At 38.4% G+C, this 57,671-nt stretch carries 44 protein-coding genes and 1 tRNA gene (2 of these 45 cut by a window edge); 24 read left to right on the top strand and 21 right to left on the bottom strand.

Going from position 1 to position 57,671, the window contains the following annotated elements; translation table 11 throughout:
* Positions 1-2,455: the 5' portion of a TonB-dependent receptor gene (locus HMPREF9096_RS06590; protein WP_009500021.1), read on the bottom strand. Its footprint begins 308 nt before the window's first position; only the first 2,455 of its 2,763 coding nucleotides appear in the window; the start codon lies at positions 2,453-2,455; the stop codon falls past the left edge of the window.
* Between the two features lie 275 nt (positions 2,456-2,730).
* Between HMPREF9096_RS06590 and cmk the strand changes: the two genes are divergently transcribed.
* The 7 genes from cmk (at position 2,731) to yciH (ending at position 8,163) form a co-directional block, all read left to right on the top strand.
* Entirely contained in the window at positions 2,731-3,408 is a 678-nt protein-coding gene (cmk, locus tag HMPREF9096_RS06595; RefSeq protein WP_009500020.1) for a (d)CMP kinase, read from the top strand.
* A 96-nt stretch (positions 3,409-3,504) separates the two neighbouring features.
* Positions 3,505-5,154: a 30S ribosomal protein S1 gene (gene rpsA, locus HMPREF9096_RS06600; RefSeq protein WP_005630739.1), complete on the top strand. Its 1,650-nt coding sequence runs from the start codon at positions 3,505-3,507 to the stop codon at positions 5,152-5,154.
* 121 nt (positions 5,155-5,275) lie between these two features.
* Positions 5,276-5,557 carry an integration host factor subunit beta gene (locus tag HMPREF9096_RS06605; protein WP_032803282.1) on the top strand — a complete coding sequence of 94 codons (282 nt, stop codon included), beginning with the start codon at positions 5,276-5,278 and terminating at the stop codon, positions 5,555-5,557.
* Positions 5,558-5,637: 80 nt separating this feature from the next.
* Complete coding sequence (locus HMPREF9096_RS06610; RefSeq protein WP_005628856.1) at positions 5,638-5,931, top strand: LapA family protein; 294 nt, start codon at positions 5,638-5,640, stop codon at positions 5,929-5,931.
* Positions 5,931-7,121 carry a lipopolysaccharide assembly protein LapB gene (gene lapB, locus HMPREF9096_RS06615; protein ID WP_009500018.1) on the top strand — a complete coding sequence of 397 codons (1,191 nt, stop codon included), beginning with the start codon at positions 5,931-5,933 and terminating at the stop codon, positions 7,119-7,121. The genes HMPREF9096_RS06610 and lapB overlap by 1 nt, the downstream gene beginning before the upstream one ends.
* A 23-nt stretch (positions 7,122-7,144) precedes the next feature.
* Positions 7,145-7,837 (top strand): orotidine-5'-phosphate decarboxylase, encoded by a 693-nt coding sequence (gene pyrF / locus HMPREF9096_RS06620; protein ID WP_005634817.1) that lies wholly within the window; start codon positions 7,145-7,147, stop codon positions 7,835-7,837.
* Positions 7,838-7,842: 5 nt separating this feature from the next.
* Complete coding sequence (yciH, locus tag HMPREF9096_RS06625; RefSeq protein WP_032803281.1) at positions 7,843-8,163, top strand: stress response translation initiation inhibitor YciH; 321 nt, start codon at positions 7,843-7,845, stop codon at positions 8,161-8,163.
* 28 nt (positions 8,164-8,191) lie between these two features.
* Here yciH and hda read toward each other — a convergent pair whose 3' ends face one another.
* From hda to aceE, 8 genes are all read right to left on the bottom strand, one after another.
* Positions 8,192-8,887 (bottom strand): DnaA regulatory inactivator Hda, encoded by a 696-nt coding sequence (hda, locus tag HMPREF9096_RS06630; protein ID WP_009500016.1) that lies wholly within the window; start codon positions 8,885-8,887, stop codon positions 8,192-8,194.
* 70 nt (positions 8,888-8,957) lie between these two features.
* Positions 8,958-10,202 (bottom strand): NCS2 family protein, encoded by a 1,245-nt coding sequence (locus HMPREF9096_RS06635; protein ID WP_009500015.1) that lies wholly within the window; start codon positions 10,200-10,202, stop codon positions 8,958-8,960.
* A gap of 110 nt (positions 10,203-10,312) precedes the next feature.
* The gene (gene upp, locus HMPREF9096_RS06640; protein ID WP_005634809.1) at positions 10,313-10,939 is read right to left on the bottom strand and encodes a uracil phosphoribosyltransferase; all 627 of its coding nucleotides are present in this window, start codon (positions 10,937-10,939) and stop codon (positions 10,313-10,315) included.
* A 123-nt stretch (positions 10,940-11,062) separates the two neighbouring features.
* The gene (dnaX, locus tag HMPREF9096_RS06645) at positions 11,063-13,129 is read right to left on the bottom strand and encodes a DNA polymerase III subunit gamma/tau (protein ID WP_009500014.1); all 2,067 of its coding nucleotides are present in this window, start codon (positions 13,127-13,129) and stop codon (positions 11,063-11,065) included.
* 11 nt (positions 13,130-13,140) lie between these two features.
* Positions 13,141-13,683 (bottom strand): adenine phosphoribosyltransferase, encoded by a 543-nt coding sequence (gene apt / locus HMPREF9096_RS06650; RefSeq protein ID WP_009500013.1) that lies wholly within the window; start codon positions 13,681-13,683, stop codon positions 13,141-13,143.
* Between the two features lie 158 nt (positions 13,684-13,841).
* A complete protein-coding gene (lpdA, locus tag HMPREF9096_RS06655; RefSeq protein WP_009500012.1) occupies positions 13,842-15,266 on the bottom strand; it encodes a dihydrolipoyl dehydrogenase in 1,425 nt (474 codons plus the stop codon).
* A gap of 110 nt (positions 15,267-15,376) precedes the next feature.
* Positions 15,377-17,272, bottom strand: coding sequence for a pyruvate dehydrogenase complex dihydrolipoyllysine-residue acetyltransferase (gene aceF, locus HMPREF9096_RS06660; RefSeq protein ID WP_009500011.1), 1,896 nt, complete (start codon positions 17,270-17,272; stop codon positions 15,377-15,379).
* 63 nt (positions 17,273-17,335) lie between these two features.
* Positions 17,336-19,996: a pyruvate dehydrogenase (acetyl-transferring), homodimeric type gene (gene aceE, locus HMPREF9096_RS06665; protein WP_009500010.1), complete on the bottom strand. Its 2,661-nt coding sequence runs from the start codon at positions 19,994-19,996 to the stop codon at positions 17,336-17,338.
* A gap of 302 nt (positions 19,997-20,298) precedes the next feature.
* Here aceE and mgsA point away from each other — a divergent pair, with 302 nt between their 5' ends.
* Positions 20,299-20,757, top strand: a complete 459-nt coding sequence (gene mgsA, locus HMPREF9096_RS06670; RefSeq protein ID WP_009500009.1) for a methylglyoxal synthase — start codon at positions 20,299-20,301, stop codon at positions 20,755-20,757.
* A 67-nt stretch (positions 20,758-20,824) separates the two neighbouring features.
* Here mgsA and HMPREF9096_RS06675 read toward each other — a convergent pair whose 3' ends face one another.
* The gene (locus tag HMPREF9096_RS06675; protein WP_009500008.1) at positions 20,825-22,264 is read right to left on the bottom strand and encodes a YdgA family protein; all 1,440 of its coding nucleotides are present in this window, start codon (positions 22,262-22,264) and stop codon (positions 20,825-20,827) included.
* Between the two features lie 313 nt (positions 22,265-22,577).
* Between HMPREF9096_RS06675 and dnaK the strand changes: the two genes are divergently transcribed.
* The 3 genes from dnaK to dnaJ all read left to right on the top strand — a co-directional run bounded on the left by dnaK (position 22,578) and on the right by dnaJ (position 26,331).
* On the top strand, positions 22,578-24,485 hold the full coding sequence (dnaK, locus tag HMPREF9096_RS06680) for a molecular chaperone DnaK (RefSeq protein ID WP_009500006.1): 1,908 nt from the start codon (positions 22,578-22,580) through the stop codon (positions 24,483-24,485).
* Between the two features lie 230 nt (positions 24,486-24,715).
* Entirely contained in the window at positions 24,716-25,120 is a 405-nt protein-coding gene (locus HMPREF9096_RS06685) for a GyrI-like domain-containing protein (RefSeq protein ID WP_009500005.1), read from the top strand.
* Positions 25,121-25,182: 62 nt separating this feature from the next.
* Positions 25,183-26,331, top strand: a complete 1,149-nt coding sequence (dnaJ, locus tag HMPREF9096_RS06690; RefSeq protein ID WP_009500004.1) for a molecular chaperone DnaJ — start codon at positions 25,183-25,185, stop codon at positions 26,329-26,331.
* A gap of 77 nt (positions 26,332-26,408) precedes the next feature.
* Here dnaJ and proA read toward each other — a convergent pair whose 3' ends face one another.
* Both proA and HMPREF9096_RS06700 read right to left on the bottom strand, forming a co-directional pair.
* Positions 26,409-27,662, bottom strand: coding sequence for a glutamate-5-semialdehyde dehydrogenase (gene proA / locus HMPREF9096_RS06695; RefSeq protein ID WP_009500003.1), 1,254 nt, complete (start codon positions 27,660-27,662; stop codon positions 26,409-26,411).
* Between the two features lie 15 nt (positions 27,663-27,677).
* Entirely contained in the window at positions 27,678-28,340 is a 663-nt protein-coding gene (locus HMPREF9096_RS06700) for a trimeric intracellular cation channel family protein (RefSeq protein WP_009500002.1), read from the bottom strand.
* A 97-nt stretch (positions 28,341-28,437) separates the two neighbouring features.
* On the opposite strand from HMPREF9096_RS06700, the gene HMPREF9096_RS06705 reads away from it, so the two are divergent.
* Positions 28,438-29,238: a hypothetical protein gene (locus HMPREF9096_RS06705; RefSeq protein ID WP_009500001.1), complete on the top strand. Its 801-nt coding sequence runs from the start codon at positions 28,438-28,440 to the stop codon at positions 29,236-29,238.
* 32 nt (positions 29,239-29,270) lie between these two features.
* Here the strand turns inward: HMPREF9096_RS06705 and HMPREF9096_RS06710 are convergent, their stop codons facing one another.
* The 3 genes from HMPREF9096_RS06710 to HMPREF9096_RS06720 form a co-directional block, all read right to left on the bottom strand.
* On the bottom strand, positions 29,271-30,467 hold the full coding sequence (locus tag HMPREF9096_RS06710; protein ID WP_009500000.1) for a Bcr/CflA family multidrug efflux MFS transporter: 1,197 nt from the start codon (positions 30,465-30,467) through the stop codon (positions 29,271-29,273).
* 1 nt (position 30,468) lies between these two features.
* Positions 30,469-31,167: a 16S rRNA pseudouridine(516) synthase RsuA gene (rsuA, locus tag HMPREF9096_RS06715; RefSeq protein ID WP_009499999.1), complete on the bottom strand. Its 699-nt coding sequence runs from the start codon at positions 31,165-31,167 to the stop codon at positions 30,469-30,471.
* A gap of 90 nt (positions 31,168-31,257) precedes the next feature.
* Positions 31,258-31,878: a DUF1919 domain-containing protein gene (locus tag HMPREF9096_RS06720; protein WP_009499998.1), complete on the bottom strand. Its 621-nt coding sequence runs from the start codon at positions 31,876-31,878 to the stop codon at positions 31,258-31,260.
* Between the two features lie 196 nt (positions 31,879-32,074).
* Here HMPREF9096_RS06720 and HMPREF9096_RS06725 point away from each other — a divergent pair, with 196 nt between their 5' ends.
* Both HMPREF9096_RS06725 and HMPREF9096_RS06730 read left to right on the top strand, forming a co-directional pair.
* Positions 32,075-34,345, top strand: coding sequence for an NADP-dependent malic enzyme (locus HMPREF9096_RS06725; protein WP_009499997.1), 2,271 nt, complete (start codon positions 32,075-32,077; stop codon positions 34,343-34,345).
* Between the two features lie 273 nt (positions 34,346-34,618).
* The gene (locus HMPREF9096_RS06730; protein ID WP_009499995.1) at positions 34,619-36,544 is read left to right on the top strand and encodes an LTA synthase family protein; all 1,926 of its coding nucleotides are present in this window, start codon (positions 34,619-34,621) and stop codon (positions 36,542-36,544) included.
* 30 nt (positions 36,545-36,574) lie between these two features.
* Here the strand turns inward: HMPREF9096_RS06730 and uvrB are convergent, their stop codons facing one another.
* Positions 36,575-38,614, bottom strand: coding sequence for an excinuclease ABC subunit UvrB (gene uvrB / locus HMPREF9096_RS06735; RefSeq protein WP_009499994.1), 2,040 nt, complete (start codon positions 38,612-38,614; stop codon positions 36,575-36,577).
* Positions 38,615-39,032: 418 nt separating this feature from the next.
* Positions 39,033-39,108, bottom strand: a tRNA-Asn gene (locus tag HMPREF9096_RS06740).
* A 270-nt stretch (positions 39,109-39,378) separates the two neighbouring features.
* Here HMPREF9096_RS06740 and HMPREF9096_RS06745 point away from each other — a divergent pair.
* On the top strand, positions 39,379-41,988 hold the full coding sequence (locus HMPREF9096_RS06745; RefSeq protein WP_009499993.1) for a YadA-like family protein: 2,610 nt from the start codon (positions 39,379-39,381) through the stop codon (positions 41,986-41,988).
* Between the two features lie 219 nt (positions 41,989-42,207).
* Here the strand turns inward: HMPREF9096_RS06745 and zevB are convergent, their stop codons facing one another.
* Together zevB and zevA are read right to left on the bottom strand one after the other, a co-directional pair.
* Positions 42,208-43,182 carry a zinc transporter permease subunit ZevB gene (zevB, locus tag HMPREF9096_RS06750; protein ID WP_009499992.1) on the bottom strand — a complete coding sequence of 325 codons (975 nt, stop codon included), beginning with the start codon at positions 43,180-43,182 and terminating at the stop codon, positions 42,208-42,210.
* A gap of 2 nt (positions 43,183-43,184) precedes the next feature.
* Complete coding sequence (gene zevA / locus HMPREF9096_RS06755) at positions 43,185-43,805, bottom strand: zinc transporter binding subunit ZevA (RefSeq protein WP_009499991.1); 621 nt, start codon at positions 43,803-43,805, stop codon at positions 43,185-43,187.
* A gap of 324 nt (positions 43,806-44,129) precedes the next feature.
* Here zevA and HMPREF9096_RS06760 point away from each other — a divergent pair, with 324 nt between their 5' ends.
* From HMPREF9096_RS06760 to mfd, 7 genes are all read left to right on the top strand, one after another.
* Positions 44,130-44,435 (top strand): type II toxin-antitoxin system RelE/ParE family toxin, encoded by a 306-nt coding sequence (locus tag HMPREF9096_RS06760; RefSeq protein ID WP_009499990.1) that lies wholly within the window; start codon positions 44,130-44,132, stop codon positions 44,433-44,435.
* Positions 44,436-44,445: 10 nt separating this feature from the next.
* On the top strand, positions 44,446-44,769 hold the full coding sequence (locus tag HMPREF9096_RS06765) for a HigA family addiction module antitoxin (RefSeq protein WP_009499989.1): 324 nt from the start codon (positions 44,446-44,448) through the stop codon (positions 44,767-44,769).
* 164 nt (positions 44,770-44,933) lie between these two features.
* The gene (ettA, locus tag HMPREF9096_RS06770; RefSeq protein ID WP_032803280.1) at positions 44,934-46,604 is read left to right on the top strand and encodes an energy-dependent translational throttle protein EttA; all 1,671 of its coding nucleotides are present in this window, start codon (positions 44,934-44,936) and stop codon (positions 46,602-46,604) included.
* 61 nt (positions 46,605-46,665) lie between these two features.
* On the top strand, positions 46,666-47,007 hold the full coding sequence (locus HMPREF9096_RS06775) for a SirB2 family protein (RefSeq protein WP_009499987.1): 342 nt from the start codon (positions 46,666-46,668) through the stop codon (positions 47,005-47,007).
* A gap of 4 nt (positions 47,008-47,011) precedes the next feature.
* On the top strand, positions 47,012-48,856 hold the full coding sequence (locus tag HMPREF9096_RS06780; RefSeq protein WP_009499986.1) for a tRNA(Met) cytidine acetyltransferase TmcA: 1,845 nt from the start codon (positions 47,012-47,014) through the stop codon (positions 48,854-48,856).
* Positions 48,853-49,026: a DUF5363 family protein gene (locus tag HMPREF9096_RS09285; protein WP_005646606.1), complete on the top strand. Its 174-nt coding sequence runs from the start codon at positions 48,853-48,855 to the stop codon at positions 49,024-49,026. Before HMPREF9096_RS06780 ends, HMPREF9096_RS09285 begins: the two co-directional genes overlap by 4 nt.
* Before the next feature lie 102 nt (positions 49,027-49,128).
* Complete coding sequence (mfd, locus tag HMPREF9096_RS06785; RefSeq protein ID WP_032803278.1) at positions 49,129-52,569, top strand: transcription-repair coupling factor; 3,441 nt, start codon at positions 49,129-49,131, stop codon at positions 52,567-52,569.
* 55 nt (positions 52,570-52,624) lie between these two features.
* On the opposite strand, the gene HMPREF9096_RS06790 is transcribed toward mfd, so the two are convergent.
* Positions 52,625-54,016, bottom strand: a complete 1,392-nt coding sequence (locus HMPREF9096_RS06790; protein WP_009499984.1) for a DegQ family serine endoprotease — start codon at positions 54,014-54,016, stop codon at positions 52,625-52,627.
* 203 nt (positions 54,017-54,219) lie between these two features.
* Here HMPREF9096_RS06790 and accD point away from each other — a divergent pair, with 203 nt between their 5' ends.
* Together accD and folC are read left to right on the top strand one after the other, a co-directional pair.
* The gene (gene accD, locus HMPREF9096_RS06795; protein WP_009499983.1) at positions 54,220-55,110 is read left to right on the top strand and encodes an acetyl-CoA carboxylase, carboxyltransferase subunit beta; all 891 of its coding nucleotides are present in this window, start codon (positions 54,220-54,222) and stop codon (positions 55,108-55,110) included.
* A gap of 1 nt (position 55,111) precedes the next feature.
* Positions 55,112-56,416, top strand: a complete 1,305-nt coding sequence (gene folC, locus HMPREF9096_RS06800) for a bifunctional tetrahydrofolate synthase/dihydrofolate synthase (protein WP_032803277.1) — start codon at positions 55,112-55,114, stop codon at positions 56,414-56,416.
* A 59-nt stretch (positions 56,417-56,475) separates the two neighbouring features.
* Here the strand turns inward: folC and HMPREF9096_RS06805 are convergent, their stop codons facing one another.
* On the bottom strand, positions 56,476-57,671 hold the 3' end of the coding sequence (locus HMPREF9096_RS06805) for an autotransporter outer membrane beta-barrel domain-containing protein (RefSeq protein WP_009499981.1). The gene runs 1,663 nt beyond the window's last position; 1,196 of the gene's 2,859 nt are visible here — the last part of the coding sequence; the start codon falls outside the window, past its right edge; its stop codon occupies positions 56,476-56,478.

The raw sequence follows: 57,671 nt of genomic DNA, 5'->3' as shown, positions 1-57,671 counted from the left end.
TTTCGTCGCTCGTAGTATTTTTTTCATAGCGAGAGCCGTTGATGTATTCTTCTTGAGTTGTAGCACGCTTACTTTTTCCATAGTAACGGGCTGCGATACCAAGAGTTAATTTTTGATCAAACCAGCGAGTGCCAAGCTCTAATCTACCGTAGTCTTTTGGTAACATAGTGATTCGTGATAAACCATAACCTTGTTTCAAAATATCTTTGTTTGAGGCATTATTCGGTCGTGGGCTGGCATCTGCATAATTGGTCGGCTGATTCGTGCGTTGATAAGCATAGGATAAGTTCGCAAAAAAACGTCCCATATCATAATTCAGCTCTAACTCAGCTCCACTTTTTTTCACTATTGGTTGATAATTTTGATGAGCAATCGTCAGACGAAAACCATTGACGCTTGCCCACTCAGGAAGAACACCATCTCGCGACCAATCTCCATACACATTGTGGATATAGTTTTCAATAAAGCTACGATAGCCAACAACCTTAACTCCTAATACATCGTCTTGAGTAAAAACGCCTTTTTTATAGGTATTAAAACCAAGTTGATAAGTTTCTGCTCGTTCAGGTTTTAATGCGGTATTCACCCCCGCATCAGACACTTGAGAGAAAAACATCTCTTGAATATTCGGCATTCTGTGTGTGCGCGAATAAGTGAAAAATGGCATAAAATAATCGCTTAGCTCAGCACTTAATGTGGCAGAATGATTGAACGCTGTTTTATGCCCTGATTTATGCAAAATTGGTTCATTATTTGGTGTTGGTGTATTTTCGTAACCTACATACTCACCGTTAAATGCATAATGCGTAAAATTGACACTATAGTCTAAATGGTAAATTCCTTTAGAAAGTGCGGTATCAAAATACACTGTTTTAAATTTTTGTTTACCGGAAGGTTGTAAGATTACTGAACGTTGAGGCAGTAAACTTTGAGTACCCTCTAGCGGCCCATCTGTATACTTGTAACGACCAGGTTCGCCTGATGCTCCTTTGTAAAATAAACTTAGCTCTTTTGGAAAACGGTTTTTACTGTATTCATTGGTAAAATAGTTAAAACCTAATGTGGTTTTTAAATCGATTTCTTTTGGCAGCAAGAAAGTATGGCTGTTGTTAATATCAATAATATTCGCTGCATTTTTTGTGATAAGTTTATCTCTAACTAGCCAACCTACAAAAAATCCACCTTTAGGATAAATGGTTTTGCCAATGTTATGTGCAGCCATTAAATTAAGATCAAGATAGCTGTTATTATTGAAGTTATAATTGACTTGGTAATTACGGTTTTCAATTTTACGTGAACCAATTTTATTATCTAATGTGCGTAGTTGCGCTCCTAAATTATGGTGATCATCTCCATATTCAAATTTTAATAAATGGCTACGTGAGCGAGATTGCAAACTACCTGGTTCAATAGGTGCAACACTATATTGATCTTTATTGCGTTCAAAGCTTTCATCAGTTTCTTTTATGTCTGCTTGTAGTTCTGGTATATCTTGTAAAGGCTTACCATTATCTATATCTTTAAGTATTTTTTTTCTTTTTATAGTTGTTGGGCTTGTTGGGAATGCAATCTCTTTGCAATTAGGCGTATAACCCTCTATTACTCTTGTATCTGCTAAATAAGGATTTTTAGTATTACAGGTCCAAGAATTTTGACTTAAATCAGGAGCCCATTGTCCAGCAGAATTTAAAACATAACCATCATTACGAAAAATCTTTTCTTTCTCTTTAGCGAGAATATCCTGCCCTAATGATGCTAATCGTTCTCCGCCACCGATACGATAATCTTGTGAAACCTCACGTTGGCTATAGCCATACACTACGCCTACATAGCCACCATTATCAAGCCATTTTCTGCCTGCAGCCATCGTCATAAAATTGGATTTAGTAGCATTGCTCCCTGTCATTCCTTTTACGATGAGTCCAAAAGGTTTGTCATCAGTAATAACATCATTGACGCCTAATGTTCTAAAATTAGCACTTCCAGATAAGGTGTTTATACCATTGGAACCAGAAAAATTACTTTTATTAACATCTACACCAGCAATAAAATTGGGATCTATCGCTGCACCAAATTGAGAGCTACCACCAGATTGTCCCGAATCCATTGAGGTGGAATAAAAGGTTTGTGTGACGCCATCGACCATAGTATTGACACGACCTAACCCATTTTCACCACGAATATTCACAGAAACTACGCCTGAGCCTTTATCTTGTTGAGTAAATGCCCCAGGGATACTTCGAATGACTTGATCGATAGTCTGGGTTTCTTTAAAAATATGCTCTCGGGTGCTTTTTGCTTTCGCTTCTGTAAAAGGTTTTTTATCGTTGGCGACATTTTTTTCTACTACATCAATTTGCTCTAGCGTTTCTTCTGCCTGAGCTTCCACAATAGATACACTTAATGTATTGATAAGACAAAATGTAATTAAATTTAATCGAATAACTTTCTGCATTATTACTTCCTTATTTTTTTGAGAAAGATTCGTATTATCTTATTGTGTTTTGTAAAACTCAATAATTTTTTACTAAAATTAATATAAAACTCTAAAAAAATGAAAAAAATTAATTTATAAAAGAGGGCTCTTTAACTAAAAAGCTTATAGGTGCGCGTTTGTTATTTTTTACTCTTTGTTAGTGGATCTTGAGTTAAGTTTGAAAGGTGGCAATAGCGAAATAGAGTGTTTATCTTTATAATACGTCAACTTTTGATAAGTAAAGGATAAGTTATATGGGAACGATTATTACCGTTGATGGGCCTAGTGGTGCTGGAAAAGGCACGCTTTGTTACGCTTTAGCAGAAAAGCTAGGTTATGCCTTATTGGATAGTGGAGCAATTTATCGCGTTACAGCATTGGCGGCATTACAACGTAAAACTGATTTAACAAATGAATCGGCACTAGCTGAATTAGCTCGTCACTTAGATATTCAATTTATTCCTCAAAATGGCGAGGTGAATATTTTACTTGCTGGCATGAATGTAAGTCATTTAATTCGCACTCAAGAAGTCGCTGATGCCGCATCTAAAGTCGCTGTGTTTCCAGAAGTGCGGTCAGCTTTATTACAGCTTCAGCAAGATTTTGCGAAAAATGATGGATTAATTGCTGATGGTAGAGATATGGGGACTGTGGTATTCCCAAATGCTCAAGTGAAGTTATTTTTAGATGCAAGTGCTGAAGAACGAGCAAAAAGACGCTATAAACAGTTGCAAAATAAAGGAATAAATGGTAACTTTGAGCGGATTTTAGCCGAGATAAAAGAGCGTGATTTTCGTGATAGAAATCGAGAGGTTGCGCCTCTAAAACCGGCTGATGATGCTTTATTATTGGATAGCACAACGTTGAGTATTGGTGAAGTTATTGATCAGGCGTTAGCTTATATTCAAGAAAAGGTGTCAGTTTCGATTTAACTGTTTGTTCAAGGAAGAATAAACATTTATCCTCAACCCCGCATTTTATGGATTTTAATGTGGATGTTATTAACTTAAATTAAGAAGATTATTTATATGTCAGAATCTTTTGCTCAACTTTTTGAAGAATCATTAAAAGGCCTTGAAACTCGTCAAGGTTCAATCGTTAGCGGTACTGTAGTAGCTATCCAAAAAGGCTTTGTGCTTGTTGATGCAGGTTTAAAATCTGAGTCTGCAATCCCAGTTGCTGAATTCTTAAATGCACAAGGTGAACTTGAAATCCAAGTTGGCGATACTGTAAATGTTGCATTAGATGCAGTTGAAGATGGTTTCGGTGAAACTAAACTTTCTCGTGAGAAAGCTGTTCGTCACGAATCTTGGATTGAATTAGAAAAAGCTTACGAAGAAAAAGCGACCGTTATCGGTTTAATCAATGGCAAAGTGAAAGGTGGTTTCACAGTTGAGTTAAACGGTGTTCGTGCATTCTTACCAGGTTCTTTAGTTGATACTCGTCCAGCACGTGAAGCAGATCACTTACTTGGTAAAGAATTAGAATTCAAAGTAATCAAATTAGATCAAAAACGTAACAATGTTGTTGTTTCTCGTCGTGCGGTGATTGAATCTGAAAACAGCCAAGAACGTGAACAAGTATTAGAAAATCTTGTTGAAGGTTCAGAAGTTAAAGGTATCGTTAAAAACTTAACTGAGTACGGTGCATTCGTTGATCTTGGTGGTGTTGACGGTTTATTACATATCACAGATATGGCTTGGAAACGTGTTAAACATCCAAGCGAAATCGTGAATGTTGGCGATGAAGTTACTGTTAAAGTATTAAAATTTGATAAAGATCGTACTCGTGTATCTTTAGGCTTAAAACAATTAGGTCAAGATCCATGGGCTGCAATTGCTGAAAATCACCCAGTAAACAGCAAATTAACTGGTAAAGTAACTAACTTAACAGACTATGGTTGTTTCGTTGAGATCTTAGATGGCGTTGAAGGTTTAGTTCACGTTTCTGAAATGGATTGGACTAACAAAAATATCCACCCATCTAAAGTTGTTAGCTTAGGCGATACTGTAGAAGTAATGGTATTAGAAATTGATGAAGAACGTCGTCGTATTTCTTTAGGCTTAAAACAATGTAAAGCTAACCCATGGACTCAATTTGCTGAAACTCACAATAAAGGCGATAAAGTAACTGGTAAAATCAAGTCTATCACTGATTTCGGTATCTTCATTGGTCTTGAAGGTGGTATCGATGGTTTAGTTCACTTATCTGATATTTCTTGGAATGTATCAGGTGAAGAAGCAGTTCGTAACTACAAAAAAGGTGACGAAGTTTCTGCAGTAGTATTAGCTGTTGATGCAGTGAAAGAGCGTATCTCTTTAGGTATCAAACAACTTGAAGAAGATCCATTCAATAACTTCGTAGCAATCAACAAAAAAGGCGCTGTAGTATCTGCAACTGTAGTTGAAGCAGATGCAAAAGGTGCTAAAGTTGAATTAGCGGGCGGCGTTGAAGGTTATATCCGCGCAGCTGATTTAACAAATGAAGTTGCTGCAGGTGATGTGGTTGAAGCTAAATACACTGGTGTAGATCGTAAATCTCGTATCGTTCACTTATCAGTGAAAGCAAAAGATCAAGCTGAAGAAGCTGCGGCAGTTGCAAATGTGAATAACAAACAAGAAGAAGTTGCTATTCCAAACGCAATGGCTGAAGCATTTAAAGCAGCTAAAGGTGAATAATTAATTCACGTAGTAAGGCTGGGCTGATGTCCAGCCTTATTTTTAGGGCTTATTGCTAATAAATTGAAATAATGTATTAGCAATAAATCTTAATTTGAATAATATTAAGGGAGAAAAGACGATGACTAAGTCAGAACTTATAGAAAAATTATTAGCGAAACATCCGACTTTATCCGTAAAAGAAATTGAAAATATGGTAAAAGATATTTTGGAGTTTATTTCTCAATCTCTTGAAAATGGCGATCGTGTTGAGTTGAGAGGATTTGGAAGTTTTTCACTGCATTATCGTAATCCTCGTTTAGGGCGTAATCCAAAAACGGGTGATTCTGTTAAATTAGAAGCTAAATCTGTACCGCACTTTAAAGCTGGTAAAGAATTAAAAGAGCGTGTAGATATTTATTAATAAAATTAAAATGGTCGAATATGACTTTCAAACTACAACGTTTGCCATTATTTAGAAAAGTCATATTTTAAGGAAATGTTATGATTAAATATATTTTAGGTATTGTGATTTTTATCGCTATCGTGTTGGTTGCAATTACCATTGGAGCAAATAATGATCAAGTTATTACATTTAATTATATTGTGGCGGAAAGTCAGCTCCAACTATCAACTCTTGTTGCTATTTTATTTGGATTAGGTTTAATTCTTGGCTGGTTAATCACCGCTTTTTTCTATCTTAAGTTAAAACTTAAAAATATGGCATTGGCTCGTCAAGTTAAGCGCCAAACTTTACAAATCAACGAGTTGACTACTGTGCGCGATAAGGTCGCCTGATGCTAGAATTACTCTTTCTACTATTGCCTATCGCTGCAGCCTATGGTTGGTACATGGGGCAGCGTAGTGCAAAGAAAGATCAAGATGACATTAGTAATAAACTCTCCCGAGATTATGTTACGGGGGTAAATTTCTTACTTTCTAATCAAACCGATAAAGCTGTAGATTTGTTTTTGGACATGCTTCAGAAGCAAGAAACTGAAAATGAAATCGAAAGCCACTCCCAATTTGAAGCTGAGCTTACACTTGGCAATCTATTCCGCTCTAGAGGCGAAGTTGATCGCGCATTGCGTATTCACCAAGCTTTAGACCTTAGTCCTAATTATACATTTGAGCAAAAATTACTCGCAAAGCAGCAGCTTGCTAGAGATTTTATGGTGGTTGGTTTTTTTGACCGAGCTGAAAATCTTTATATTTTACTAGTGGATGAACCTGAATTTGCAGAAAATGCTTTACAGCAACTTTTAGTGATTTATCAAAAGACTAAAGAATGGAAAAAAGCGGTTAATATTGCTGAAAAACTCGCTAAAATAAAACCAAAAGAGAATAATATTGAACTTGCGCAATGTTATTGTGAATATTCACAAAGTTTAGAACCTGAAAGTGCGGTTGAAAAACGCAGTTTTTTACAAAAAGCTTTGGCGGTTTCTCCTACTTGTGTTCGCGCTTCGTTATTACTCGCAAATTTAGAAATGCTTGAAGGTCAATATCAACAAGCGGCAAAAATACTAGAAAATGTTTTAGAGCAAAATCCAGATTATACAGGTGAAATTTTGTCACCTTTAAAACATTGTTATGAAGAATTAAATCAGTTAGGTAACTTTGAGTTATTCTTAATTCGTGCTGGCCAAATTACTAATAATGACGAAGTAGAGCTAGCTTTGGTTAAATTAATTGAAGAAAAAGATGGTAAGTCTGCTGCTCAGGCTAAGCTTTATCAGCAACTCACGAAAAAGCCAAGTACTTTAATTTTCCATCGTTTTATGCAGTATCAAATTGATGATGCAGAAGACGGGCGGGGAAAAGAAAGCCTAATTTTATTACATAAAATGGTGGGTGAAAGAATTAAGCAAACATCGGCCTATCGTTGTACAAATTGTGGTTATCAAATCCATAAGCTATTGTGGAATTGCCCATCTTGCCGTCAATGGGAAAGTATTAAACCAGTTTCAAGTCAAGAACATAATTAATTGATACTCAGCGAGGTAACATTATGACAAGCAAAATTATTGTGGCATTGGACTATGAGAAAGAAGCAGAGGCTCTTGCTTTAGTTGATCAAATTGATCCGAGTTTGTGTCGATTAAAAGTGGGTAAAGAAATGTTTACTACACTTGGTATTAATTTTGTAAAACAATTACATCAACGTAATTTCGATGTTTTCTTAGATCTTAAATATCATGATATTCCAAATACTGTAGCAAGAGCGGTCCGTTCAGCAGCTGATTTGGGAGTATGGATGGTTGACCTGCATGCAAGCGGTGGGCTACGAATGATGGAAGAAGCTAAGAGAATTCTTGAACCTTATGGGAAAGATGCGCCATTGCTTATTGCTGTGACGGTATTAACTAGCATGGAAGATTTGGATTTATTACAAATTGGGATTAATGCATCGCCAATGGAACAAGTTTTACGCTTAGCTCATTTAACCCAACGCGCAGGTTTGGATGGTGTGGTTTGCTCTCCGCAAGAAGTTGAAATTTTACGTAACGCTTGTGGAGAAGAGTTTAAATTGGTGACCCCAGGGATTCGTCCAATTGGCGCTGATTTTGGTGATCAACGACGTGTGATGACTCCTACTGCTGCGATTCGTGCTGGTTCAGATTATTTAGTGATAGGGCGTCCTATTACTAAAGCTGATAATCCAGCAGAGGTTCTTCGTTCTATTAATGCATCTATTGGGTAATTATGATGTCAGATTCTATTTTAGTGTATTCAACCGATGTGGGGAGAATTAAAGAGGAAAAGGCTTCTGTAGTTCGCCCAAAAGGAGACGGTATTGTACGTATCCAAAAACAAACAAGTGGTAGAAAAGGTGCAGGCGTATCGGTTATAACTGGTTTAGATTTATCTGATGAGGAATTGAAAAAATTAGCTGCTGAACTAAAAAAACGTTGTGGATGTGGTGGCTCAGTTAAAAATGGCATTATTGAGATTCAAGGTGAAAAGCGTGATTTGCTCAAACAATTGTTAGAGCAAAAAGGGTTTACCGTTAAATTATCAGGTGGATGATTAAAAAGGCGCATTAGCGCCTTTTTTGTTAAAGATTTAAAATTTCTTTAACGAAAGGGATCGTAAGGTTTCGTTGCGCTTGTAAAGAGGCTTTATCTAGTAGATCAAGCGCTTCAAATAATGTGTGCATGTCTCGTGCTAGTCGTGTAAGTAAAAAATTAGCCGTCTCATTGGGTAATTGAATTCCTCGTTGATAAGCGTTATGTTGCAGCACACTAATTTTTTGCTCGTCAGTTAAAGAATTTAATTGATAAATTTCACCCCAAGTCAAACGAGAGTTCAAATCAGGCAATTTTACAGAAAGTGCGGAAGGAGATTTGTCTGAACTAATAAGCAAAAGCGTTTTTCCGCTCGCTTTAATTCGATTGAATAGATCAAAAATAGCTAATTCCCATTCATCATTGCCGATCACAGTTTGTACATCATCTAGGCACACTAATTCTTGCTGTTCTAGATTTTCAAGAACTGCGGTAGAAAAATATTGAGATTTGCTGAGTGGCACATAAATAGCAGTACGTTGATTGATTAAATATTCGTTACTGAATGCTCTCAGAAGATGAGTTTTTCCAGAACCTTTATTTCCCCAAATATAGAAAAACTGTTGTTTTAATTCAGCCGAATTTTTGTGTAAAGAATCGAGCAATAAAAGATTATTATCGCCGTAAAAGTTTTCTAATGTGGCATCATCAATTTGATGAATGGGTAAGGGAAGCTGCTTATTCAAATATTTATGTATTAGAGATTATAAGTAAGAAAAAGGGCTAAATTGGTATTTAACCCTTTTAAAAGGAGCCTTATTCTACTTCATTTTTTGCTTTCGGTAAAACAAGGTTTAAGATGATAGCAACAATCGCGCACAAGCTGATACCTTTTAGTGATACGTTACCCACATCTACAAACATATTGCCGATACCAAATGTCATGACGACAGAAATAATACATAGATTACGCGCTTCGGTAACATCAACTTTGCCACGAATTAAGGTGCTCATGCTCACGACCGCGATTGAACCGAAAACAAGCATCATAATTCCACCCATTACTATAGTTGGAATTGTTGATAGGAATGCACCAACTTTTCCACAGAATGAAATGGCAATAGCCCAAACCGCAGCCCAAGTCATAATATTAGGGTTGAAATTTCGGGTTAACATTACTGCACCAGTTACTTCCGCATAGGTTGTATTTGGTGGCCCTCCCACTAAAGATGCAGCTGCAGTTGCTAAGCCGTCTCCCAATAAAGTGCGGTGTAATCCTGGTTTTTTTAAAAAGTCTTTACCTGTTACAGAGCTGATTGCCATAATGCCGCCCACGTGTTCTACTGCAGGTGCAATGGCAATTGGTAACATATAAAGAATAGCTTCTAAGTTAAATTCAGGCGCAGTTAATTTTGGTAAGCTGAACCAAGGCGCATCAATCACTGGTTGGAAATTAATTAAACCTAGGAATAAACATAAAATATAGCCCGCAGTAATACCAAACATAATTGGGATGAGTTTCATCAATCCTTTGGCAAATACTGCCACAGATAAAGTAGTAAGAAGAGTTACCATTGAAACTAATACAGCGTCGTTATACGCATAAGCACTATTTTTGCCTAGTGACATATCAACAGCCACAGGGGCAAGTCCCATACCAATGATAATGATCACTGGACCAACTACAATCGGTGGGAAAATGCGTTGTAATGCTTCTGTTCCGCGTAATTTTACTAACGTGCTTAGCGCTAGATATACAAGACCAGCAGATGCTAAACCACCCATAGTGGTCGCAATGCCCCAAGTTTGAACACCATATTGAATCGGCGCGATAAAGGCAAAAGATGAGGCTAAGAAAATAGGAACTCGTTTGCCTGTGCAAAGTTGGAAGAGTAGGGTGCCAACGCCAGCGGTTAATAATGCCGTATTGGAATCAAGGCCTGTAATTAATGGTACAAGAACGAGCGCACCAAATGCGACAAAGAGCATTTGTAGGCCAACGAATGATTGTTTTAATGTACTTTGTTTTTCCGAAGGGAAAGAAGAAGTTTGATTTGTCATTTAGTTTCAACTCTCTGTTTGAATTAACTTAAAGTGCGGTCAGTTTTTCTTGTGTTTCACGTACACAAAAAGACGGCAAGAAAATGCCGTCCATTTTTTATTTTGGGGGATTATTTGGTCCCAAAAATTTTATCACCCGCGTCACCTAGACCCGGAATAATGTAACCATGTTCATTTAGGTGGCTATCAATAGAAGCGCAGTAAAGTTCAATGTCAGGATGTGCAGCTTCAAGAGCCTTAATACCTTCTGGCGCAGCGACTAATACTAATACTTTGATGTGTTTGCAACCTTTTGCTTTTAGAAGATCAAGGGTTGCAATCATTGAACCACCAGTTGCAAGCATTGGATCGACAACAATTGCAAGGCGCTCTTCTAAATCGCTAGCTAATTTTTGGAAGTAAGGGACGGGTTCAAGGGTTTCTTCATTACGGTAGATCCCCACTACGCTGATACGTGCGCTTGGTACGTGTTCAAGTACACCATCCATCATACCTAAACCTGCACGTAAAATTGGTACAACCGTTACTTTTTTACCTTTAATTCGATCGATTTCTACTGGACCATTCCAACCGTTGATTGTTACTTTTTCAGTTTCTAAATCAGACGTTGCTTCATAGGTTAGTAGGCTACCGATTTCTGTTGCCAGTTCACGGAATTTTTTTGTATCAATCTCAGCTTCACGCATTACACCAAGTTTGTGTTTTACAAGTGGGTGTTTTACTTCAACCAGTTTCATTTTCACTCTCCTTTTGACTCTTAAAAAACAAATTGACGAATTCTAGATTAAAAAAAGACAAAATGGTAGAGGTTTATAAAAATATTCTGACTTGAAACGGGAGTTCTCAATACAATATTATCTTTAAACTGGTCGAATACTCTCTGTATCTAATTTTGCATCAAATTCATTAAGCAGAATTTGTAATTTACTATCTTTTTGCAACTCATTTTGCGCCCTTTCCCGCAATGCTTGATAAATATTACGACGATATTCAATTGGAGTCGTGACATTGCTATCATCAATATTAATTGTTAATCGAATATCTTTACCTTGCAATTTGCTTAAAGCTTCAACCAAATTTTTTATACTTCTGTCTTGGCGTAAATGAGATTTTTCTGAATGTAGTCCAAGATTGATTTCATCATCAGTTTTGCTTTGTAAGAAACAATTTAACGCTAATTCTTTGCTAAATCCTGTTACACCCGAACGTTCAACTATATCTGCCCACTCATTTTGTTGTTGAGTTTGGGTAATGATTTTTAAACGTAATTCAGGCGTAATATCTTTCAAAATAGCCTGTTTTATATCGGAAGGACGAACGCCTGTATCGGCTTTAGCAAGTTCTGGATTGCTCCATTCCCAACGATAGGTGTCAGCACTCAAGATTTCTTGCTCATCTTGAGTAATTTCTGCACTATCATCACTTGAGTTTTCTTCTGTGCTATTTTCTTGTGGAGCCTGTTCGGCATTTGGTAGTGATGTTGACTTTTCTATGTGCTTGGGCTTCGGCTCAGTCATTTCTCGCACGGGAAGTGCGGTCATTTTTTTATGAGATTTTTCTTCATCCAGTTCTTGGATATGATGTAAAGTTTCACTTACTGCAGCTAATGATTCAGCTTTGTGTTCTTGACGTTCTTGGTTTTCGAGTTGTGTTAAATGTTCCAGCGCATCTAAAGCCGAAAGGCTTGCTAAATTTGGAATGCTCGTTTTATTTGGTTTTGCTTGAGAATAAGCTGATTTGATACTTTGTGACAGTACCGGTACATCCACATAATTACCCGTATTTTCAACCGCACTTGGAGTTGATGGCGGTGGAGTAATAGTGGTGTCAGCCTTTGGTACTGCCGTAAGGAACTTTGGGTGGAATGCCAATGCCCTCAATAGTGTCATTTCTGCGCCAATACGACGATTTGGCGCATTTGATAAATCTTTTCTACCAGAAACAATGACTTGATAAAAAAACTGAACATCTTCTGGAGAGATATGTTTGGCTAAAAATGAAAAATGTTCATTGTCATCTGAAGATTTTTGTGGAAGAAGTTGCATGAGTGCAATTTGATGTAATTTTTCTGCACATTCGCCAAGTAATTTATCCCAATCGCCTGCTACATCTGCAACTCTTTGCAGTGTTCTCATTAAGAGTTCACCATTGCCTTGATGTAAGGCATATAAAATATCAACAGAATAGTTATCATCAAGCAACCCTAACATATTGCTTACAACACTATTAGTAACTTGTCGGTCACCCATAGCAATGGCTTGATCGGCTAAACTTAAGCTATCACGAATACTTCCTTGCGCCGCTTTTGCAAGTTTAACTAATGCAGGTTCTTCAAAAGGAATATTTTCTTGCGTCAGAATATGGGCAAGATGCTGGGAGATTTGCGTTTCATCTAATGCTTTGAGATGAAATTGTAAACAGCGAGAAAGAATAGTTACAGGTAATTTTTGTGGATCCGTTGTCGCGAGTAAGAATTTTACATATTCTGGTGGTTCTTCTAAAGTCTTGAGCAACGCATTAAATGAATGACGAGATAGCATATGGACTTCATCGATTAAGTAAACCTTAAATCTGCCCACAACTGGTTTATATTGCACGTTATCTAATAATTCGCGCGTGTCTTCAACTTTTGTGCGGGATGCCGCATCAATTTCAATTAAATCAATGAAATTGCCTTGCTCAATGGCTTTACAATTTTTACATTCACTACAAGGTGTAGCCGTTATACCATGTACGCAATTTAATCCTTTTGCAAATAATCTGGCAATAGAGGTTTTCCCTACACCACGGGTGCCTGAAAAGAGGTAAGCGTGATGTAGTCGATTATCTTTTAATCCATTTGCTAATGCCGTGATAATGTGTTCTTGCCCAACGACATCAGCAAATGTTTTTGGTCGCCACTTTCTGGCTAAGACTTGATAGCTCATCGAATTATTAATTAATGACCTTCAAAATTGACGAGTGTATAGCAATCAACGCCCAAATTATTTAAGCGTTTTTCGCCACCTAATTCAGGTAAATTAATCACAAATGCAGCGTGTTTTACCACTCCACCTAAACGTTGAACTAATTTTACCGTTGCTTCAACGGTGCCACCTGTTGCTAATAAATCATCAATGATTAAAACATTGTCACCTTCTGAAATTGCATCAACGTGCATTTCCAAAGTATCTTGACCATATTCTAATTGATAAGATTGAGAAATAGTTTCGCGCGGTAATTTTTTAGGTTTACGTACTAATTCAAAAGGTAAACCAAGTGCTAGGGCAACAGGTGCGCCAAAAATAAAACCACGAGATTCAGTTCCAAGCACTTTGGTAATTCCTTTATCGCGATATTGTTCCACAATAAGATCTACTGTTGCTTTAAAAGCTGCTGGAACTTCTAAAAGGGTAGTAATGTCGCGGAAGATAATGCCTTCTTTTGGATAGTTAGGAATTGATTTGATAGAAGATTTAATTAAATCAAGTTGTGTAGTCATAAATAATGCTCAAAAGTGCGGTAAAAAAAGAAACGTTTTTAGGATGGTATCTTATCATAAAAAAATAAAAAGGTAGGAAAATAAAAATCCCCTATTGGGGATTTTTATTTAGGTTTGAATTTATAATTTAAGATAAATTAAAACTTCTTAAATAGAAATTATTTTTTCTTTGCTTTTGCATTTGGAAGGTCGGTGATTGAGCCTTCAAATACTTCCGCAGCTAAACCAACAGACTCGTGTAAAGTTGGGTGAGCGTGGATAGTTAATGCAATATCTTCTGCATCGCAACCCATCTCGATAGCAAGACCGATTTCACCTAATAATTCCCCACCGTTAGAACCCACGATTGCACCGCCAAGTACACGATGAGTATCTTTATCAAAGATTAACTTCGTCATACCTTCTGAACATTCAGAAGCAATCGCACGGCCTGATGCTGCCCAAGGGAATTTAGCGACTTCGTAGTTTAAACCTTCTTGTTTACATTCTTTTTCTGTTTTACCTACCCAAGCCACTTCTGGTTCGGTATAAGCAATGGATGGAATTACTTTAGGATCGAAGTAGTGTTTTTGTCCCGCAATGACTTCTGCAGCAACGTGGCCTTCATGAACACCTTTGTGCGCTAGCATTGGTTGACCTACAATATCCCCAATAGCGTAGATATGTGGCACATTGGTGCGCATTTGTTTATCGACATGAATGAAACCACGATCATCTACTTCAACGCCTGCTTTACCTGCATCAATCAATTTGCCATTTGGTACACGACCGATAGCGACAAGCACCGCATCATAACGTTTGGTGTCATTGCATGCTTTGCCTTCCATTGAAACGTAGATACCATCATCTTTTGCTTCAACAGCAGTCACTTTGGTTTCAAGCATTAACTTGAATTTTTTCTCGATTTGTTTGGTGTAAATTGCAACAACATCTTTATCCGCTGCAGGGATAACTTGGTCGAACATTTCCACAACTTCAATTTCTGAACCTAATGCGTGGTAAACCGTACCCATTTCTAAACCGATGATACCGCCACCCATAATGAGAAGTTTTTTAGGTACTTCTTTTAATTTAAGCGCATCAGTTGAGTTCCAAATACGTGGATCTTCATGTGGAATAAATGGTAATTCAATTGGGCGAGAGCCTGCTGCAATAATCGCGTTATCAAATTTGATTGTAGTTGGATGGCCATCACGGTCACGCGCGACTAAAGTATTAGGATCAGTAAATGCAGCTAAGCCTTCAACAACAGTGACTTTACGCGCTTTTGCCATACCCGCTAAACCACCGGTTAATTTAGCAACAACCGCTTCTTTACCTGCACGAACTTCATCTAAATCAATTCTTGGCTCACCAAAGTAAATACCATTTTTACTTGCGTGTTTTGCTTCTTCAATCACTTTTGCTACGTGCAACAATGCTTTAGATGGGATACAACCTACATTTAAACATACCCCACCAAGAGTTGAATAACGTTCAACTAATACAGTTTCTAAACCTAAATCCGCACAACGGAACGCCGCAGAATAACCTGCTGGGCCAGCACCAAGTACGACGACTTGGGTTTTAATTTCTTTACTCATTTTTACCTCGTAAAAACGTTCAAAATATTGACCGCACTTTTTGCGATCTTTGCGATCATAATGGATTTGCTAAAACGTCCTTTCTCCTAAGTTAGAAGAAAGGGGCTTTATTACATAATCAAACGGCGTAAATCTGCTAATACAGCACCGATATAGCTGATGAATCGTGCACCATCCGCACCATCAATGACACGGTGGTCGAATGATAATGACATTGGAAGAATTAAGCGTGGCGCAAATTCTTTACCATTCCATACTGGTTCCATTGATGATTTAGACACACCAAGGATGGCCACTTCTGGCGCGTTTACGATTGGTGCAAAGTGAGTTGTACCAATACCACCAAGACTTGAAATGGTGAAACAGCCACCTTGCATATCAGATGCAGTCAATTTGCCTTCACGTGCTTTTTTCGATACTTCCATTAATTCACGTGAAAGTTCGATAATGCCTTTTTTGTTCACGTTCTTGAATACAGGCACTACTAAGCCATTTGGCGTATCTACTGCGACACCAATGTTAATATATTTTTTCAGGATTAAGCGTTGTGCATCTTCGGTAATTGAGCTGTTGAAACGAGGATACGCTTCTAATGCTTTCGCTACCGCCTTCATGATGAATACAACTGGCGTGATTTTCACACCAAGTTTTTGTTTTTCTGCTAACGCATTTTGTTCTTTACGGAATGCTTCTAAATCCGTGATATCAGCTTTATCGAAGTGAGTAACATGTGGAATCATTACCCAGTTACGATGTAAGTTAGCGCCTGAAATTTTATTGATACGGCTTAATTCAACTTCTTCTACTTCACCAAATTTGCTGAAGTCAACTTTTGGCCATGGTAATAAGCCTAAGCCAGCGCCATTCGCTACGCCATTGCCAGCAGCTTGTGCTGTTGCACCGCTTTCATAAGCTTTAACTGCGGTCTTAACATAAGATTCGATATCTTCTTTAACGATACGACCTTTACGACCTGTACCTTTTACTTTATCTAAGTTTACGCCAAATTCACGTGCTAAACGACGAATAACAGGAGTAGCATGCGCATAGCCAGCGCTTGCCACCACTTGTTCTTGGCTTAAGCCTGACACGTTACCACCTTGTGTTGGTGCTGCAGAAGCTGGTGCCACTGTTGGTACTGGAGCTGTAGCTTGCGCAACCGGGGCTGCTGCAGGTACTGAGCCTGCCACTTCAAAGCGCATAATTAGTGAACCAGTCGATACTTTATCACCTGATTTCACGAGAATTTCTTTTACTACACCGCCGAATGGAGCAGGAACTTCCATTGACGCTTTATCACCTTCAACGGTAATTAATGATTGATCTTCTGAAACAGTATCACCAACGGCAACCATAATTTCAGTCACATTGACTTCATCACCACCGATATCTGGCACATTCACATCTTTAATTGCAGATGTTGTGGCAACTACAGGTGCAGCTGTTTGAGCTGGTACTGATGCAGCAACTGGAGCAGCTGATGCAGTTTCAAATTTCATGATGAGTTTACCAGTTGAAACTTTATCGCCAACATTAATTAAAATTTCTTTTACCACACCTGCGATTGGTGCTGGAACTTCCATTGAAGCTTTATCGCCTTCAACATTGATGATTGATTGATCAATTTCAACACTATCACCCACTTTAACCATAATTTCAGTAACGTTTACTTCATCAGAACCGATATCTGGTACGTTTACTTCAACAACTGCCGACGCAGTTGGCGCAGTAGCAACTACTGGTGCTGCAGGTGCTTCAGGCGCTGGTGCTGCGCCCGCTGCTTCTAATACGAGCATTGGGGTGCCTGTTGTGACTTTATCACCGACTTTGACTAAAACCTCTTTTACAACACCCGCTTCTGGTGCAGGCACTTCCATTGAAGCCTTATCACCTTCAACGTTAATGATAGATTGATCAACAGAGATGGTATCGCCTACGTTTACCATGACTTCTGTTACTGTAACTTCATCACTACCAATATCAGGAATTTGAATTTGTTTTGACATTTTTTTGTTCCTTTTAAAGTGCGGTCATAAAACACGATGTTTTTTGACCGCAGTTTTCATCAATTACGCGTAAAGCGGATTGATACGATCTACATTCAAACCGAATTTCGCAATCGCATCTGCAACAACTTGGCTAGATACTGTACCTTCTTTCGCTAATTGAGAAAGTGCAGCAACCACAACATAACGTGCATCAATTTCGAAGTGTTCACGTAAGTTTGCACGGCTGTCTGAACGGCCGAAACCATCTGTACCTAACACATGATAATGACGACTTGGTACGAATGCACGGATTTGATCTGCGTATGCTTTAACATAGTCAGTTGAAGCAACGGTTGGTAAATCAGCTAATACTTGAGCAACGTATGGCACGCGTTGTGTCTCTGTCGGGTGTAATAAATTCCAACGTGCAGCATCGTGACCTTCACGCGCTAATTCATTGAATGAAGGTGCTGAGAATACATCGGAGGTGACACCATAATCTTTTGCAAGAATTTGTGCCGCTTCACGAACATGACGCATGATAGCACCAGAACCTAACAATTGAACGTGGCCTTTGCCTTTTTTACCTTCCACTGTTTCAAATTTGTATAAACCTTTACAGATACCTTCTTCTGCACCAGCTGGCATTGCAGGTTGATCCATGACTTCATTTAATGTTGTCATGTAATAGAATACATCTTCTTGTTTTTCGCCATACATACGGTTAATACCGTCTTGCATAATTACAGCAACTTCAAATGCAAATGATGGGTCGTAAGTGACACAGTTAGGAATGATACCTGCTTGAATATGGCTATGGCCATCTTCGTGTTGCAAGCCTTCACCGTTTAATGTCGTACGACCAGAAGTACCACCCACCATGAAACCACGAGCTAATTGGTCACCAGCCGCCCACATCATATCGCCCACACGTTGGAAACCAAACATTGAGTAATAGATGAAGAATGGAATCATTGGTTGGTTATTGACAGAGTAGGAGTTCGCTGCAGCTAACCAAGATGCGGTTGCACCTAATTCATTGATACCTTCTTGTAGCACTTGACCATCTTTTGCTTCGCGGTAGTAAGCAACTAAGTCACGATCTGAAGGAACATAGTTTTGACCATGTGGGTTATAAATACCAACTTGACGGAATAAACCTTCCATACCAAAAGTACGTGCTTCATCAGCAATCATTGGAACGATAGTTTTACCAATGTTTTTATCTTTTAATAAGATATTTAAGGCACGAGTAAACGCCATTGTGGTTGAAATACCACGCGGTTGTTCTTCTAATAATGCTTTAAATTCTTCTAATGCAGGAACTTTATATTCTACATCAAATTTAGTACGACGAGCAGGAACATAACCGTTTAATGCTTTACGGTGACCATGTAAATATTCGTATTCAGGCGTGCCTTCAGCAAATTTAATGTATTCTAATTTTTCTACTTGCTCATCAGTCAATGGTAAGTCGAAGTAGTCACGGAAACCTTTAAGGCTTTCGTAAGACATTTTTTTAGATTGGTGAGCGGTGTTTTTACTTTCTGCTTCAGGAATTTTATAACCTTTAACTTGATGCGCTAAAATTACAACTGGTTTCGTTGCATTTTGTGCTTTTGCATAGGCTGCATATAATTTTTCGCTATCATGTGCACCACGGCGTAATGCCCAAATTTCATCATCGGTCATATCTGCAACTAATGCAGCGGTTTCTGGATAACGACCAAAGAAGTGTTCACGAACATAAGCACCATCTTTAGATTTAAAGGTTAAATAATCACCGTCAACCACTTCCATCATTAACTGAGTTAATTTACCTGAAGTATCTTTCGCAAATAATTTATCCCAATCGCTGCCCCATAAAACTTTAATCACTTCCCAGCCTGCACCAGTAAATAATCCTTCTAATTCTTGAACGATTTTACCGTTACCATTAACCGGACCGTCTAAACGTTGTAAGTTACAGCTGATAGTGAAGATTAGGTTATCTAATTTCTCACGAGCCGCAAAAGTTAATGCACCTTTAGACTCAATTTCATCCATTTCACCATCGCCTAAGAATGCATAGACTTTTTGATCTTTGGTATCTTTTAAGCCACGGTTATCAAGATATTTTAAGAAACGCGCTTGATAAATTGCGTTCACTGGGCCTAAACCCATAGAAACCGTAGAGAATTGCCAGAATTCAGGCATTAATTTAGGGTGTGGATATGAAGATAAACCATCGGTAAAGGCTTCTTGACGGAAGTTATCCATTTGTTCTTCAGTTAAACGACCTTCTAAGAATGCACGCGCATACATACCTGGAGCAGCATGGCCTTGGAAGAAAATTAAGTCGCCACCGTTTTTCTCGGTTGCTGCTTTGAAGAAGTGGTTATAGCAAACTTCATACATGGTTGCAGCAGATTGGAAAGTTGAGATATGACCACCTAAGTCAAGATCTTTCTTCTGACTACGCAATACCATAGCAATAGCATTCCAACGCACAGCAGAACGAATACGACGCTCAATAGCATGATCACCTGGGTAAGCAGGTTGTTCAGAAGCAGGGATAGTATTGACATAATCGGTCGTTACACCTGTCGGTAATGAAACACCGTTAGTGCGTGCTTGACCGATAACTTGCTCAATAATATATTGTGCACGTTCTACGCCTTCTTCACGAATCAAAGAATCTAATGATTGTAACCAATCTTGAGTTTCGATTGGATCAACGTCATTTTTTAAAATCTCAGACATAGGTTTTCCTTATCTGTTAATTAAGTGAACATTAGTTTAGTAAGCACTAAACACGAATATCAGAAATGCTTGCTTTTTTACAAACATTTAACAAATCTTGTAAATTTTAGAAGATTTTTTGAGAGAAAGATAGTAAATTTTCATCAAATATCCCTGTTGAGTACTGTGTTAATCGGTAATCTTTTGAAAGTGCGGTAATTTTTCTCGCCTTTTGTAAAGCCTATTAAAATCATAAGTAAAACATTGCATTCTATAGGGCTTTGCTTTAAAGTTTTTCAAACTTTTTCAAAAAGGAATCAATCATGCATATAACGACTCGAACGCTCACTCAACACAAACGTATTGCACTTGTGGCTCATGACAGCTGCAAAAAAAATTTACTGAATTGGACGCAAAAACACAAAGAGGCACTTAAGCCACATATACTTTATGCAACAGGTACAACAGGCCATATTTTAGAACGAGAAACTGGTTTAAGCATTCAATCTTTATTAAGTGGTCCGATGGGCGGCGACCAACAACTTGGTGGATTAATCGCAGAAAAGAAAATCGACATGATGATCTTCTTTTGGGATCCAATGAATGCCGCACCACATGATCCCGATGTGAAAGCCCTCATGCGTATTGCAACAGTGTGGAATATCCCTGTTGCGATTAATCAAAGCTCCGCAGATTTTATGTTAACTTCAGTTTTATTTGAACAAGATGTCGAAATTGAAGTGCCAGATTATGAAGGGTATTTAGAAGAGCGTTTAGCTTAAAAAGATAAAGAATATTGACTGCTCTTCATCGTAAAACAGGGCGACAATTTATCGCCCTGTTTTGTTATCATCCAAAGCCCCCCATCACAAGCATAAAGAGTACCATTTTCAACTGTTCTTCTGGGATTGGCTTACCATTTAGTTTCAATTCGTTATTCTCTAAAGCAAGCGTTAATGTGACGGTTTTATCGGTGTTTACGATAATGCCATTTGCTTCGTCTTCAGCAATTAATTCGTCCATTCTGTAAACTAAATCTTGTTTTTGATTTTCTGGTACAAATTTAGATAATAATGAAATCGCGGTTTCTTTATTCACATCAAAATTGATCGAAAAATCTTTGAATTGTTTGTATAAGCCGCTGCGCATTAAATCAAATTTAGGATTTGGCACTAAAGCAATGTTCAGATCTAATGCCACTTTGCCTTTTTCATCAGAAATAGAAAGAGGAGCTAATTTAATTTGAGGCTGATTATTTGCAATGACCATGCCTGCTTGTTGTAATTTTTGCACCAATGGTTTAGGTAACGGCATATCTGAATCAGCCTTGCCTATTGCTACTAAAATGTTTAAAAGTTCTTGTAATGCGTTGCCATCAATATGGTTGAATTCTACATTGTTGGTCACTTTACCTAAGTTGTTACCGTTAATATTTAATTCATCCAGATTTGTTTTATTGATGATATTTACTGTATCACCCTCAACTTGTGTAGTTAAATTTGCTTGGCTGTTTTTCTGAATAAGAGAGAATTTTTCGCCAGTTTCTGCAGATTCGGTATTTTGCTCAAAATAGCCTATTTTACTATTGATATTTCCACTATAAATAAATGGCCATTTTGTGCTTTGTAGTGAGCCTTGTACGACAAGATCTTTTATTTTAATTGATGAAGCGGTTGAAACTGCATGATTTGGGTCATTTGAATTAAATGCATCTACCGATAGCGTATAATTGCTTGGTTCATTTTTGTCTAAATCAACATTTAATACGACATTTGACCAATCAAAGTCAGCCTTAGATTGCTCATTGTGATATTGCCCCGATGTAAGTTTTAATTCCGCATTACTGTTTAAGGCATAATTCATTGCGAAATTAAGTTGTAACGGTTTCTCTGATTTTGTGATGTCAAAGAGTGCTTGAGTTGTTTCATTTTTTCCTAACAAGGTTTGGCTTGAAAAAATGGTTGGAACGAAATTCAGTTTTGCCACACGATCAAGCGGCAAAGGACCGTGATAAAGTGTTGATGATAAAGGAATAATGATCGTTTCATTTGCCTTGTGGATTTCTATTTGATCTTGAATATGAGACGCAAATAATCCTCTATCAAATTTTATATTTTTATAAAAAATTTTACTTTCTTCTAATGCCTCAGTTTTGGCAAATAGTTGATTTAGCTGTTTTAGTTGATTCAAATATTCTTCTTCAGCTTTTTTCCCTGTAAACCATGCGCCAGTACACCAAACGGCAGCAAGAGCAACGATTACGCCTGCAGCAATTTTTGATTTTTTCATTTATTTTTTTCCTATTTTAAAGTAAAAATTTTCGCCAAATTTATCACAAATCCCTTTTTTTTGCCTGAAAATTTTTGTTTTCCCCTTGAAGTTAATCATTTGAGACTTATCTTGAAAACAAGAACGGAAATCACCGCACTTTAAGAAATAAAAAATTTTTAAAATTTTCTCTTGAAATGCGAAAGAATATCCACATCTTACAATTCGTAACAAATAGGGCTTGTAGATGTTTCAAAAATATTTGTGATAGAGGCTATTTTGAGACGTTTATAAGTTCAAACCCGAATTTTAAAATTTTTACTAGGAGTACAAAATGGGAAAAATTATTGGTATTGACTTAGGTACAACAAACTCTTGTGTAGCAGTAATGGACGGCGACAAAGCGCGCGTAATTGAAAATGCAGAAGGCGCACGTACTACCCCTTCAATTATTGCTTATACAGATAATGAAACCTTAGTGGGTCAGCCTGCAAAACGTCAAGCAATCACTAACCCGAAAAATACATTGTTTGCGATTAAACGTTTAATTGGTCGTCGTTTTGAAAGCGAAGAAGTTCAACGCGATATTAAAATTATGCCTTTCGAAATTATTCGTGCTGACAATGGTGATGCTTGGGTAAACGTAAAAGGTGATAAATTAGCACCACCGCAAATCTCTGCTGAAGTATTGAAAAAAATGAAAAAAACGGCAGAAGATTTCTTGGGTGAATCTGTAACGGAAGCGGTAATTACTGTTCCTGCATACTTTAACGATGCACAACGTCAAGCAACTATTGATGCAGGTAAAATCGCAGGTTTAGACGTTAAACGTATCATCAATGAACCAACAGCAGCTGCGTTAGCATTCGGTTTAGGTTCAAGCAAAGAGAACCAAGTGATCGCAGTTTACGACTTAGGTGGTGGTACATTCGATATTTCAATCATCGAAATTGATAACTTTGATGGTGAACAAACTTTCGAAGTATTAGCAACTGGTGGTAACACTCACTTAGGTGGTGAAGACTTCGATAACCGTGTAATTGATTACATTATTGATGAGTTCAAAAAAGAACAAAACATCGATTTACGTAATGACCCAATGGCATTACAACGCGTAAAAGAAGCAGCAGAGAAAGCAAAAATTGAACTTTCATCAGCGCAATCTACTGAAGTAAACTTACCTTACATCACTGCAGATGCGACTGGCCCTAAACACTTAGCATTAAATATCACTCGTGCAAAATTAGAAGCATTAGTAGAAGATTTAGTGGCAAGCTCAATTGAGTCTTTGAAAGCTGTATTAAAAGATGCAGGTAAAAGCGTGAGTGAAATTCACGATATTATTCTTGTGGGTGGACAAACTCGTATGCCACTTGTTCAACAAAAAGTTGCTGAGTTCTTTGGTAAAGAAGCTCGTAAAGATGTTAACCCTGATGAAGCGGTGGCAATCGGTGCGGCTGTTCAAGGTGGTGTATTAAAAGGTGATGTGAAAGACGTTCTTTTATTAGACGTAACCCCATTATCTTTAGGTATCGAAACCATGGGCGGTGTGATGACCACTTTAATTGAGAAAAATACAACGATTCCAACCAAAAAATCGCAAGTGTTCTCAACAGCGGAAGATAACCAAAGTGCGGTAACCATTCACGTTCTTCAAGGCGAACGTAAACGTGCAGCAGACAATAAATCTTTAGGTCAATTCAACCTAGAAGGTATTAATCCTGCACCGCGTGGTATGCCACAAATTGAAGTCACTTTCGACATCGATGCAAACGGTGTAATCAACGTATCTGCGAAAGATAAAAATACGGGTAAAGAACAACAAATTCGTATTCAAGCATCATCTGGTTTATCTGATGAAGAAATTCAACAAATGGTGCGTGATGCAGAAGCAAATGCTGATGCAGACCGTAAATTTGAGGAAGTTGTTCAAGCTCGTAACCAAGCAGATGGTATTGCTCACGCAACACGTAAACAAATTGCAGAAGCTGGCGATGCATTGAGTGCCGCAGACAAAGAGAAAATTGAAGCAGCGGTAAGTGAACTTGAAACTGCAGCAAAAGGCGAAGACAAAGCAGAGATTGAAGCGAAAATTGAAGCGGTAATTAAAGCCTCTGAACCATTAATGCAAGCAGCTCAAGCAAAAGCTCAACAAGCTGGTGGCGAGCAACCACAACAATCATCAGCAAAAGATGATGGCGTGGTAGATGCTGAATTTGAAGAAGTGAAAGATAATAAATAATTCACCGCTCTTCTTAGCATAAACAAAGGGCGTGGAAACACGCCCTTTTGGTGTATATAAATGATCCCCCTCTTTAGAAAAGAGGGGTTAGGGGAGATTTGATAGCGATATCAAATTTTCTTATGAGCTAAATTTACTTCTGCCAAATCTTCCCCCCCTCTTTGCTAAAGAGGGGAGTTTGTTATAAGCGGTCAAATTTACCCAGAATTTTGTAAATTTAAGGAATAGTTATGCCACTTACACTTTATCCACTTGCTATAATTCGTACGCATAACACAAAGGAAAATCCCGCAGAAAAGATTGGACAGCTTTGGCAGAATAATTTTGCAAAATTGCCTCAAAATGAGCCTTATTATGGTGTTTATCTGAATTACGAATCGGATTTTACGGGCTATTATGATGTTGCTGTTGCTCAAGAAAGTAAACCTGAAGGCAGTTTTTCAACCATTGAAATGGAAGATCTGACTTGGTATGAAATCTTCCCCACGACTTGTGAATTAGTAGTTCAAACGTGGCAACGCATTTGGAATAAAGAAAAGCAAGGCTTATTAAAACGTGCTTATAAAGTGGATTTTGAGAAATATTATCCAAATGGAAAAGTGGATATTTACATTTCAATTTGCCCACATTGCTAAAAATAGCGAATGTAAGCGGTCAGAAATGACAAAATATTTGGAAATAAAAATACGGAAACACTATGGCAAAAAAAGATTACTACGAAGTCCTTGGGTTACAAAAAGGGGCGAGTGAGAACGATATTAAACGTGCGTATAAACGTTTAGCGTCTAAACATCATCCTGATAAAAACCAAGGTAGCAAAGAAGCAGAAGAAAAATTCAAAGAAATTAATGAAGCTTACGAAGTATTAGGAGACGATCAAAAACGCGCAGCTTATGATCAATATGGTCATGCAGCCTTTGAACAAGGTGGTGGCGCTGGTGGTTTCGGTGGCGGCTTTGGCGGTGCTGATTTTGGTGATATGTTCGGCGATATCTTTGGCGATATTTTTGGTGGCGGTGGCCGTGGTCGTCAACGAGTTGTTCGTGGAGAAGACTTACGCTATGACTTAGAAATTACTTTGGAAGAAGCTGTAAAAGGTACAACCAAAGATATTCAAATCAATACCCTTGCACATTGTGATAGCTGTGGTGGTTCAGGGGCTGAAAAAGGCTCTAAAGTGGAAACTTGTCCGCATTGCCATGGTTCTGGTCGAATTCGTCGTCAGCAAGGTTTCTTTGTATCTGAAAGTATCTGTCCAACTTGTCATGGTAGCGGTAAGAAAATTGAAAAACCTTGTCGCAGTTGTCATGGAGAAGGGCGTGTTCATAAGAAAGAAAATCTTTCAGTAAAAATTCCAGCAGGCGTAGATACGGGCAACCAACTTCGTTTAGCAGGAAAAGGCGCAGCAGGTGAAAATGGCGCGCCAGCAGGGGATTTATATGTTGTGATTCACGTGAGAGAACATAATATTTTTGAACGTGACGGTAACAACTTATATTGCGAAGTACCGATTAGTTTTACTACTGCTGCGCTTGGCGGTGAAATTGAAGTGCCGACCTTAGATGGCAGAGTGAAACTTAAAATCCCAGCTGAAACGCAAACGGGAAAATTATTCCGCATGCGAGGCAAAGGTGTTGCCTCCACACGTAGTGGTTATGCGGGTGATTTAATTTGCCGTATTGTGGTAGAAACGCCCGTTAATTTAACCAGCGAACAAAAAGAATTACTCCAAAAACTTGAAGAAAGTTTACAAGGTAAAGATTTAAGTAAACACGCACCAAAATCTTCAGGATTTTTGGACGGTGTGAAAAAATTCTTTGATAACTTGGGTAAATCTGACAAATAAAGATAATGAAAAAGTCCGCTTTCGCGGACTTTTTTATATGCAAATAATCTCTTCTAAAAATTACCGCACTTTGGGTGTTATTTGCGAACGGTATATTCGCCTTCACAAACCCATTTATAGCTTGTTAATGCTTCTAATCCCATTGGGCCACGAGCGTGAAGTTTTTGAGTACTCACGGCAACTTCTGCCCCTAATCCAAATTGTCCGCCATCAGTAAAGCGTGTGCTTGCATTCACATAAACGGCAGCAGCATCGACTTGATTAATAAATTGACGGGCTAGGTTTTGTGAGGAAGTTAAAATACTTTCAGAATGTTGCGTACCATATTGGCGGATATGCTCAATAGCGGCATGAATATCTTCTACAACAACGACATTCAAATCCAATGATCCCCATTCTTCGCGCAATTCTTTTTCTGTCACTTCGCAGACATTCGCACCCGCTTGTTTCAATATATTAAGTGCGGTGGATTTTGCATGATATTTTACGTTTTTAGCGTAAAGGTGAGAGACGAGTTTTGGTAAAAATTCTTCAGCAATAGAATGTTGAACTAATAATGTCTCTAATGTGTTACAGGTGCTTGGACGTTGTGTTTTGGCGTTATCAATAACAAAAATTGCTTTATTTTGATCCGCACTTTCTTCAACGAAAGTATGGCAAACACCCACGCCACCGACAATAACAGGAATAGTCGAATGTTGTTTACACAATTCATGTAAACCCGCACCACCCCGAGGAATAATCATATCCACATAGCGATCCAGTTTTAATAATTGCATAACGAGTTCACGGTCTGGATCGGTAATAGCTTGCACAGCGAATTTTGGTAAGCCGGCTTGCTCTAAAGCATTTTGTACAACTTCGATTAAAATTTTGTTAGAAAACTGTGTTTCTTTACCACCGCGTAAAATCACTGCATTACCCGTTTTAAGGCAAAGACTTGCCACATCAATGGTCACATTTGGGCGAGCCTCATAAATTGTGCCAATGACGCCGAGTGGAGTGCGTACGCGTTCGATTTTAAGTCCGCTATCCAATGTACCGCCGTCTATGATTTTCCCCACAGGATCTGCAAGTGAAATAACGTGGCGTACATCATTAGCAATGCCTTGCAAACGTTCTTGCGTGAGCAGTAGGCGATCAATCAAGGCATCTGATAATCCATTTTGTTTAGCAAGTTCAATATCTTTTGCGTTTTCGGCTAAGATAAGCGGTGCTTGTTGTTCGAGTTGTTCTGCAATAATGGATAATGCACGATTTTTTTCAGCAGTGGTGAGTTGAGCCAAGATAAATGCTGCATCTTTGGCTTGTTTACCCATTTGTTCTAACATAGTTATTCCCTTTATTTATTTCTTTTTATTTGGCAGCTTATCTTGTTCTTCCGATGTGAGTTCTTGGTAATTAAAGACCGGCAAACCCCATTCGAAATGAATAGCTAAAAGGCGTAAAGTAAAGCTGCTAATAAGTGTGAGTAACACGGCAAGCGTATGTTCTACTTGAAGCGTACTTAATGCGTAATAAGTCAGCGTGGCAAATAGCGCAATACTGGCATAGAGTTCTTTTTGGAATACGAGAGGAATTCGATTGCATAGCATATCGCGTAGAACCCCGCCAAAGGCACCTGTAATACAGCCTGCAATACTTACAATGGTGAGGCTATGTCCCATATCTATCGCAATTTGTGCACCAATAATGGAATACACCACTAAACCCATCGCATCGAGCACCAAGAAAATAGTGCGGAAATAGCGCATAAAATGATTGATGAATGGCGCGACATATACGGTAATCACCGCTGCACTTGCCACCATTAAAAAATATTCTGGATGCTTAACCCAGCCGAGAGGGTAATGTCCGAGTAGTACATCACGCACAGAGCCACCACCAATGGCAGTAACGGATGCGATAATTATCACGCCAAAAATATCCATTTTTTCACGACCAGCTGCGAGTGCACCAGTCATTCCTTCAGCGGTGATGCCGATGATATATAAAATACTAAGTAACATTTCTGTACCTAAGTGCGGTTATAATTAGTTTCATTCTACTTTAAAATTTAATGAATTTTTAGCATAATGGCGCATTATTTTTTCAGACGTCAAAATTATGTCAGAACAATCTTCTAAATATATCGCGGCATTGCTTGCGGTATTGTCTATCTCAATGGTGCTTGGCATCGATCTATTTATTTTTTCTTTGCAACCTGAAACGCAAACAATGCCTCATTTAGGTGTAGGTGTGTTGGTTGCGCAGCTAATTTCGTTGTTGGTGTTTTATCGCGGCGAAATTTGCCCAGGACAACGTGGTCGTTTAATCAAAGTTAATCTGACTTTTGCTATTTATTGGGCGGTGTGGTTGCTGATAAGCCTATTACAGAATAATTACACACTTACTAATGTGATGAGCGTATGTGGTCTTTCTGTTGTGTATTTTATTTGGAAACAACCAAAAACTGAAAAAATCCGTAACAGTTTTTTATTGATGGCTGCATTAATTGCGGGTTTAGGTTGCTTGAGTTATTTAATGATTTTTACCGTGCTTCCTGCGAGTGCTTTTGCTGAATATAACCCGTTTGCACCTATTTTATCTGGCGTGATTTTGACAAATCTTGCGCTTGTTATTGCACGAAATCGTTTACAAGGTTTTATTGCATTGTTGCCCTTATCCATGATTATATTGCTCGCCTTAAATGCTTTAGCAATGTTCTTATTTTTACTTTTAAATGGCATGGAAAGTGCGGTTAATTCTGACAGTATTTTCGCTTACATCATTTATTTTGTTTGCCATTTTGTTATTGCGGCTATTCTGATTCTGCATAGTTTCCAAAAGTGGAAATTATCTGCCAATAGTTTATTTATCCTATTATTTATTGCGGTTTGCTTACCGTTATGGATGATTTTCGCTTAATAAAGAAAACAATCATTGAGCCGTGGGGATATTTACCTACGGCTTTTTAAATTTCGGCTGGTTAGAAAGTAATATGCTAACACGGAAATCGCGACACATGCCCCCATAGTAAAGAGCATTGGTGCGGCAGTATCCATTTTCATTGACGCGACTAAACTTCCCATAATTGCACCTACTGCAAAACGTACGCTGCCAATCAAAGAATTTGCTGTTCCCGCCATTTGAGGACATTTTTCTAAAGCTGATGCCATTGCATTTGATGAAATCACTGGGTTTGGACCGACGAAAAAGGCAACGCCAATTGCCATTGGCCAAAATCCGAGATCTAAAAGTGCGGTCAAAATTAGCCACATTCCAGAAAGGAATTGAATTGTGAGAGCGACCCTTAACATTGTTTCTGCGCCCACTTTAGTGACAAATCGGCTATTCAAAAAGGAGGCAAAGATCATCGTAACGATATTCATCATGAAGAAGTAACCGAACTGATCGACGGGAACGCCATAAATGCCGATATAGACAATCGAACCTGCAGTCACAAAAGCAAACAACCCGCCAAATCCAAAAGAGGCGGCAAACATATAGCCGAGCACGTCTTTTTGCTTCCAAAGAAGAAGGAAATTGCGAGCTATAATATTTAAGCGCAGCGGAATGCGATTTTCTTTTTTATGGGTTTCTGGAATGATGAAAAAGACTAATGCAGCGGCTAATAATCCCACGAGTGAGATAACGTAAAAAATCGCATGCCAATGGAAAAATTTAACGATGTAACCACCAATAATTGGTGCAACTAAAGGTGCAAGCATAAACACTAACGTGATGGTTGACATTACTTTAGATAGCTGATCTTTACTAAATAAATCACGTAATAATGCGCCTGAAAGCACAACAGGTGCGGCACCAAAGAAACCTTGCACAAAACGAAGTGCGGTGAAATTTCCGACTGAATTTATTTCGGTGAGCACCAAAGCTGTTAGTGCGCCTACAATGACACCGAGTAAAATGATCGGTTTTCGTCCGAAACTATCACCAAAAGGTCCCCAAAAAAGCTGACCAAATGCCATGCCATAAGCAAAAGAGGTGAGCGTGTGTTGTACTTGTTCTGGGCTCACACCGAGATCTTTCGCAATTTCTAAAAAAGACGGCAAATACATATCCACACCAAAAGGCGGTAGCATGGAGAGAATGCCGAGGGTAAGAATAAAGATGAAAGTCGATTTTTGTTGATTCATATTATTTTACCAAACTTTCAATTTCGCTTTGAGTCAATGGGCGGTATTCCCCTTCATCTAAGGATTGATCCAACACTACATTACCAATTTTCCAGCGATGTAATCCGACGACTTTATTCCCAAGTGCGGCAAACATACGTTTTACTTGATGATAGCGGCCTTCAGAAATGGTTAGATTTACATTGTAATCATCTAAAATTTCTAATTTTGCTGGTTTAGTGGGCTCTTTTTCTCCGCGTAATAAAATGCCTTTTGCACAAGCCGTTGCGTAATTTTCTTCTACGGGATCAGCTAAAGTTACCAAATAGGTTTTTTCACAATGATGTTTTGGCGAAGTGATGCGATGTGACCATTGTCCATCATCGGTAAGCAAGACGAGACCTGTTGTATCCATATCTAAGCGACCCGCGCTATGTAATTTCCCCGCTAAAGGGTAATCGAAAAATTGATAAATTGTTGGATAGTCGCCATCATCATTAGAACAAACACAGCCTTGTGGCTTATTCAACATAAAATACTGGCCTTTTTCCACCCACGTTAATAATTGATCTTCAAAATAGATTTCATCTTCTTGTGAAATTTGTACCGCGCCACTTTTGACAATTTCACCATTAATTTTTACCGCACTTTGGCGGATCGCTTTTGTTGCTTGAGAACGCGTTAATCCTGTATTTTCAGCAATAAATTTATCTAATCTCATTATGTTTTCTCTTGTTAAAATTCGCTAGGCATTGTACAGGTTTTTGCTTTTAGAACGAAACAAAAAAGGCTGCAATGCAGCCTTTATCTATTAAGCTTGATTAAACCACTTCACGTAATTGAATTGATCGTAATATTTTTTCCCATTCCAGCCAGAAAATTCAAAAATATCTCCCACCTGATTTTGTTTCTCGAAGCCTTTTATATAATAAGCCGATTTAAAAGCAGGGCAGGGCTTGTGAGTAAAAATCACTTTATTTTTAAAAGGGAGTTGATCAAAAAGTTGAATGTCTTTTTCGGTTACACCATCTCGATCTGTCATGATAATAAAAAGATTGTCTAAATTGATGCGTGACGTGCGAAGTTGCCATTTTTCACCAGCTTCTTGCTCACTGTGATAGTGCATAAAATGAATTTCAAGATCGGCAAGTTTTCCCACTGGATAACTTTTTTCTGTTTGTACGAATGTGAGAGGTTGAGTGAGGTAGAAATCCATATTTTGTAAATAACGCAAAAAATCCTGTGGTGAGAGATAGAGGTTCACAAAAGGGGAATTAAACGGCTGGTGCAAATCATGTAAGATAAAAGCTCCCACGCAATTGGCAGAAATGACAGTCATGCCTTGGTTAGTCAATTTACGTTGTAATGAATGATTGATAAAAAATCTTTGGCATTTATTCACCGCACTTTTGATTTTTTGAAATGGATTCATTTTATTATCCTCTATGATTCTCTTGTAAAAATCCTACCTTTTTTGCTGAAAAATGAAAAGTCTAGCTAATGCCTCGCATCAAAAAATTTTGTAATGATTTTGTGAAAATTTGCAGTCTGTCACAATTTTTTGAATAAAAAACCGCTATAATCGACGTAATATTTCAATCCTGTTTCAATAAAATGGAGCATTTATTATGAGTGAACAATTACGTCAAGCAGCCTTGGATTTCCACGAATTTCCAATTCCTGGAAAAATTGAAGTTACCTCAACAAAATCATTAGCAACGCAACGCGATCTGGCTTTAGCTTATTCACCAGGTGTGGCTGAGCCTTGTTTAGAAATTGAAAAAGATCCTGCAGCCTCTTACAAATATACGGCGCGTGGCAATTTGGTCGCTGTTATTTCTAATGGTACAGCGGTACTTGGTCTTGGCAATATTGGCGCGCTTGCGGGCAAACCTGTAATGGAAGGGAAGGGGGTATTGTTCAAAAAATTCGCTGGTATCAACGTATTTGATATTGAAGTGAATGAACATGATCCCGATAAACTTGTTGATATTATTGCTTCGTTAGAGCCGACTTTCGGTGGGGTCAATTTAGAAGATATTAAAGCACCAGAATGTTTCTATATTGAACAAAAATTGCGTGAGAGAATGAATATTCCTGTATTCCATGATGACCAACATGGTACGGCGATCATCAGTGCTGCCGCGATTATCAATTCTCTTCGTATTGTAGGTAAAAAAATTGAAGATGTTCGACTTGTTGCGTCTGGTGCGGGTGCAGCATCAATTGCGTGCTTGAACTTATTGCTTTCTTTAGGTATGAAACGTGAAAACATCACGGTTTGCGACTCAAAAGGCGTGGTATATAAAGGCCGTGATGACAAAATGGATCAAACCAAAAAAGATTATGCAATTGAAGATAATAGTTGGCGTAAACTTGGTGATGCGATGCCAAATGCAGATATTTTCTTAGGTTGTTCTGCGGCTGGTGCGCTTACACAAGATATGGTGAAAACCATGGCTGCACATCCAATTATTCTTGCTTTAGCTAATCCAAATCCTGAAATTACCCCGCCAGAAGCGAAAGCGGTTCGTCCTGATGCAATTGTATGTACAGGACGCTCTGATTATCCAAACCAAGTAAATAACGTGCTTTGTTTCCCATTCATTTTCCGTGGCGCATTAGATGTGGGCGCAACCACTATTAATGAAGAAATGAAACGTGCTGCAGTTTATGCGATTGCCGACCTTGCATTAGAAGAGCAAAACGAAGTTGTAACTTCTGCTTACGGTGGTGAAGGGGCGAATTTTGGTGCAGATTATGTGATTCCTCGTCCATTCGATCCTCGCTTGATTGTGCGTATCGCACCAGCGGTAGCAAAAGCAGCAATGGAATCAGGTGTGGCAACTCGTCCAATTCAAAATTGGGATGCTTATGTTGAAAAACTAACTCAGTTTGTTTACAAAACGAGCTTGTTTATGCGTCCTATTTTCAGCCAAGCAAAAGCGGCAAAACAACGCATTATTTTAGCGGAAGGGGAAGAAAATAAAGCATTGCATGCCACCCAAGAAGTAATTTCAATGGGCTTGGCAAATCCAATTTTAATTGGTCGCCGTAGCGTGATTGAAGAAAAAATTAAAAAACTTGGTTTGCGTTTAACTGTTGGTGTGGATTTTGAAATTGTGGATAACGAAGATAATCCTCGCTATGAAGAATGTTGGAAACATTACTACGAACTTACGAAACGTAAAGGCATTACACCTGCAATCGCAAAACGTGTCGTTCGTTCTAACACCACCGTATTAGCTTCTACATTGCTTAGCTTAGGTTATGCAGACGCTTTAGTATGTGGTTTATTTGGTTCATACGGAAAACACCTTGCATCTATTCGCGATATTATAGGCTTAAAAGACGGTGTGAAAACTGCTGCTGCGTTAAATAGCCTTGTACTACCGACTGGTAACGTATTCTTAACTGATACTCACGTAAATAGTAATCCAACAACAGAAGAATTAGCTGAAATTACCTTAATGGCAGCAGAAGAAATTCACCGTTTCGGTATTGAACCTGCGGTTGCCTTGCTTTCTCATTCTAATTTTGGTTCCTCTAATTCTCTTGGTGCACCAAAAATGCGTGAAGTGTTACAGATCGTTAAAGAGCGTAATCCACACTTAATGATCGATGGTGAAATGCGTGGCGATTTAGCGATGAATGAAGCTCACCGAAAAGAAGTCATGCCTGATAGCCCATTGAAAGGAAGCGCAAATTTATTAGTATTCCCTGATTTGAGCTCATCACGTATTAGTTATAGCTTATTACGCGGCACCACTACGGCAATTACCGTTGGGCCGATCTTAATGGGCATGAACAAATCTGCGCATATTCTTAACCCGGGTGCGTCTGTTCGCCGTATTATTAATATGATTGCCTATGCTGCAGTGAAAGCACAACAAGAGTAATTGAAAAAGTGCGGTAAATTTTTATTAAATTTCCGCTGTTTACTTAACAAAGCCTCGATTTGTCGGGGCTTTATCTTTATTGAATAGGATTACTTAAAATAGTACTACACAGAATTTGGCATATTGTTTACATTTGAGATTAAGTAAAACTATGCGAAAATTGACCGCACTTTAAGACTTTTGTCATGTCGAAAAGGAACCGACCGATAGACAGTTGCCTATCTTTCTTTAATTTAATACGGCTTGGATGCCGTTGCATTAGTGGTTTTTACAATGAAAAAAGCGCATTCCCCTTTATTCCCCATCTTCACCTTCGTGTTGATTAATCTCATCATCCTTTCCTTATCCCGTTTGGGACTTGCAGTATGGCAATCAGAGCGTGTATCCGCCGTAGATGGCTGGTTGCAATTATTTTTGCAAGGCGTACGAATAGATGTGGTGGCACTCTGTTATTTATTTGGCGTACCAGCATTGTTTACAACGTTATTTCATAGCAGTAAAGTTTGGGTAAAAATTTTACGCCTATGGCTAACCCTTGGTAGCGTGTTTATTATCTTTATGGAAATTGCCACACCTGCCTTTATTGAAACCTACGATTACCGACCAAATCGTTTATTTATCGAATATCTGATTTATCCGAAAGAAGTTTTTTCAATGTTGGCTGAAGGGCATTTAAGTGCGGTGATTTTTAGCCTTGTTTTCACAGTTTTAGCTGCCGTGATTTATTGGAAAATTTCTGGTTGGGCAGTCAAAAATTTACGTTCAATGAGTTGGAAAATACGTCCTGTAATTGCTTTGCTTGTTATTGTCGTGAGCTTCCTTGGGGCGCGTTCAAGTTTTCAACACCGCGGTATTAATCCCGCCATGGTGGCATTTTCTTCTGATGCGTTAGTGAATTCTTTGGTGCTTAACTCGGGTTATTCCGTGATTTATGCCGCACAGCAATTTAAAGATGAAGAAAAATCTTCAGAAATGTACGGAAAAATGGATGCAGATGAAATGTTTCGTATTGTTAAAGCCAGTCGTGGCCGTCCAGACAGCGATTATATTTCAGATAAATACCCAACTTTAACGAAAAATGTCGCGACTTATCAGGGTAAACCTAAAAATATCGTGATTTTGCTACAAGAAAGTCTCGGTGCTCAATTTATTGGTACACTCGGTGGCAAACCACTTTCTCCAAATGTGGATCAGCTCGCAAAAGAAGGGTGGTTATTTGAAAATCTTTATGCAACAGGCACGCGTTCAGTACGCGGTATTGAAGCAACCACCGCAGGTTTTACGCCAACGCCAGCTCGTGCAGTGGTGAAACTTAATAATGCCCAAAGTGGTTTCTTTACTATTGCGGATTTACTACATAAACAAGGTTATAACACTTCCTTTATTTATGGCGGAGAAAAGCACTTTGACAATATGGCGAGCTTTTTCTATGGCAATGGCTTTAAAGATATTTGGGATCAACAAGATTACCAAAATCCAACATTTACTGGCACTTGGGGCGTGAGTGATGAGGATTTATTTGATAAAGCCAATGAAACTTTTACGAAATTACAAAATGAAGGTAAACCGTTTTTTAGTTTAGTATTTAGCTCCAGCAATCACGATCCATTTGAATATCCAGATGGCAAAATTGAGCTTTATGAGCAACCAAAAGCCACTCGTAATAACGCGGCAAAATATGCGGATTATGCCTTAGGTCATTTCTTTAAAATGGCAAAACAATCTAATTATTGGAAAGATACGATTTTCTTAATTGTTGCGGATCACGATTCTCGTGTAGGAGGAGCAAGCCTTGTACCGATTAAGCATTTCCATATTCCAGCCTTGATTCTTGGTGATGGCATTGCGCCGCGCCGTGACAGCCGTCTTGTGAGCCAAATTGATATGCCAACCACATTGCTTTCTTTAGCAGGCGTAAGTGGCAATTATCCAATGATTGGTTTTGATTTGACGCAAGATGTGAACCCAGATCGTGCCTTTATGCAATATGATCAAACTCAAGCAATGATGAAAGGCAATAATGATGTGGTGATTCAAATGCCAAATAAAGCGGCACAAGGTTATCATTATGATAAATCAACAGAAACTTTAACGCCAAAAGACGTGCCTGATGCAATGAAAAAAGAGGCATTGGCTCATGCTTTATTAGGCAGTTATTTATATAAGAATCGCTTGTATTCTTCAGGTGAAAATAAATAAACGGAACGCCAGCTTAAGCTGGCGTTTCTTTTAGTTATCAAAAACAAATTGTTCTCGCAATTGATGTAATTGATCGCGAATTGCCGCGGCTTTTTCAAATTCCAAATCTTGCGCAAATTTATACATTTGTTGTTCCAATTTTTTGATTTGTTGTTGATATTCTTTGGCATTTTTCGGTGCATTATAAAGTGCGGTTGGTTCTGCTGCCATTTTTCCACGTTGTTTATTGGCTTTCGCTTTTTGATTTGCACCTTGCCCAATATCTAACAATTCACCGACTTTCTTATTTAATGCTTGTGGCACAATGCCATGCTCTTCATTGTATTTTGTTTGTTTTTCGCGACGACGATTGGTTTCAGTAATGGCTTTTTCCATCGATTTAGTGATGCTATCCGCATATAAAATCGCTTTACCATTTAAGTTTCGCGCAGCACGACCGATGGTTTGGATTAAAGAACGTTCAGAACGTAAAAATCCTTCCTTGTCGGCATCTAAAATCGCCACAAGAGACACTTCCGGAATATCTAAACCTTCACGCAATAAGTTAATTCCCACCAATACATCAAATTCGCCTAAACGCAAATCACGGATAATTTCGACGCGTTCCACGGTATCAATATCAGAATGTAGATAACGTACTCGGATCCCGTGTTCATCCAAATAATCCGTTAAATCTTCCGCCATTTTCTTGGTGAGAGTTGTCACTAAAACACGCTCATTTTTATCCGCTCTTTGGCGAGCTTCGGAAAGTAAATCATCCACTTGAATTGAGACTGGACGAATTTCAATGAGTGGATCAAGTAAACCAGTCGGGCGAACCACTTGATCGATGATTTCACTGCCTGATTTTTCTAATTCATAAGGCCCTGGAGTTGCGGAAACATAGATGGTTTGTGGGGCTAAACGTTCAAATTCCTCAAAGCGTAATGGACGATTATCTAATGCGGACGGTAAACGGAAACCATATTCGACTAAGGTTTCTTTGCGAGAACGGTCGCCACGATACATTCCACCAATTTGAGGCACTGTTACATGAGATTCATCAATAATTAAAATGGCATCAGAGGGCATATAATCGAATAATGTTGGTGGTGGTTCGCCCTCATTTCTTCCCGATAAATAGCGAGAGTAGTTTTCAATGCCCGAGCAATAGCCCAATTCATTCATCATTTCAATATCAAATTGGGTTCGTTGGCTAATTCGTTGTTCTTCTAAAAGTTTATGTTCTTTAATGAAGTATTCGCGGCGTGATACGAGTTCTTTTTTGATGTTTTCTATCGCATCTAAAATACGTTCTCTTGGCGTCACATAGTGAGTTTTAGGATAGATCGTAAAACGTGGTACTACACCAAAACTACTACCAGTGAGCGGATCAAATAAACTTAATCGTTCAATTTCATCATCAAATAATTCAATACGCACCGCACGATCATCAGATTCCGCAGGGAAAATATCAATAATTTCGCCACGAACACGGAAAGTTCCACGCTGAAATGCTTGATCATTTCGGGTATATTGCAATTCCGCTAACTTCGCTAAAATTTGACGCTGATCGATAATGGCACCTTGTTGTAAATGCAACATCATTTGTAAGTAGCTATCAGGATCGCCCAAACCATAAATAGCTGAAACAGAAGCCACCACGATGGTATCTCGACGTTCTAAAAAAGATTTCGTCGCAGAAAGACGCATTTGTTCGATTTGATCATTAATAGACGCATCTTTTTCAATGAAGGTATCACTGCTAGGCACATAGGCTTCAGGCTGATAATAATCATAGTAAGAGACAAAATATTCCACCGCATTTTCTGGAAAAAAGGCTTTCATTTCTGCATAAAGCTGAGCTGCAAGGGTTTTATTTGGTGCAAGTAACATGGCGGGGCGATTTAATTGGGCAATTACGTTGGCAATAGTAAAGGTTTTTCCCGAGCCAGTTACTCCGAGCAAAGTTTGATGTGCCAAACCATCTGTTAAATTTTCAGATAATTTTTCGATAGCTTGTGGCTGATCGCCTGAGGGGCGAAAGTCAGAATGCAGAATGAATGGTTTTGTGTTGATTTTTTCAGACATAAAGTGCGGTCGGTTTTTCCATAGTTTTGAATAATGTTTATTTTAGCATATTTAATGTGTAAAATTGATCAGGCAAAAATCTAAGTTTTACACAGACTTAGAAATGTCAAGAGGAAGATGTCACAAATTCATAAAAAAAACTTTAATTTTTTACTAGACAAAACTTAAATTATTGATTTTAAATTAAAATTTAATTTTAGGCTAATCTGTAATCAAGATCGAATAATCCTTGTAAGAACAAGGGATCCGCAAAATTTTAAAAAGTTAATCCACAAAGTTATCCACAGGCTCTGTGGATAGAAAAAAGAGATGATTCTGATAAAAATAAAGCCCATCAACATGATGGGCTCAAAATCTTTTGGTTGCTAATTTAGAATTTGTAAAAGGAGACAAACAAACTCTAAACCAAAAGAAAAATTGGCTCCTCCTGCTGGACTTGAACCAGCGACATATGGATTAACAGTCCACCGTTCTACCGACTGAACTAAGGAGGAATAAACTTTGTATCACAAGGAACAGGGCGCGCATTTTAATGATAAGAAAAACTCTTGTCAACAAAAAACTATAGTAATTTAGACCCAATTTACACATCATCTATTTAAACTAAAAATTTTTCATATTTTTAACATCTTATCTTTACAAATCTTTACAAAAAAATGATGGTTTTATCATCATTAATATGACAGAATGCAACGCCTTTTTAGGTAGCACAAATATATCTAAAAGTATTTAACACATAGAATTTAATTTATTGAGGATCACGAATGAACCGTATATTTAAAGTTATTTGGAATAAAACAACGCAGAGACAGGAAGTTGTTTCAGAATTAGCGAAAGGTGCAGTTAAAGCTAGCTCAACATCTAGCTCGGAAAAAAATAACAAAACACTCCCTTTATCTATTCTAGTTACACTGATTACCTCTATTCTTGCAAGTAGTGTTTCTTATGCAGCAACAATCAATTATAAAGACATTCCCAAGCAGGGCGTAGCTGTTGTTTCTGATGCAGATAGTGGCATTTTAAAAAACATGGCGTTAGAAGGAACAGAAAACCCTGGTGTTTTATCTGCAGTAGATGCAGTAAGCTCATTAAACAAAATGTTAGAGCGCTATAAAGGTTTTGTGCATGTGAATTCAGAAGGCGATAAAACTAATAAAACGGGTATTTGGGCAGATTGGCTTACAGCTACGGCTTCAAAAGTAGAGGCTGAAGGAAAAACTCCCGGTGCGGTATTTAGTGATAACTTGGGGAAATTTACAGAAAAATTAGGGGCTCAAGGTTCTCGTTCTGTTGCCGTTGGTGTATATGCTAATGCCTTGGCTGAGGATTCTATTGCTATCGGCTCTCGAGCGAATGTTAATAACTACTGGGGAAATCAACTCCGTGAAGCAGTAAATGGTATTGCTATCGGTAAGCAAGCACAAGTTGAAGGTGCAACAAATTCAATTGCATTCGGTACCAATGCGAAACTTCTGGCAAGTACTCCTTATACACTAAAACCTGATAACTCAATTGCTATTGGTAATAATAGCACTGTGAACTGGGCAAGTAATGCGATTGCATTTGGTAATAATGCAAGTATTACAGGAAGCCATGCTGTTAATGGAGCTTGGAAAGGCTCAGATAACAGTATTGCGATTGGTAATGAAACAAAAATTGGACGTGAAGATACTGTTGCAATCGGTAGTAGTGTAAATGCACAAAGAGAAAATACTGTTGCTATTGGTACAAATGTTACTGCAGAAAGAGAAAACTCTGTTGTTATTGGTCAAAATGCAAGTGCAACGAGCGAAAGGGTTGTCGCCATTGGTGCTTACGCAAAAGCAGAAGGGGATAGAACAGTTGCAATTGGCCCAGAAGCGACAGCCAAAGGCTCAAAATCTATTGTGATTGGTGGTATTGGTGATGCAAAAGCGACTGCAGAGAAAGACTACTCCATTGTTATTGGTAATGGAGCGCAAGCAACAAATAATGCAACATATTCTGTTACTTTAGGTAACAATGCTAAAACAGCTGGAGCAACAGGGATTAGTATTGGTGATCGAGCTCAAGTGGTAGCGTCTGCAGCAAATGGGATTGCACTAGGTCAAAGTGCGGTTGCTAATAATTCAGGTGATATTGCTATTGGTCAATCTTCAAGTACATCGACTAAACATACAGTAAGTGATATCAAGATTGGTGATGCAATCTTATCTAAAGGCGTTGCCGCAACCGATAATGGCACTGTAAGTTTTGGTAATAACACTGTTAAACGCCAGATCCAAAATGTTGGAGCTGGTGAAATCTCTGAGACATCAAGTGATGTAATCACTGGTTCACAACTTTACCATGTAATCAAAGCTGCCGATGAAATTGCTAAAACGGAATATAAGTTCAAAGTAAATGGCAATGCCATTAAAACAATGAGTAACAAAGGCACATCAGCAGTTAATAATGCTAATAATACGCTTGATTTCAAAGCTGGCGATGGGTTAGATGTTGCATATGAAAATGGTGCAGTAACTTACAAATTAAATGCTGAATCCAAGAAATCTATTGATGATGCTAAAGAAGCCGCAAAAACAGTAAAAGACAAACTAGTCGAGATCAATGAATCTGTTAAACAAGCAGAAGCAGCGAAGACTGCGGCAGAGACAGCGAAAAATGATGCGGTAACTGCGAAAACTGCAGCTGAAAGTGCAGCAGATAAAGCTAAAGATTCCGAAAATACTGTAAAAATGATTAAAGATCGTATTGAAGGTTCGGGATTAATTAATGCTAATGGTGAAACTAGTTTTGCCTCAAATAATGCAGGTAATCCTAATCGTAAAGGTGCTAAGGCCTCAGGTAAAGATTCAACTGCAATGGGATATGGCTCTGAAGCGAAAGGGGATCACTCTACTGCTCTAGGTAATAACGCTAAAGCTCATGCAGAACGCTCAACAGCTATAGGTCATAATGCAGAAGCTAAAGCAGCTGGCTCTGTTGCATTAGGTGAAGGCTCTGTTGCGAACGAAGAAAATACTATTTCAGTAGGTGATGTTGGTCATGAACGCCGAATTACAAACGTTCAAGATCCTAAAAACTTAACTGATGCAGCAAATAAACGCTATGTTGATCATTCTGTAAATTCAGTTCGTAACGAGCTAAAACAAACAGATAGAAAACTTCGTGGTGGGATTGCTGGAGCAGTTGCTATGGCAAATATTCCAACAACAAACCGAGCAGGTAGCACAATGGTTGGTGTAGGTGTTGGTAACTTTAAAGGCCAAAATGCTGTGGCGGTAGGCTTAAGTAAATCAAGCGATAATAACCGCATTCATTTCAAAGTAAGTGGCTCGGCAACTAGTGCAGGCGATTATGCTGTTGGTGGAGGTATTGGATACCAATGGTAATAATCTATTAGCAAAAAACTCCCTCAATATTTTGAGGGAGTTTTTTTATTATTTAAAGTGCCAGATTAATTCAAATATGTTTAATACATATATTTTTCTGTTGATATGCGGATTATGAGGCGTTTTCTAATGAAATTTATATCTGACTGTTGTTTATAGTTTAATAAAATATCAATGCAACCTATTATCTCTCGATAATCAAATAGTTTTGATAGCTTATTAATTTCCAAATAAAATAGTGCCTCCATTTACTGCATTTAGTGTTCCATAAAACAAACTTAAGGCAAAAAATAGTATTATTCCACCTACTATTAATTTTACGATGCTGTCGCTTTTTCTTTTTGTATGTTTTGAGCTATACCAACGCCCTAAGTGAATCGCGGTATTTCGCGCATAACGTACAATCCCTGCGAAGGCTGACAGCATAAGTCCTGTGCCGAAAGACATAGCTAATACAGCTAAAATTCCCCATCCATAAAGATCAAGCATATAAGCTAAAAATAAAACGAAAATTGCACCGCTACATGGTCGCATACCAATTGTTAGAATCACGAGAAATTGTGATTTTAGATTGGTTGCTTGTGCAGTTTGCGTAGGGCTTGGCAAATGTTGGTGTCCACAGCTACAAGTGTTTGGTTGAAAAGTGCGGTTATTTTTCACCGCACTTTTTTCGTATAGGGGGAGGGGATTTAGGGATTTAATGGATAATTTAGATTTTTTACGATAGGCACGTAAGCCTTGCCAAATCCAATAACAGCCGAGAAATACCAATAATAGCAAGGCAGTTCTTTCTAACCAAAGCTGACTTAATTTGAAATAACGTGATGATAGATTTAGCACCACAACGAGCAATGTTGTTGCTGTAATCGCGACAATGCCTTGCATTAAGGAAGAAAGTAAACTCAAGATAGTGCTTTGCTTTAATTGGCTTTCATGAGTGGAAAGATAGCTGGCGATAATAAATTTGCCGTGTCCTGGCCCGAGGGCATGAAGTACGCCGTAAACAAAGCTGGCAAAAATAAGCGTGATGCCTGCCTTGATACTATTATTTTGAATTTGATGTAAATTTTCCGAAATAAGTTGATTAAAATCTTTTTGCCATGCAGCAATATGTAAGAAAAACCAAGGGGAAAAATAGACAAGTAAGGCAAGTGCAATCACTAATAACACGAGCCCTGTTTTATATTTTTTCATTTCTACTCACATTGAATTATTATTTTTTGTGCGAACATCACGCCTAATGAATCATCTTCGTTCTTTTGGGATTTATCAAGTGAAGAGGCGTAGGCTTGGATTTTTTCATCCACATTAGGTTCAATTAATTTTCCTTGGCAATTTTTCGGAAGTGCGGAAAAATCTACCGTACTTTTTGAGGCGTAAGCCATCGCCACATAATAAGTGGGATCGTAAGTTTGTAAGCTAAATGTGTTTTTTTCTAAATTTTGAGAATGGGCGAGTGGCACATCAAAATAATATTGTAGCTGTAATCCTTGGATTTTTACGCCGTAATTTTTCGGGTGAGGAGAATATTTAATTTTGTTATTTTGAGCGTCATATAGATAGCTAAAATAATGTTCACTTACAATATTTCCCATGACATCATCGATGAGTTTTTGCTGATCATTTTTTGTTTTAGCCTGTTTCATATCATAAATAACCGCGGACGAACTTGGTTCATCGAGCGTCCATTTCATTGATAAACCGATGAGTTGATTATTTTCTATGATAGGCGTGGTTTGCATATCTATAAATGCATGGGGGTGAGCTAAAACACTGCCACTAAAGAATAGAACGAGTAAGAATGAATACGTTTTCACAAAAAATCCTATTATTTTGAACGCTAGAATTTGAAGTTGTTTATTCTACACGCAAAAACGAATTTTTCTGTCAAAAATGTTGATGTAAATCAAAAAAACTCTCAATAGCATTTCCTTTACCTTTCAATATTCAGTAACATAGCATCGTCAAGTGATTGCTTGATATTCATAAAGTTCCTAAATAAAATAATCATAAATATAGCTAAACTACTTTCCTGCCACCCGTTTCGGGTGGTTTTTTTTATTCAAGTTAAATAAATGCACTCTTGCATTGTGCATTTATTCTTATTATGATTAATATGAGTATAACCAAGAGAATAATAAATGTTTAATTTAAAGCATGAGCATTTTAGAGATGATTATCTTTATAGGTTTTATCAATATGGTGATGCTCATAGTAAGATTCCTTCTAATTTATCTAAAGTCTTAGCAAGAAAATTGGATATGATAAGTGCTGCAGAAGACATCAATGATTTACGTTCTCCACCGGCTAATCACTTGGAGTTACTTGAGCCAAAAGAAAATAAAATTTATTCCATTCGAGTAAATAAACAATATCGCCTAATTTTTAAATATGAGAATAACGAAGTAAATAATTTATATTTAGATCCACATTCTTATAATTTATAAGGAAGATAATATGATGACGAGAAAACCCACCTCTGTTGGCGAAATTCTGCAAGAAGAGTTTTTAGAGCCTTTAAGCCTTAAAATTAATGATTTGGCTCAAATTTTAGATGTACATCGTAATACGGCAAGCAATATTGTTAATAATAGTTCACGAATTACGCTAGAAATGGCAGTTAAACTTGCTAAAGCATTTGATACTACGCCTGAGTTTTGGCTTAATCTGCAAACACGTATTGATTTATGGGAGCTTGAACACAATAAACGTTTTCAACAAAGTCTTGCAAATGTTAAGCCCGCTCTACATCGGCATGGTACTTCTACATTTGCAATGTAATTTAAGTCCTAAAGTATCTATTTAATTTAGGGTGCTGCTTTACCCCTAAATATTTACAAGCGGTCAATTTCCGCGAAACTTTTGTAAAATCCTACTGCTTGTTTCCTATATTTCCACCCTATTTTCCAGTAAAATAGGGCATCATTTTTAATGAGGAATAATTAATGTCAACGCAATTTGTATATACGATGCATCGTGTCGGTAAAGTGGTGCCGCCGAAGCGTCATATTTTGAAAGATATTTCTTTAAGCTTTTTCCCTGGCGCTAAGATCGGGGTTTTGGGTTTAAATGGTGCCGGTAAATCAACCCTTTTACGTATTATGGCGGGCATAGATAAAGAATTTGAAGGGGAAGCGCGTCCGCAGCCAGGAATTAAAATCGGTTATCTTCCACAAGAACCAAAATTAGAACCGCAACAAACCGTGCGTGAAGCTGTGGAAGAGGCTGTTTTTGAAGTGAAAAATGCACTGACTCGTTTAGATGAAGTGTATGCGCTTTATGCGGATCCTGATGCGGATTTCGATAAATTAGCGGCGGAACAAGCCAATCTTGAAGCCATTATTCAAGCGCATGATGGGCATAATTTAGATAACCAATTAGAGCGTGCGGCAGATGCATTACGTTTACCTGATTGGGATGCCAAAATCGAACATTTATCTGGTGGCGAACGTCGCCGTGTGGCACTTTGTCGCTTATTACTCGAAAAACCAGACATGCTCTTATTAGACGAACCAACTAACCACTTAGATGCGGAATCGGTGGCATGGTTAGAGCGATTCTTACATGACTACGAGGGCACTGTTGTGGCAATTACCCACGACCGTTATTTCTTAGATAACGTAGCAGGTTGGATCTTAGAGCTTGACCGTGGTGAGGGTATTCCTTGGGAAGGCAACTATTCTTCTTGGTTAGAGCAAAAAGAGAAACGTTTAGAGCAAGAACAAGCAGCTGAAAATGCGCGTCAAAAATCTATTGCGAAAGAGTTAGAATGGGTGCGTCAAAATCCTAAAGGTCGCCAAGCGAAAAGCAAAGCACGTATGGCGCGCTTCGATGAATTGAACTCTGGCGAATATCAAAAACGAAACGAGACGAACGAACTCTTTATTCCATCAGGTCCACGCTTAGGTGATAAAGTGATTGAAGTGCAAAACTTAACTAAATCTTATGGCGACCGCACTTTAATTGATGATTTATCTTTTAGTATTCCAAAAGGTGCAATTGTTGGGATTATCGGGGCAAATGGTGCGGGTAAATCAACTTTATTCCGTATGTTGTCAGGTCAAGAACAACCAGATTCAGGTTCTGTGACAATGGGCGAAACCGTTGTGCTTGCTTCGGTAGATCAGTTCCGTGACTCAATGGATGACAAGAAAACCGTCTGGGAAGAAGTCTCTAACGGACAAGATATTCTCACTATTGGTAACTTTGAAATTCCAAGCCGTGCGTATGTGGGCCGTTTCAACTTCAAAGGCGTGGATCAACAAAAACGTGTTGGCGAATTATCAGGTGGTGAACGTGGTCGTTTACACTTAGCGAAACTTTTACAACGTGGTGGTAACGTGCTGTTATTGGACGAACCAACCAATGACTTAGACGTTGAAACCTTGCGTGCCTTAGAAAATGCGATTTTAGAATTCCCGGGCTGTGCAATGGTGATTTCCCATGACCGTTGGTTCTTAGACCGTATCGCAACGCATATTTTAGATTACGGTGATGAAGGTAAAGTCACGTTCTATGAAGGTAACTTCTCAGACTACGAAGAGTGGAAAAAGAAAACCTTAGGCGATGCAGCGACTCAGCCACATCGTATTAAATATAAACGTATTGCGAAGTAATTTATATTGAGAAAGTGCGGTTGATGTTGGCCGCACTTTTCTTACTTTTTTGGGAGTGATTATGCTAGTTTATTTACATATTTTTTTCGCCTTTTTAAGTCTAGCATTGTTAGTGATTCGTGGCGCAATGCAACTTACTGGCAAAAACTGGCGTTCGATAAAATTATTAAAAATTTTACCGCACCTATCAGATACCTTATTGATTGTTTCTGGTGTTGTCATTTTATATCTCTTTGCTTTTGATATTGAATTGTGGTTAATAGCTAAATTCGCATTATTGATTTTGTATATCCTGTTTGCTGCGAAATTTTTCAGTAAAAAAGTTTCTCAACCCAAAAGTATTTTCTTTTGGCTTGCTTGCGTAAGTTTTATTGGTGCGATATTAATTGCCTATTTGAAATAACACGATGCCATCTCGCCATCTTCAAATTTTAATAAGTAAAACTTTGCCGCTTGCGCCTGATAACGTATTGATTATCGGTGAAAGTGGCATTGTTTTTTCTAAAGCAACGAATTTGCTCGGACAAGAATTTGAACATATTTTATTTGATGGACGAAATGGCATTCATCTTGAAGCGCTAGCTATTGCAGCTGGAACACTGAAAATGGGCGGCACACTTTGTTTAGTGTTATCCGATTGGGAAAATTTATCTCTGCAACTTGCTCAAGATAGTTTACGTTGGAATGGAAATCAGTCAGCGATTGCTACGCCTAATTTTATTTATCATTTCAAACAGTGCATTGAACGCTATCATTTCCCCATTTTTAGAGAGGAAAGTGCGGTTGAATTTCCTGCGGTTTTTTATTCTAACGAGCATCACAAAAATACTACGTTAGCGCAACAACAAATTATCGAGAATATTTTACAAGCTGAGCAGGATATTTATTTTCTAACCGCCAAGCGGGGAAGAGGGAAATCCGCATTATTGGGGATGCTGGCTAATCAAATTCAAGCGCCAGTTTATCTCACCGCACCGAATAAAAGTGCGGTGCATTCAGTTATCGAATTTTCAGAAGGAGGAATTGAATTTATCGCTCCTGATGAACTGACTATTCGGTTACAAGATGAACTCGAGTTTAGTCAATCCGCTTGGTTGCTCGTAGATGAAGCTGCGATGATCCCATTGCCGTTATTACAAGAATATTCTCAATATTTTCAACATATTGTCTTCAGCACAACAATTCATAGCTACGAAGGAACAGGGCGTGGTTTCGAATTAAAATTTAAACGGAAAATCCACCGCACTTTTCAGCATTTTGAGCTTAAACAGCCCCTACGTTGGCAAGAAAATGATCCGTTAGAAGATTTTATTGATGATCTTTTGTTGCTAAATGCCGAAGATGAGTTTCAGCAATTTCCTTTTCAGCCTCATCTCCCTTATCAAATTCGAGAAGTGCAAAACCCACATCATATTGCAGAGTTTTATGGCTTAATGACATTGGCGCATTATCGAACATCGCCACTTGATCTTCGTCGTTTACTGGATGGGGAAAATCAACGTTTTTATTTTGCCGAATATCAACAGAATTTGCTCGGTGCAATTTGGGCATTAGAAGAAGGAAATATGGCTGATGATGAGTTGATTATTCAAATTCAACAAGGCAAACGCCGTCCGAAAGGGAATCTGGTGCCGCAGGCATTATGTTTCCATGAAAGCTTGCCTCAAGCCTGTAAATTACGTTCCTTACGCATTTCTCGTATCGCGGTTCAACCAAATTGGCAAAAGCAAGGCATTGGTCAAAATCTAATGAAATTTATGGAAAATTCAGAAGTGGATTTTCTTTCGGTGAGTTTTGGCTACACTGATGAATTGGCAAAATTTTGGCAAAAGTGCGGTTTTGTTTTAGTGCATTTAGGCGAGCATCAAGAAGCAAGTAGTGGTTGTTATTCAGCGATTGCCCTTAAAGGTCTTTCCAAAGAAGGCTTGGCTTTAGTTGATACTGCGTACAAACAATTTCAGCGTAATATCCCTTTATCTTTTCATCCGTTCGCCATAAATTTTGAGCAAAATCAGATTGATTGGCAGCTTGATCAATTCGATTGGGTGAGCTTAAAAAACTTCGCTAATTTTCACCGCACTTTATTTTCGAGCCTTCCTGCGATAAGGCGTTTATTAAAATTAGTGGGCAAAGAAAATTTCCCATTAATTTCCGCTTATTTAACAAAAAAACAACTTCCCATTAACAAGAAAAAAGGCGTAGAATGGCTACGTTTAGAAATTAAACAATATTTAGAACGAGGAACTTTATGACAGAACAAACTGAGAAGCCAAAATGTTGGTTTAAGCGTGCACTTGAAAAATATGATAATTTCATTAAAGAATGGGGATTGGATCAACCTAATTGTAGCTGCGTGCCTATGTCAGCAACAGAAGATGAAAATGGTAATTTGAAGAAAGAAGAATCTCCTTTAAAGAAATAAACATTAACTGTTTTTTTAAACAGTAAATTTATTGAAAAATAAGTCAAATTCCAGTACACTATGCGTCAATTTTTATACAAGATTGGCGCATTATTTATATTTATGAAAACGGCTTTTTTCCAACCTGATATTCCTACCCAACCCAATGATCACAAAATTTTAGGCAATGTATTACCCGGCGCAGATGCATTGGCGATTAGTGAAATTGCAGAGCAAAATCAAAATTTAACTGTAGTGGTGACACCAGATACGCGAAGTGCGGTGCGTTTATCACGTGTTTTATCGGAATTAAGCAGCCAAAATGTATGCCTTTTTCCTGATTGGGAAACGTTGCCTTACGATACCTTTTCTCCCCATCAAGAAATTATTTCCTCTCGTTTAAGTGCGCTTTTCCATTTACAAAATGCAAAAAAAGGCATTTTCTTATTGCCGATTTCGACATTAATGCAACGCCTTTGCCCGCCACAATATTTACAACACAATGTGCTTCTGATTAAAAAAGGTGATCGTTTGGTCATTGATAAAATGCGCTTACAATTAGAAGCAGCGGGCTATCGTGCTGTGGAGCAAGTATTAGAACATGGTGAATATGCTGTTCGTGGAGCTTTGTTGGATCTTTTCCCAATGGGAAGTGCGGTGCCTTTTCGCCTCGATTTTTTTGATGATGAAATTGATTCGATTCGCACTTTTGATGTGGATACGCAGCGTACTCTTGATGAAATTAACTCAATTAATCTTTTGCCGGCTCACGAATTTCCAACTGATGACAAAGGGATTGAATTTTTCCGTGCGCAATTTCGTGAAACTTTTGGTGAAATTCGCCGAGATCCTGAACATATTTATCAGCAAATCAGTAAAGGTACCTTGATTTCTGGTATTGAATATTGGCAGCCACTTTTCTTTTCTGAAATGGCGACTTTATTTGATTATTTGCCAGAACAAACGCTGTTTGTGGATATGGAAAACAACCAAATGCAGGGCGAGCGTTTTTATCAAGATGCAAAACAGCGTTATGAGCAACGTAAAGTAGATCCGATGCGTCCGCTTTTATCGCCTGAAAAATTATGGCTTAATGTAGACGAAGTCAATCGCCGATTGAAATCTTATCCACGCATTACATTTAAAGCGGAAAAAGTGCGGTCATCGGTACGCCAGAAAAATTTGCCTGTTGCCGCTTTACCAGAAGTGACCATTCAATCCCAGCAAAAAGAACCATTGGGACAATTACGTCAATTTATTGAGCATTTTAAAGGAAATGTACTGTTTTCTGTGGAGACGGAAGGTCGCCGAGAGACTTTGCTTGATTTGCTTTCACCCTTAAAACTCAAGCCAAAACAAATTCAATCATTTGATCAGGCTAAAAATGAAAAATTTAGCTTGTTAGTTAGTTCTCTTGAACAAGGTTTTATAATTGAACAATCGCTTCCTGTTGCGATTATTGGTGAAGCTAATTTACTTGGCGAGCGCGTTCAACAACGTTCTAGAGATAAACGTAAAACAATTAATCCTGACACGCTTGTGCGCAATCTTGCCGAGTTGAAAATAGGGCAGCCAGTTGTGCATCTTGATCACGGTGTGGGGCGTTATGGCGGTTTGGTCACCTTAGATACAGGCGGCATTAAAGCAGAATATTTGCTGCTAAATTATGCAAATGAATCAAAACTTTATGTGCCAGTCACTTCATTACATTTGATTAGCCGTTATGTTGGTGGTTCTGATGGAAGTGCGCCATTACATAAATTGGGTAACGAGGCTTGGGCGAAATCACGCCAAAAAGCAGCGGAGAAAATTCGTGATGTTGCGGCCGAGTTACTAGATGTTTACGCACAACGTGAAGCGAAGAAAGGCTTTGCCTTTAAATATGATCGTGAAGAATTTCAACAGTTTGCCGCAACTTTTCCTTTTGAAGAAACCTACGATCAGGAAATGGCAATTAATGCGGTAATTTCTGATATGTGTCAGCCAAAAGCAATGGATCGCCTTGTTTGCGGTGATGTAGGTTTTGGTAAAACTGAAGTGGCAATGCGTGCCGCATTTTTGGCTGTGATGAATCATAAGCAAGTTGCAGTGCTAGTGCCAACTACACTGTTAGCCCAACAGCATTATGAGAATTTTAAGGATCGTTTTGCAAATTTGCCGGTGAACGTAGAAGTGTTATCCCGTTTTAAAACTGCAAAAGAACAAAAACAAATTCTGGAAAATCTTGCAGAAGGCAAAGTCGATATATTGATTGGTACCCATAAATTAATTCAATCAGATGTAAAATTTAACGATCTTGGATTGTTGATTATTGATGAAGAACACCGTTTTGGTGTAGGACAAAAAGAGAAAATCAAACAGCTTCGTGCGAATATCGATATTCTTACCCTAACGGCAACGCCAATTCCGCGTACGCTCAATATGGCGATGAATGGTATTCGTGATCTTTCCATTATTTCTACGCCTCCTGCGCGCCGATTAAGTATTAAAACTTTCGTCCGCCAGAATGACGATCTTGTTGTACGAGAAGCGATTTTGCGTGAAATCTTACGTGGTGGGCAGGTTTATTATCTTCACAATGATGTCGCAAGTATTGAAAATACAGCAGAAAAACTGACCGCACTTGTGCCTGAAGCACGAGTGATTGTGGGGCATGGACAGATGCGAGAACGTGAATTAGAGCGTGTGATGAGTGATTTTTATCATCAGCGTTATAACGTATTAGTTTGTTCAACTATTATCGAAACGGGTATTGATGTGCCAACGGCAAATACCATCATTATTGAACGAGCGGATCATTTTGGTTTGGCTCAGTTACATCAATTACGCGGACGAGTCGGGCGTTCACATCATCAGGCTTATGCGTATTTGCTTACACCCCCACCTAAAATGATGACAAAAGATGCCGAACGCCGTCTAGATGCGTTGGAAAATCTTGATAACCTTGGTGCTGGCTTTATTTTAGCAACTCATGATTTAGAGATTCGAGGTGCCGGCGAATTACTCGGAAATGAACAAAGCGGACAAATCGAAAGTATCGGTTTTTCGCTTTACATGGAATTATTGGATGCGGCGGTTAAAGCGTTAAAAGAAGGGCGTGAACCATCATTAGAAGAATTGACGCAACAACAAGCGGATATTGAATTGCGCGTGCCCGCTTTATTGCCAGATGATTATCTAGGTGATGTGAATATGCGTTTATCCTTTTATAAACGTATTGCCGCAGCTGAGAGTAAATCAGAGTTGGACGAGTTAAAAGTTGAGTTAATAGATCGATTCGGATTATTGCCTGATGCGACAAAAAATCTACTGCAAATTGCAGAATTGCGTTTGTTGGTTGAGCCGTTGAAAGTTGTGCGAATTGATGCAGGAACGCAAGGCGGTTTTATTGAGTTTTCACCAAAAGCACAAGTGAATCCAGATAAATTTATTCAATTAATTCAAAAAGAACCTATTGTGTATCGATTTGATGGCCCATTGAAATTTAAGTTTATGAAAGATCTATTTGATAACAAAGTGCGGTTAGAATTTGTAGTAGATTTGTTGAAAGCAATTGCTTCATAAAAAAGAAGTCCGATCATCATGATCGGACTTTTTGTTTATATTTTCGGTGGAAGAATTATTGTACTAATAAGTAAAAATTGTTGTCTCCACGTAAAATATTTAAGGCCACAGCCGATGGTTCACCATCAAGTGCTTTACTTAATTCAGCCGTGTTTTCAACTTGTTGACGGTTTATACCAATAATAATATCTCCAGCTTTTAAACCACGTTGCGAAGCAAGCGAGTTCGGTTGAACTTTGGTGATTTCAATCCCTTTGATGCCTTTTGCATCATAGTTTTTCAATGTCGCGCCATCTAACGCAGGTAATTCTGTTTTAGAGGAAAGTTGGTTTCCATCATCCGCTTGTAATTTCACTTTAACATCGTGAGATTTGCCGTCGCGTAAGTAAGTTAAACTAATCTCTTTTCCTGCACCAGAGGTGGCAATTTTTGCGCGCATTTCTGCAAAACTTGAGATTTTTTGACCATTCATCGCCGTGATAATATCCCCCGCTTTAATGCCAGCTTTTTCAGCGGCTGATTTAGGCAATACTTCACTTACAAATGCACCTTGTTGTGCGCTCACATTAAAGGCTTTGGCTAAATCAGCATTGAGTTCACCACCTTTAATACCAAGCAATCCTCGGCGTACTTCACCAAATTCTAAAATTTGTTGTACTAAATTGTTTGCTTGATTACTTGGAATCGCAAAGGCAATTCCTGCATTGCCACCGCTTGGCGAAATAATCGCGGTGTTGATACCAATGAGTTCACCATTTAGGTTAACTAAGGCACCACCTGAATTACCGCGGTTTACTGCAGCATCAGTTTGAATATAGTTTTCATAAGCTCCGCTATCAGAGCCAGTTGAGCGACCTAATGCAGAAACAATACCTGATGTCACAGTTTGACCTAAACCAAATGGATTACCAATTGCAACGGTGAAATCGCCCACGCGTAATTTATCGGAATCAGCAAATTTGATTTCTGTTAAATTACTTGGTTTTTCAAGCTGTACTAATGCAATATCTGATTGCTCATCTTTACCCACTAATTTGGCTTTAAACTCACGGCCATCTTGTAATTGCACGGTAATTTTATCAGCCCCGTCAATAACATGATTATTTGTTAAAACATAGCCTTTGCTTGCATTAATAATAACGCCAGAACCTAAACCACGGAAGTTACGTTTTGATTCACCGCGTCCACCAAATTGTTCAGCAAAACGATCACCGAAGAAGAATTTAAATTCCTCAGGAATATCGTCTTGGAAAGGAGAACGTGAATCAACTTTTGCTTTTCCTTCAACAGAAAGTGTTACCACTGCAGGTTGAACTTTTTCTAACATGGGTGCCAAACTATTTTGCTCTGAAATAAAACTTGGTAAACCAGCTTGAGTCACAAATGGTGTACTCAAGACACTTAATCCGAGAGCAATACTGCTTAATACAAAACGTGTTTTTTTCATAAAATACTCCAAAATAGATTTCAGATAACGTGCTCTATGAGACAAAGAAATAAAAAAAATGTTCAATCATGGATTTATTTCTCATAATTTATTGAAAGTTTCTAAAGGAAATCGGAGCAGTACAAAAACGCCTTACAAGTAGCAAATTCTGCAAATTTATGGTCTAATACGCAGAATTTTCTAGTCAATAAAAAGGTCGAAAAATGAGCTGGATTAACCGAATTTTTAGTAAAAGTCCGTCTTCTTCTACTCGAAAAGCAAATGTGCCGGAAGGCGTGTGGACAAAATGTACTTCTTGTGAACAAGTACTTTATAGTGAAGAACTTAAACGTAATCTTTATGTTTGCCCTAAGTGCGGTCATCATATGCGTATTGATGCACGTGAGCGTTTATTAAAATTATTGGACGAAGGTTCAAGCCAAGAAATTGCGGCAGATTTAGAACCAAAAGATATTTTAAAATTTAAAGATTTAAAGAAATATAAAGATCGTATCAGTGCGGCGCAAAAAGAAACGGGTGAAAAAGACGCGTTAATTACCATGACTGGTACGCTTTATAATATGCCAATTGTTGTGGCTGCATCGAACTTTGCTTTTATGGGCGGTTCAATGGGTTCTGTAGTTGGAGCAAAATTCGTTAAAGCGGCGGAAAAAGCAATGGAAATGAATTGTCCCTTTGTGTGTTTCTCTGCGAGTGGTGGTGCTCGTATGCAAGAAGCATTATTCTCTTTAATGCAAATGGCAAAAACCAGTGCAGTACTTGCCCAAATGCGTGAAAAAGGTGTGCCGTTTATTTCGGTATTAACGGATCCGACTTTAGGCGGCGTATCAGCAAGTTTTGCGATGTTAGGTGATTTAAATATTGCCGAGCCAAAAGCTTTAATTGGGTTTGCGGGGCCGCGTGTTATTGAACAAACCGTACGTGAAAAACTTCCAGAGGGTTTTCAACGTAGTGAGTTTCTACTTGAGAAAGGGGCAATTGATATGATCGTAAAACGTTCAGAAATGCGTAAAACTTTAGCAAGTGTATTGAGTAAATTAACGAATCAACCTTCTCCTTTTGTAGAACCTGAACTCATTTCAGAAGATGAATAATATGCAACTTAAAGCCACTTCGCCACTCGCTGAGTGGCTTTCTTATTTAGAAAAAAGCCATTTTAAACCTATTGATCTTGGTTTAGATCGTATTAAATCCGTGGCAGAAAAATTGGATTTACTTCATCCCGCCCCTTATGTGATAACGGTGGGGGGGACGAATGGTAAAGGCACGACTTGCCGTTTGTTAGAAACGATTCTGCTTAATCACGGATTACGTGTGGGCGTGTATTCTTCGCCTCATTTACTACGTTATAACGAGCGAGTACGCATTCAAAATCAAGATTTACCCGATGAAGCACATACCGCCTCTTTTGCCTTTATTGATGAAAACAAAACAGAATCGCTGACTTATTTTGAATTTAGCACCCTTTCTGCATTGCATTTATTTAAGCAAGCAAAATTAGATGTGGTGATTTTAGAAGTGGGGTTAGGTGGCCGTTTAGATGCGACCAATATTGTGGATAGCCATCTTGCGGTAATTACTAGCATCGATATTGATCACACCGATTTTCTTGGAGATACCAGAGAGGCCATAGCTTTTGAAAAAGCAGGAATTTTCCGCGAAAATTGCCCTGTCGTGATTGGCGAACCTAATGTGCCAAAAATAATGCTCGAGCAAGCTGAAAAATTACATTGCCAAGTTTCTCGATGTGATGTGGATTGGTTATTTGAGCAAAATGCTGAAAATTGGCAGTGGCAAAATAAAAAAGTGCGGTTAGAAAATTTGCCGTTTTGTCAGATTCCATTGGCGAATGCCGCAACGGCTCTTGCTGCTGTTCAATGTTTACCTTTTGATATTTCAGAACAGACTTTGCGAAAATCTTTGCAAGAGGTAGAACTGGTTGGTCGTTTTCAAGCAATAAAAGCAGATAGACGTAAAAAATTAGCGGATTATTTTGGCGTATCAGTTGAAACTTTACCAACAATCATCGTTGATGTGGGACATAATCCTCATGCCGCAAAATATTTATCTGAAAAATTGACCGCACTTAAATGCAACATTGAGGGCAAAATGATTGCCGTGTGTGGGATGCTAAAAGATAAAGATGCAAATGGGGTATTTGCGCATTTAACGCCTATTATTGATGAATGGCATTGTGTAACCTTAAGCGGCTATCGTGGGCAGTCAGGCGATGAATTAGCTGATAAATTGAAAAGTCATTTCCCACATGTTCAAGCTACATCAGATAATTCTGTTATGGATGGTATGCGTACTGCACTCAAAAGTGCGGTAAAAAATGATGTTGTTTTAGTCTTTGGATCTTTCCACACCGTAGCCGAATTTTGGTCTGTGGTGGAATAAAATTTATCATTAAAACAAAGGGCTGATATTTAAAATCAGCCCTTATTTTTTCTAGAAGATTATTTCCAAGAATATTTCACACCCACGGTGCCTTGGTAACCTTTGTGTCGGTTGCTATCGAAGGATTTTTCGTAGCGAGCATCTGCATAAAGGTAAGTGTTTTCACTTAATGAGAATTGAGAGCCTAAGCCTAATTCCCACCAAGTGCGGTCAAATTCCTCGGTTAATTTGTCACGACCAATTAATGCATTGCCCGTTGCTTTAAAATCGTGCCAAATATTACCGATGAAATAATAGGTGCGAGTGCGTTGTTTATCATTTGGTGTGTTATACGCCAAACGGAAACCAACACGACCACGCAAGCCATAACCTTTTTGAGAAACTGCACGAGTGCCGTCGTTAAAGTTGCCTAAGCGCAAGTATTGTGCAATCAGTTGTGCTTGTGGCTCTAAAATCCAGCTATCTCCGTTGTTGGTTTTATCTTTACCTAATGCGTAAGGACGACCAGTTTCCACTGAAAGGGCAGCACCCCAGCCGTGATTTTTCGCTTGTGTGCCATCAACGGATGAATAACGGTTATTTAACCAAGAGAGTTGTCCCACCCAGTCAATGTAAGTGCCATTTTCATTGTAACGCGTGTCAGTTACACCAAGATTAAGTGCGGTAGTTTTTACGCGAGAAGTTAATTTATCTGCAATCACGACACCATTTTTCGCACGGTATTCATCATAGAATTTGCTGTGAGAACGTAACGCGCCGAAATACAGGCCGGTAAAACGGCGGGTAAGTTTGCCCTCATCATCTTGTTTGGTTTTAACATCAAAGTCGTGCCCAACTTGGAAGCCGTACATATTGGTTTTTAAACCAAAGCGTTCTTTGCCATCGAGTTTGAGGTGTTTACCAATCACACGACCCCAAGATTGTTTTTCCACATCTTGCCAATAACTGCCTTGTTTATCCCAAGAAAGGGTTTGATTTTCGCCACGGCGTTGGTGAAGTGTATCCAACATTGTATAGCCTAATTCCAAGTTTTGGCGAGGAACGAGTGCGTAGGCTGGTGCGCTTGGCGTGATGATGGTTTTATCTTTATTTGGTGTGGTTAAAGTCCAGAAGTATTCTGTTACACCATTGTCATCTTTATGTGAAACTAATTGTAATTCTCCTGCCCCTGTGGTTTTTGCTGTACCAGTAAAGGTTGAACGTGTATTGTAAGCGTAAGGTTTAGTTGCATCCGTAGAATTTATTTCATTGCCTT

Source organism: Haemophilus sp. oral taxon 851 str. F0397 (assembly GCF_000242295.1).
GTDB lineage: Bacteria > Pseudomonadota > Gammaproteobacteria > Enterobacterales > Pasteurellaceae > Haemophilus.
The sequence above is the reverse complement of the archived record's forward strand: the minus strand, read 5'-3'. Positions and strand labels throughout refer to the sequence as shown.

Excerpts from the sequence above, each read along its gene's own strand:
- cmk (WP_009500020.1), top strand. The coding sequence starts at position 2,731 with ATGGGAACGATTATTACCGTTGATGGGCCTAGTGGTGCTGGAAAAGGC.
- rpsA (WP_005630739.1), top strand. The coding sequence starts at position 3,505 with ATGTCAGAATCTTTTGCTCAACTTTTTGAAGAATCATTAAAAGGCCTT.
- HMPREF9096_RS06605 (WP_032803282.1), top strand. The coding sequence starts at position 5,276 with ATGACTAAGTCAGAACTTATAGAAAAATTATTAGCGAAACATCCGACT.
- HMPREF9096_RS06610 (WP_005628856.1), top strand. The coding sequence starts at position 5,638 with ATGATTAAATATATTTTAGGTATTGTGATTTTTATCGCTATCGTGTTG.
- lapB (WP_009500018.1), top strand. The coding sequence starts at position 5,931 with ATGCTAGAATTACTCTTTCTACTATTGCCTATCGCTGCAGCCTATGGT.
- pyrF (WP_005634817.1), top strand. The coding sequence starts at position 7,145 with ATGACAAGCAAAATTATTGTGGCATTGGACTATGAGAAAGAAGCAGAG.
- yciH (WP_032803281.1), top strand. The coding sequence starts at position 7,843 with ATGTCAGATTCTATTTTAGTGTATTCAACCGATGTGGGGAGAATTAAA.
- HMPREF9096_RS06635 (WP_009500015.1), bottom strand. The coding sequence starts at position 10,202 with ATGACAAATCAAACTTCTTCTTTCCCTTCGGAAAAACAAAGTACATTA.
- upp (WP_005634809.1), bottom strand. The coding sequence starts at position 10,939 with ATGAAACTGGTTGAAGTAAAACACCCACTTGTAAAACACAAACTTGGT.
- dnaX (WP_009500014.1), bottom strand. The coding sequence starts at position 13,129 with ATGAGCTATCAAGTCTTAGCCAGAAAGTGGCGACCAAAAACATTTGCT.
- apt (WP_009500013.1), bottom strand. The coding sequence starts at position 13,683 with ATGACTACACAACTTGATTTAATTAAATCTTCTATCAAATCAATTCCT.
- lpdA (WP_009500012.1), bottom strand. The coding sequence starts at position 15,266 with ATGAGTAAAGAAATTAAAACCCAAGTCGTCGTACTTGGTGCTGGCCCA.
- aceF (WP_009500011.1), bottom strand. The coding sequence starts at position 17,272 with ATGTCAAAACAAATTCAAATTCCTGATATTGGTAGTGATGAAGTTACA.
- aceE (WP_009500010.1), bottom strand. The coding sequence starts at position 19,996 with ATGTCTGAGATTTTAAAAAATGACGTTGATCCAATCGAAACTCAAGAT.
- mgsA (WP_009500009.1), top strand. The coding sequence starts at position 20,299 with ATGCATATAACGACTCGAACGCTCACTCAACACAAACGTATTGCACTT.
- HMPREF9096_RS06675 (WP_009500008.1), bottom strand. The coding sequence starts at position 22,264 with ATGAAAAAATCAAAAATTGCTGCAGGCGTAATCGTTGCTCTTGCTGCC.
- dnaK (WP_009500006.1), top strand. The coding sequence starts at position 22,578 with ATGGGAAAAATTATTGGTATTGACTTAGGTACAACAAACTCTTGTGTA.
- HMPREF9096_RS06685 (WP_009500005.1), top strand. The coding sequence starts at position 24,716 with ATGCCACTTACACTTTATCCACTTGCTATAATTCGTACGCATAACACA.
- dnaJ (WP_009500004.1), top strand. The coding sequence starts at position 25,183 with ATGGCAAAAAAAGATTACTACGAAGTCCTTGGGTTACAAAAAGGGGCG.
- proA (WP_009500003.1), bottom strand. The coding sequence starts at position 27,662 with ATGTTAGAACAAATGGGTAAACAAGCCAAAGATGCAGCATTTATCTTG.
- HMPREF9096_RS06700 (WP_009500002.1), bottom strand. The coding sequence starts at position 28,340 with ATGTTACTTAGTATTTTATATATCATCGGCATCACCGCTGAAGGAATG.
- HMPREF9096_RS06705 (WP_009500001.1), top strand. The coding sequence starts at position 28,438 with ATGTCAGAACAATCTTCTAAATATATCGCGGCATTGCTTGCGGTATTG.
- HMPREF9096_RS06710 (WP_009500000.1), bottom strand. The coding sequence starts at position 30,467 with ATGAATCAACAAAAATCGACTTTCATCTTTATTCTTACCCTCGGCATT.
- rsuA (WP_009499999.1), bottom strand. The coding sequence starts at position 31,167 with ATGAGATTAGATAAATTTATTGCTGAAAATACAGGATTAACGCGTTCT.
- HMPREF9096_RS06720 (WP_009499998.1), bottom strand. The coding sequence starts at position 31,878 with ATGAATCCATTTCAAAAAATCAAAAGTGCGGTGAATAAATGCCAAAGA.
- HMPREF9096_RS06725 (WP_009499997.1), top strand. The coding sequence starts at position 32,075 with ATGAGTGAACAATTACGTCAAGCAGCCTTGGATTTCCACGAATTTCCA.
- HMPREF9096_RS06730 (WP_009499995.1), top strand. The coding sequence starts at position 34,619 with ATGAAAAAAGCGCATTCCCCTTTATTCCCCATCTTCACCTTCGTGTTG.
- uvrB (WP_009499994.1), bottom strand. The coding sequence starts at position 38,614 with ATGTCTGAAAAAATCAACACAAAACCATTCATTCTGCATTCTGACTTT.
- HMPREF9096_RS06745 (WP_009499993.1), top strand. The coding sequence starts at position 39,379 with ATGAACCGTATATTTAAAGTTATTTGGAATAAAACAACGCAGAGACAG.
- zevB (WP_009499992.1), bottom strand. The coding sequence starts at position 43,182 with ATGAAAAAATATAAAACAGGGCTCGTGTTATTAGTGATTGCACTTGCC.
- HMPREF9096_RS06760 (WP_009499990.1), top strand. The coding sequence starts at position 44,130 with ATGTTTAATTTAAAGCATGAGCATTTTAGAGATGATTATCTTTATAGG.
- HMPREF9096_RS06765 (WP_009499989.1), top strand. The coding sequence starts at position 44,446 with ATGATGACGAGAAAACCCACCTCTGTTGGCGAAATTCTGCAAGAAGAG.
- ettA (WP_032803280.1), top strand. The coding sequence starts at position 44,934 with ATGTCAACGCAATTTGTATATACGATGCATCGTGTCGGTAAAGTGGTG.
- HMPREF9096_RS06775 (WP_009499987.1), top strand. The coding sequence starts at position 46,666 with ATGCTAGTTTATTTACATATTTTTTTCGCCTTTTTAAGTCTAGCATTG.
- HMPREF9096_RS06780 (WP_009499986.1), top strand. The coding sequence starts at position 47,012 with ATGCCATCTCGCCATCTTCAAATTTTAATAAGTAAAACTTTGCCGCTT.
- HMPREF9096_RS09285 (WP_005646606.1), top strand. The coding sequence starts at position 48,853 with ATGACAGAACAAACTGAGAAGCCAAAATGTTGGTTTAAGCGTGCACTT.
- mfd (WP_032803278.1), top strand. The coding sequence starts at position 49,129 with ATGAAAACGGCTTTTTTCCAACCTGATATTCCTACCCAACCCAATGAT.
- HMPREF9096_RS06790 (WP_009499984.1), bottom strand. The coding sequence starts at position 54,016 with ATGAAAAAAACACGTTTTGTATTAAGCAGTATTGCTCTCGGATTAAGT.
- accD (WP_009499983.1), top strand. The coding sequence starts at position 54,220 with ATGAGCTGGATTAACCGAATTTTTAGTAAAAGTCCGTCTTCTTCTACT.
- folC (WP_032803277.1), top strand. The coding sequence starts at position 55,112 with ATGCAACTTAAAGCCACTTCGCCACTCGCTGAGTGGCTTTCTTATTTA.